This is a genomic window from Streptomyces sp. NPDC020597 (genome assembly GCF_044335095.1).
Classification (GTDB): Bacteria; Actinomycetota; Actinomycetes; order Streptomycetales; family Streptomycetaceae; genus Streptomyces.
The window spans coordinates 283,566-339,963 of record NZ_JBIRUL010000008.1 but is presented as its reverse complement, the minus strand read 5'-3'; the positions used below and the strand labels follow the sequence as shown (position 1 = coordinate 339,963).

Annotated in this window: 50 protein-coding genes and 2 pseudogenes (1 of these 52 running past the window's edge); 33 read left to right on the top strand and 19 right to left on the bottom strand. The window is 72.6% G+C overall.

Features of this window, described 5'->3' with window-relative positions; genetic code table 11:
* Positions 1-156: 156 nt before the first annotated feature.
* The 11 genes from ACH4ZA_RS17390 to ACH4ZA_RS17340 all read left to right on the top strand — a co-directional run bounded on the left by ACH4ZA_RS17390 (position 157) and on the right by ACH4ZA_RS17340 (position 13,461).
* Positions 157-1,806 carry a CTP synthase gene (locus ACH4ZA_RS17390; protein ID WP_319279571.1) on the top strand — a complete coding sequence of 550 codons (1,650 nt, stop codon included), beginning with the start codon at positions 157-159 and terminating at the stop codon, positions 1,804-1,806.
* A 91-nt stretch (positions 1,807-1,897) separates the two neighbouring features.
* Complete coding sequence (locus tag ACH4ZA_RS17385; protein WP_319279570.1) at positions 1,898-2,524, top strand: NUDIX hydrolase; 627 nt, start codon at positions 1,898-1,900, stop codon at positions 2,522-2,524.
* A 182-nt stretch (positions 2,525-2,706) separates the two neighbouring features.
* Complete coding sequence (locus tag ACH4ZA_RS17380) at positions 2,707-4,773, top strand: tetratricopeptide repeat protein (RefSeq protein ID WP_398430157.1); 2,067 nt, start codon at positions 2,707-2,709, stop codon at positions 4,771-4,773.
* Between the two features lie 136 nt (positions 4,774-4,909).
* Positions 4,910-6,034 carry an alanine dehydrogenase gene (ald, locus tag ACH4ZA_RS17375; protein WP_319279567.1) on the top strand — a complete coding sequence of 375 codons (1,125 nt, stop codon included), beginning with the start codon at positions 4,910-4,912 and terminating at the stop codon, positions 6,032-6,034.
* 401 nt (positions 6,035-6,435) lie between these two features.
* Positions 6,436-7,572, top strand: a complete 1,137-nt coding sequence (locus ACH4ZA_RS17370; protein ID WP_079041320.1) for a ParA family protein — start codon at positions 6,436-6,438, stop codon at positions 7,570-7,572.
* Positions 7,557-8,138: a hypothetical protein gene (locus ACH4ZA_RS17365; RefSeq protein WP_319279566.1), complete on the top strand. Its 582-nt coding sequence runs from the start codon at positions 7,557-7,559 to the stop codon at positions 8,136-8,138. The genes ACH4ZA_RS17370 and ACH4ZA_RS17365 overlap by 16 nt, the downstream gene beginning before the upstream one ends.
* 606 nt (positions 8,139-8,744) lie before the next feature.
* On the top strand, positions 8,745-9,710 hold the full coding sequence (locus tag ACH4ZA_RS17360; protein ID WP_398430173.1) for a segregation and condensation protein A: 966 nt from the start codon (positions 8,745-8,747) through the stop codon (positions 9,708-9,710).
* 53 nt (positions 9,711-9,763) lie between these two features.
* Positions 9,764-10,333 (top strand): SMC-Scp complex subunit ScpB, encoded by a 570-nt coding sequence (gene scpB, locus ACH4ZA_RS17355; RefSeq protein ID WP_319279589.1) that lies wholly within the window; start codon positions 9,764-9,766, stop codon positions 10,331-10,333.
* Positions 10,333-11,511: a pseudouridine synthase gene (locus tag ACH4ZA_RS17350; protein WP_319279564.1), complete on the top strand. Its 1,179-nt coding sequence runs from the start codon at positions 10,333-10,335 to the stop codon at positions 11,509-11,511. Before scpB ends, ACH4ZA_RS17350 begins: the two co-directional genes overlap by 1 nt.
* 136 nt (positions 11,512-11,647) lie before the next feature.
* Positions 11,648-12,442, top strand: coding sequence for an NUDIX hydrolase (locus ACH4ZA_RS17345; RefSeq protein WP_398430171.1), 795 nt, complete (start codon positions 11,648-11,650; stop codon positions 12,440-12,442).
* Entirely contained in the window at positions 12,439-13,461 is a 1,023-nt protein-coding gene (locus ACH4ZA_RS17340; RefSeq protein WP_319279563.1) for an ADP-ribosylglycohydrolase family protein, read from the top strand. The genes ACH4ZA_RS17345 and ACH4ZA_RS17340 overlap by 4 nt, the downstream gene beginning before the upstream one ends.
* Positions 13,462-13,546: 85 nt before the next feature.
* Here the strand turns inward: ACH4ZA_RS17340 and ACH4ZA_RS17335 are convergent, their stop codons facing one another.
* The 3 genes from ACH4ZA_RS17335 to ACH4ZA_RS17325 are packed head-to-tail and all read right to left on the bottom strand — an operon-like array spanning position 13,547 to position 15,239.
* Positions 13,547-13,966 (bottom strand): Rieske (2Fe-2S) protein, encoded by a 420-nt coding sequence (locus ACH4ZA_RS17335; RefSeq protein ID WP_319279562.1) that lies wholly within the window; start codon positions 13,964-13,966, stop codon positions 13,547-13,549.
* A complete protein-coding gene (locus tag ACH4ZA_RS17330; RefSeq protein ID WP_319279561.1) occupies positions 13,963-14,547 on the bottom strand; it encodes a DUF6529 family protein in 585 nt (194 codons plus the stop codon). The genes ACH4ZA_RS17335 and ACH4ZA_RS17330 overlap by 4 nt, the downstream gene beginning before the upstream one ends.
* A gap of 38 nt (positions 14,548-14,585) precedes the next feature.
* Positions 14,586-15,239: a hypothetical protein gene (locus tag ACH4ZA_RS17325; RefSeq protein ID WP_319279560.1), complete on the bottom strand. Its 654-nt coding sequence runs from the start codon at positions 15,237-15,239 to the stop codon at positions 14,586-14,588.
* A gap of 218 nt (positions 15,240-15,457) precedes the next feature.
* Between ACH4ZA_RS17325 and aroH the strand changes: the two genes are divergently transcribed.
* The 5 genes from aroH to der all read left to right on the top strand — a co-directional run bounded on the left by aroH (position 15,458) and on the right by der (position 20,060).
* Positions 15,458-15,820 (top strand): chorismate mutase, encoded by a 363-nt coding sequence (gene aroH, locus ACH4ZA_RS17320; RefSeq protein WP_319279559.1) that lies wholly within the window; start codon positions 15,458-15,460, stop codon positions 15,818-15,820.
* A complete protein-coding gene (locus ACH4ZA_RS17315) occupies positions 15,817-16,902 on the top strand; it encodes a prephenate dehydrogenase (protein WP_398430156.1) in 1,086 nt (361 codons plus the stop codon). Before aroH ends, ACH4ZA_RS17315 begins: the two co-directional genes overlap by 4 nt.
* Positions 16,903-17,144: 242 nt before the next feature.
* Positions 17,145-17,831, top strand: coding sequence for a (d)CMP kinase (gene cmk, locus ACH4ZA_RS17310; RefSeq protein ID WP_319279557.1), 687 nt, complete (start codon positions 17,145-17,147; stop codon positions 17,829-17,831).
* A 62-nt stretch (positions 17,832-17,893) separates the two neighbouring features.
* A complete protein-coding gene (locus tag ACH4ZA_RS17305; protein ID WP_319279587.1) occupies positions 17,894-18,481 on the top strand; it encodes a lysophospholipid acyltransferase family protein in 588 nt (195 codons plus the stop codon).
* A gap of 88 nt (positions 18,482-18,569) precedes the next feature.
* On the top strand, positions 18,570-20,060 hold the full coding sequence (gene der, locus ACH4ZA_RS17300; protein ID WP_319279556.1) for a ribosome biogenesis GTPase Der: 1,491 nt from the start codon (positions 18,570-18,572) through the stop codon (positions 20,058-20,060).
* A 95-nt stretch (positions 20,061-20,155) separates the two neighbouring features.
* On the opposite strand, the gene ACH4ZA_RS17295 is transcribed toward der, so the two are convergent.
* Positions 20,156-20,563: a hypothetical protein gene (locus ACH4ZA_RS17295; protein ID WP_319279586.1), complete on the bottom strand. Its 408-nt coding sequence runs from the start codon at positions 20,561-20,563 to the stop codon at positions 20,156-20,158.
* Positions 20,564-20,799: 236 nt separating this feature from the next.
* A complete protein-coding gene (locus ACH4ZA_RS17290; protein ID WP_319279555.1) occupies positions 20,800-21,582 on the bottom strand; it encodes a hypothetical protein in 783 nt (260 codons plus the stop codon).
* A 533-nt stretch (positions 21,583-22,115) separates the two neighbouring features.
* Here ACH4ZA_RS17290 and ACH4ZA_RS17285 point away from each other — a divergent pair.
* From ACH4ZA_RS17285 to ACH4ZA_RS17275, 3 genes are all read left to right on the top strand, one after another.
* Positions 22,116-22,859, top strand: a complete 744-nt coding sequence (locus ACH4ZA_RS17285; RefSeq protein WP_319279554.1) for a transglycosylase family protein — start codon at positions 22,116-22,118, stop codon at positions 22,857-22,859.
* 112 nt (positions 22,860-22,971) lie between these two features.
* On the top strand, positions 22,972-23,985 hold the full coding sequence (locus tag ACH4ZA_RS17280) for a YafY family protein (protein WP_319279553.1): 1,014 nt from the start codon (positions 22,972-22,974) through the stop codon (positions 23,983-23,985).
* A 409-nt stretch (positions 23,986-24,394) separates the two neighbouring features.
* Positions 24,395-24,610, top strand: a complete 216-nt coding sequence (locus tag ACH4ZA_RS17275; RefSeq protein ID WP_319279552.1) for an I78 family peptidase inhibitor — start codon at positions 24,395-24,397, stop codon at positions 24,608-24,610.
* A gap of 131 nt (positions 24,611-24,741) precedes the next feature.
* On the opposite strand, the gene ACH4ZA_RS17270 is transcribed toward ACH4ZA_RS17275, so the two are convergent.
* Positions 24,742-25,773 (bottom strand): phosphatase PAP2 family protein, encoded by a 1,032-nt coding sequence (locus ACH4ZA_RS17270; protein ID WP_319279551.1) that lies wholly within the window; start codon positions 25,771-25,773, stop codon positions 24,742-24,744.
* Between the two features lie 208 nt (positions 25,774-25,981).
* Entirely contained in the window at positions 25,982-27,256 is a 1,275-nt protein-coding gene (locus ACH4ZA_RS17265; RefSeq protein WP_319279550.1) for a mannosyltransferase family protein, read from the bottom strand.
* A 327-nt stretch (positions 27,257-27,583) separates the two neighbouring features.
* Between ACH4ZA_RS17265 and ACH4ZA_RS17260 the strand changes: the two genes are divergently transcribed.
* On the top strand, positions 27,584-29,179 hold the full coding sequence (locus ACH4ZA_RS17260; protein WP_398430152.1) for an MFS transporter: 1,596 nt from the start codon (positions 27,584-27,586) through the stop codon (positions 29,177-29,179).
* Positions 29,180-29,303: 124 nt separating this feature from the next.
* The gene (locus tag ACH4ZA_RS17255; protein WP_319279547.1) at positions 29,304-30,494 is read left to right on the top strand and encodes an acyl-CoA dehydrogenase family protein; all 1,191 of its coding nucleotides are present in this window, start codon (positions 29,304-29,306) and stop codon (positions 30,492-30,494) included.
* A gap of 37 nt (positions 30,495-30,531) precedes the next feature.
* On the opposite strand, the gene ACH4ZA_RS17250 is transcribed toward ACH4ZA_RS17255, so the two are convergent.
* Positions 30,532-30,969 (bottom strand): cell division protein SepF, encoded by a 438-nt coding sequence (locus tag ACH4ZA_RS17250; RefSeq protein WP_319279545.1) that lies wholly within the window; start codon positions 30,967-30,969, stop codon positions 30,532-30,534.
* Between the two features lie 311 nt (positions 30,970-31,280).
* Here ACH4ZA_RS17250 and ACH4ZA_RS17245 point away from each other — a divergent pair, with 311 nt between their 5' ends.
* The 4 genes from ACH4ZA_RS17245 (at position 31,281) to ACH4ZA_RS17230 (ending at position 36,514) form a co-directional block, all read left to right on the top strand.
* Positions 31,281-32,498 (top strand): DUF5685 family protein, encoded by a 1,218-nt coding sequence (locus tag ACH4ZA_RS17245; RefSeq protein WP_398430151.1) that lies wholly within the window; start codon positions 31,281-31,283, stop codon positions 32,496-32,498.
* Between the two features lie 430 nt (positions 32,499-32,928).
* Positions 32,929-33,585 (top strand): ATP/GTP-binding protein, encoded by a 657-nt coding sequence (locus tag ACH4ZA_RS17240; RefSeq protein ID WP_319279543.1) that lies wholly within the window; start codon positions 32,929-32,931, stop codon positions 33,583-33,585.
* Positions 33,586-34,011: 426 nt separating this feature from the next.
* On the top strand, positions 34,012-34,923 hold the full coding sequence (locus ACH4ZA_RS17235; RefSeq protein WP_319279542.1) for a S1 family peptidase: 912 nt from the start codon (positions 34,012-34,014) through the stop codon (positions 34,921-34,923).
* A 508-nt stretch (positions 34,924-35,431) separates the two neighbouring features.
* A complete protein-coding gene (locus ACH4ZA_RS17230) occupies positions 35,432-36,514 on the top strand; it encodes a S1 family peptidase (RefSeq protein WP_398430148.1) in 1,083 nt (360 codons plus the stop codon).
* Between the two features lie 61 nt (positions 36,515-36,575).
* On the opposite strand, the gene ACH4ZA_RS17225 is transcribed toward ACH4ZA_RS17230, so the two are convergent.
* Positions 36,576-37,631 (bottom strand): DUF3533 domain-containing protein, encoded by a 1,056-nt coding sequence (locus ACH4ZA_RS17225; RefSeq protein WP_319279540.1) that lies wholly within the window; start codon positions 37,629-37,631, stop codon positions 36,576-36,578.
* Between the two features lie 103 nt (positions 37,632-37,734).
* Between ACH4ZA_RS17225 and ACH4ZA_RS17220 the strand changes: the two are divergent.
* The 3 genes and pseudogenes from ACH4ZA_RS17220 to ACH4ZA_RS17210 form a co-directional block, all read left to right on the top strand.
* A pseudogene (locus ACH4ZA_RS17220) lies at positions 37,735-37,911 on the top strand (hypothetical protein); the annotation flags it as partial.
* A 458-nt stretch (positions 37,912-38,369) separates the two neighbouring features.
* Complete coding sequence (locus tag ACH4ZA_RS17215) at positions 38,370-41,834, top strand: DNA polymerase III subunit alpha (protein ID WP_398430147.1); 3,465 nt, start codon at positions 38,370-38,372, stop codon at positions 41,832-41,834.
* Positions 41,831-42,814, top strand: coding sequence for a DNA polymerase thumb domain-containing protein (locus ACH4ZA_RS17210; protein WP_319279538.1), 984 nt, complete (start codon positions 41,831-41,833; stop codon positions 42,812-42,814). The genes ACH4ZA_RS17215 and ACH4ZA_RS17210 overlap by 4 nt, the downstream gene beginning before the upstream one ends.
* Before the next feature lie 114 nt (positions 42,815-42,928).
* On the opposite strand, the gene ACH4ZA_RS17205 is transcribed toward ACH4ZA_RS17210, so the two are convergent.
* Entirely contained in the window at positions 42,929-43,303 is a 375-nt protein-coding gene (locus ACH4ZA_RS17205) for a cupin domain-containing protein (protein WP_319279537.1), read from the bottom strand.
* Positions 43,304-43,392: 89 nt separating this feature from the next.
* Here ACH4ZA_RS17205 and ACH4ZA_RS17200 point away from each other — a divergent pair, with 89 nt between their 5' ends.
* Complete coding sequence (locus ACH4ZA_RS17200) at positions 43,393-43,836, top strand: MarR family winged helix-turn-helix transcriptional regulator (RefSeq protein WP_319279536.1); 444 nt, start codon at positions 43,393-43,395, stop codon at positions 43,834-43,836.
* Between the two features lie 171 nt (positions 43,837-44,007).
* Positions 44,008-44,889, top strand: a complete 882-nt coding sequence (locus ACH4ZA_RS17195) for an alpha/beta fold hydrolase (RefSeq protein ID WP_319279535.1) — start codon at positions 44,008-44,010, stop codon at positions 44,887-44,889.
* 76 nt (positions 44,890-44,965) lie between these two features.
* Here the strand turns inward: ACH4ZA_RS17195 and ACH4ZA_RS17190 are convergent.
* Both ACH4ZA_RS17190 and ACH4ZA_RS17185 read right to left on the bottom strand, forming a co-directional pair.
* A pseudogene (locus ACH4ZA_RS17190) lies at positions 44,966-46,043 on the bottom strand (lytic polysaccharide monooxygenase).
* Positions 46,044-46,291: 248 nt separating this feature from the next.
* The gene (locus ACH4ZA_RS17185; RefSeq protein ID WP_319279533.1) at positions 46,292-46,426 is read right to left on the bottom strand and encodes a hypothetical protein; all 135 of its coding nucleotides are present in this window, start codon (positions 46,424-46,426) and stop codon (positions 46,292-46,294) included.
* Positions 46,427-46,565: 139 nt separating this feature from the next.
* Here ACH4ZA_RS17185 and ACH4ZA_RS17180 point away from each other — a divergent pair, with 139 nt between their 5' ends.
* Positions 46,566-47,180, top strand: a complete 615-nt coding sequence (locus ACH4ZA_RS17180; protein WP_319279531.1) for a class I SAM-dependent methyltransferase — start codon at positions 46,566-46,568, stop codon at positions 47,178-47,180.
* 131 nt (positions 47,181-47,311) lie between these two features.
* Here ACH4ZA_RS17180 and ACH4ZA_RS17175 read toward each other — a convergent pair whose 3' ends face one another.
* Together ACH4ZA_RS17175 and ACH4ZA_RS17170 are read right to left on the bottom strand one after the other, a co-directional pair.
* Entirely contained in the window at positions 47,312-47,815 is a 504-nt protein-coding gene (locus tag ACH4ZA_RS17175) for a DUF402 domain-containing protein (RefSeq protein ID WP_319279395.1), read from the bottom strand.
* A complete protein-coding gene (locus tag ACH4ZA_RS17170; RefSeq protein WP_398430145.1) occupies positions 47,796-48,725 on the bottom strand; it encodes a GNAT family N-acetyltransferase in 930 nt (309 codons plus the stop codon). Before ACH4ZA_RS17170 ends, ACH4ZA_RS17175 begins: the two co-directional genes overlap by 20 nt.
* Positions 48,726-48,796: 71 nt before the next feature.
* Here ACH4ZA_RS17170 and ACH4ZA_RS17165 point away from each other — a divergent pair, with 71 nt between their 5' ends.
* On the top strand, positions 48,797-49,165 hold the full coding sequence (locus ACH4ZA_RS17165) for a GntR family transcriptional regulator (protein ID WP_319279398.1): 369 nt from the start codon (positions 48,797-48,799) through the stop codon (positions 49,163-49,165).
* Here the strand turns inward: ACH4ZA_RS17165 and ACH4ZA_RS17160 are convergent, their stop codons facing one another.
* Together ACH4ZA_RS17160 and ACH4ZA_RS17155 are read right to left on the bottom strand one after the other, a co-directional pair.
* Positions 49,166-49,939 carry a DUF72 domain-containing protein gene (locus tag ACH4ZA_RS17160; protein WP_398430144.1) on the bottom strand — a complete coding sequence of 258 codons (774 nt, stop codon included), beginning with the start codon at positions 49,937-49,939 and terminating at the stop codon, positions 49,166-49,168.
* 55 nt (positions 49,940-49,994) lie between these two features.
* A complete protein-coding gene (locus tag ACH4ZA_RS17155; protein WP_319279400.1) occupies positions 49,995-51,089 on the bottom strand; it encodes a DUF5925 domain-containing protein in 1,095 nt (364 codons plus the stop codon).
* Positions 51,090-51,511: 422 nt separating this feature from the next.
* On the opposite strand from ACH4ZA_RS17155, the gene ACH4ZA_RS17150 reads away from it, so the two are divergent.
* On the top strand, positions 51,512-52,318 hold the full coding sequence (locus ACH4ZA_RS17150) for an SGNH/GDSL hydrolase family protein (RefSeq protein ID WP_319279402.1): 807 nt from the start codon (positions 51,512-51,514) through the stop codon (positions 52,316-52,318).
* 43 nt (positions 52,319-52,361) lie between these two features.
* On the opposite strand, the gene ACH4ZA_RS17145 is transcribed toward ACH4ZA_RS17150, so the two are convergent.
* The 3 genes in view from ACH4ZA_RS17145 to ACH4ZA_RS17135 are tightly spaced (at most 60 nt apart) and all read right to left on the bottom strand, a layout consistent with a single transcriptional unit that may run on beyond the window.
* Positions 52,362-53,996 (bottom strand): serine/threonine-protein kinase, encoded by a 1,635-nt coding sequence (locus tag ACH4ZA_RS17145; protein WP_398430143.1) that lies wholly within the window; start codon positions 53,994-53,996, stop codon positions 52,362-52,364.
* Positions 53,997-54,056: 60 nt separating this feature from the next.
* On the bottom strand, positions 54,057-55,835 hold the full coding sequence (locus ACH4ZA_RS17140; protein WP_398430142.1) for a nickel transporter: 1,779 nt from the start codon (positions 55,833-55,835) through the stop codon (positions 54,057-54,059).
* A protein-coding gene (locus ACH4ZA_RS17135; protein ID WP_398430140.1) for a tetratricopeptide repeat protein crosses the window boundary here: on the bottom strand, positions 55,832-56,398 show its 3' end. Its footprint extends 1,131 nt past the window's final position; only the last 567 of its 1,698 coding nucleotides appear in the window; its start codon lies beyond the right edge, outside the window; its stop codon occupies positions 55,832-55,834. The genes ACH4ZA_RS17140 and ACH4ZA_RS17135 overlap by 4 nt, the downstream gene beginning before the upstream one ends.

Below are 56,398 nucleotides of genomic sequence, written 5' to 3'. Positions count from 1 at the left end.
CCGGTGCGCGGACGGCGGCGCGTGTCGGCCCGTGCGCGGAGCGTGGCCGGAAGCCGTCCCCCCGCGGCGCTGATACCCTGGTAGCCCGTGGACCGGTGGTCTCGAAGCCCCCGAACCGCACCCTCGAATCGCGACCACGGGAGCCCCCTCTTGGCCATGACGCCCAAATCCACGACGACCAAGCACATCTTCGTCACCGGGGGTGTCGCCTCCTCGCTCGGCAAGGGTCTGACGGCCTCCAGCCTCGGCATGCTGCTCAAGGCGCGCGGTCTTCGCGTGGTCATGCAGAAGCTCGATCCGTACCTGAACGTCGACCCTGGCACGATGAACCCCTTCCAGCACGGTGAGGTGTTCGTCACGAACGACGGCGCCGAGACGGACCTGGACATCGGACACTACGAGCGCTTCCTTGACCGCGACTTGGACGGCTCCGCCAACGTCACCACGGGCCAGGTCTACAACACCGTCATCGCCAAGGAGCGGCGCGGCGAGTACCTGGGCGACACCGTGCAGGTCATCCCGCACATCACCAACGAGATCAAGCACCGCATCCGCCGCATGGCGACGGACGAGGTGGACGTCGTGATCACCGAGGTGGGCGGCACGGTCGGCGACATCGAGTCGCTGCCGTTCCTGGAGACGGTCCGCCAGGTCCGGCACGAGGTCGGCCGGGACAACGTGTTCGTGGTGCACATCTCGCTCCTGCCGTACATCGGCCCGTCCGGCGAGCTGAAGACCAAGCCCACCCAGCACTCCGTGGCCGCCCTGCGCAACATCGGCATCCAGCCCGACGCGATCGTGCTGCGCTGCGACCGCGAGGTGCCCACCGCGATCAAGCGCAAGATCTCGCTGATGTGCGACGTCGACGAGGACGCGGTCGTGGCCTGCCCGGACGCCCGCTCGATCTACGACATCCCGAAGACCGTGCACGGCGAGGGCCTGGACGCCTACGTCGTTCGCAAGCTGGACCTCCCGTTCCGCGACGTGGACTGGACGACCTGGGACGACCTGCTCGACCGCGTCCACAACCCCGACCACGAGATCACGCTCGCCCTGGTCGGCAAGTACATCGACCTGCCCGACGCCTATCTGTCGGTGACCGAGGCGCTGCGCGCCGGCGGCTTCGCGAACAAGGCCCGCGTGAAGATCAAGTGGGTCACCTCCGACGACTGCAAGACCCCGGCCGGCGCCAAGGCGCAGCTCGCCGACGTGGACGGCGTCTGCATCCCCGGCGGCTTCGGCGACCGCGGCGTGCTCGGCAAGGTCGGCGCGATCCGCTACGCCCGCGAGAACAAGATCCCGCTGCTCGGCCTCTGCCTGGGCCTGCAGTGCATCGTGATCGAGGCCGCGCGCAACCTGGCCGACATCGGCGACGCGAACTCCACCGAGTTCGACTCGGCCACCGCCCACCCGGTCATCTCCACCATGGCCGAGCAGCTCGACATCGTCGCGGGCGAGGGCGACATGGGCGGCACGATGCGTCTGGGCATGTACCCGGCCAAGCTGGCCGAGGGGTCCATCGTCCGCGAGGTGTACGACGGCAAGGAGTACGTGGAGGAGCGGCACCGGCACCGCTACGAGGTGAACAACGCCTACCGGGCCGAGCTCGAGAAGAAGGCGGGCATCCTGTTCTCCGGCACCTCCCCTGACGGCAAGCTGGTCGAGTACGTCGAGTACCCGCGTGACGTCCACCCCTACCTGGTCGCCACGCAGGCGCACCCCGAGCTGCGCTCGAGGCCCACGCGTCCGCACCCGCTGTTCGCCGGCCTGGTGAAGGCGGCCGTGGAGCGGAAGACTTCTGAGTAACACACCAGTTGTACGGTGGCCGGGGTGCAAACCTTCAAGGGTGAGCGCCCCGGTTTCGTTTGCGCAGGTGGCACGTGGGAGGACGCACGGCATGACGATCAAGGACACCCCCGAGGCGTGGGAGATCCGGGCGACGAGCACCCCGTTCACGGGCGCCAAGACCGCCGTCCGCACCGACGAGGTGGTCATGCCCGACGGGTCGGTGGTCCGCCGGGACTACCAGGTGCACCCGGGGTCCGTGGCCGTCCTCGCCGTCGACGACGAGGGCCGGGTGCTGCTCATCAAGCAGTACCGGCACCCGGTGCGGCAGAAGCTGTGGGAGATCCCGGCCGGCCTGCTCGACGTGCCGGGCGAGAACCCGCTGCACGCGGCGCAGCGCGAGCTGTACGAGGAGGCGCACGTCAAGGCGGAGGACTGGCGGGTCCTCACCGACGTGTACACGTCCCCCGGCGGCAGTGACGAGTCGGTGCGGATCTTCCTGGCCCGCAACCTCTCCGAGGCCGAGGGGCGGCGTTTCGAGGTGGAGGACGAGGAGGCCGACATGGAGCACGCGCGCGTGCCGGTCGCCGACCTCGTCCGGGCCGTGCTCGCGGGCGACGTGCACAACACCTGCCTCGTCGTCGGCGTCCTGTCGCTGGTCGCCGCGGAGAACGGCGACGGGCTCGACGCGCTGCGCCCGGCGGAGGCGCCGTGGCCGGCCCGCCCGTTCGAGGCGTGAGCCGCCCCCGGAGTCACTCCCGCACCCGTGCGGTGTGACGATCGGTTGATCCGATCGGTGGACCTCGGGGCCCCGCCCGACGTGCTCCTCCCGGAACGTCGCAGAGCGTGAACTAGGCTCGGCAACAGCCCGAACCGGAGTCCCGGCGGGCTGGCGCGTGCGGTGGGACGGGAGTGTGGCCCGTGACGGACCAGGCAGTGGACACAGGCGGCGTGCAGCTGTCCGGACACGCTGCGCCAGAGGGCCATTTCCTGGGCCGCACCCGGGAGTTGAAGGAACTGCGCGCCGACATCGAGCGCACGGGCCTGGACACCATCTCCGGGAGGAAGGCGCCCCGCGCACGGGTCCTGCTCATCGCCGGCCGACCCGGCTCGGGGCGCTCCGCGCTCGCCGGGGAACTCGTCCGGCAGGTCGCCGACCGCTACCCGGACGGCGTCCTGCGCGCCCGCCTCGCCGAGCCCGACGGCACGCCCGTGCCGGTCGAGCGCGCCGCCCGCGAACTCCTCGCCGCGCTGGACGTGCCCACCCCGCCCGGGGCCGACCAGGACGACCTCGCCGCCCTGCTGCGCGAGACCCTCGCGCCGCGCCGCGCGCTGCTCCTGCTGGACGACGCGGTCGGCGCCGAACAGGTCGACGCCCTGCTCCCGGACGCCCCGCAATGCCTGCTCGTCGCCGTGTCCGCCGGCCCGCTCACCGGCATCGCGGACGTCCGCCCCTGCACCCTCGGCGGCCTGGACACCAAGTCCGCCCTCGACCTGCTGACCCGGTACACCGGCGCGGTCCGCATCACCGTCGACCCGCGCTCCGCCGAGCGGCTCGTCGAGGCGTGCCAGGGCCAGCCCGCCGCACTGACCCTGGCCGGCGGCTGGCTCGCCGCCCGCCCGAAGGCCGCCGTCGCCGACCTCGCCAAGCAGCTCCACGCGGAGGGCGACGAGGGCACCCCGCTCAGCCGCGTCTTCCGCCTCGTGCACACCGCCCTGCCGGCTCCCGCGGCCCGGATACTGCGACTGCTGTCCCTGGCCCCGGCCGGCCTCGCCGACCCGCACACCGCCTCCGCGCTGGCCGGCTGCTCGGTGGGCGCCGCCCGCGCCACCCTGGACGACCTCGTCGCCCTCGGCCTGCTGCGGGCCCTGGACTCCCCGCTGCCCCAGTACGAGGTGCCCGGCTGCCTGCACCCCCTGCTCCGGACCGCCGCCGAGGCCCACGAGCGTCCCGCCGAGCTCCAGCTGGCCCGCGCCCGCATGCTGGAGCGCACGGTGCGACTGCTGCAGTCCTGCCGGGCCATCGCCGAGACCGACAGTCCCCAGGCCCGCGAGAAGCTCCAGGTCATGCCCCGGGCGCTGCGCTTCCCCAGCCCGCGGGCGGCCGCCGACTGGCTGCAGGCCCGCCGCCCGGCCCTGCTCGCCTCGGCCCGCCTCGCGGTCGCCGACGGTGAGCTGGACACCCTCGCCCGCCGCCTGATGTCCCAGCTGGTCAGGGCGATGGTCGCGCATCTCGGCACCCAGGTGGCCGCGCCGGACCTGTACGGGATCCACCAGCTCGTCCTGGACGTCGCCGAGCGCCGCCGGCTGCCCCGGGAGAAGGCCGCCGCGCTGCTGAACCTGGCCGACGTCGACGCCAGGACCGGGCGCACGGCGGAGGCGCTGGTGCGCTACCGGGTCGCTCTGGACGCCGGACGCGAGGCGAACGATCCATATGCTGTCGGCCGCGCGATGGAATCCGTAGGCGGCGCGCATCTCGAGCTCGGGGACTACGACCGGGCCGCGGACTGGTTCGGCCGGGCCCTGGCCCAGCGCCTGGCCCGCGACGAGCGCGCGGACGCCGCCCGCCTCTACGGCCGCATCGCCACCGCGCACACCTACGCGGGCCGCTACGGCGAGGCACAGCGCGCCTGGCGCGCGGCGGTGTCCGGACACCGCAGGAACGACGATGTCGGCGCGCACGCGCGGGCGTTGAGCGAGCTGGCCCGGGTCCAGGAGTACGCCGGCCGGCCCGAGGAGGCGCTGCGCACGTGCCAGGAGGCGGCGCAGTGGGCCGAGCGTGCCGAGAACACGCGGCTGCAGGCCGCGCTGCAGCTGAGGCTCGCCGACACCCTGGAGCGCCTCGGCGACCCGACGGCGGCCCGCCTGCACCGCGGCGCGGCCGAGCGCATCCTGGGAGAGGGGCCTTCGGACGGCTCCGAAGAGCCCGATCTACCGGTGAACACCGAGGATGCCTGCGAAATCCGTAGTGCATCTCCGAAAGATTGACGCAATGAAAGGCTAGACAGAGGGAACGCCTTCATTAAACTGGCTCTGCCGCACGTTCTCCTGCGGTGTGTCCCGGTGCGTCCTGTATCTCCGGGAATGTCATTGCTGTGCCCCCACACCCTCTGAGCCAAGGACCGTGATCGACGTGAAGGTCGGCATCCCCCGCGAGGTCAAGAACAACGAGTTCCGGGTGGCCATCACCCCCGCCGGTGTGCACGAGCTGGTGCGCCACGGTCACCAGGTCGTCGTCGAACGAGGCGCCGGCGTCGGCTCGTCCATCACGGACGAGGAGTACGTGGCGGCCGGGGCGCGCATCCTGGAGACCGCCGACGAGGTGTGGGCCACCGCCGACCTGCTGCTGAAGGTCAAGGAGCCCATCGCCGAGGAGTACCACCGCCTCCGCAAGGACCAGACGCTCTTCACCTACCTGCACCTGGCCGCGTCCAAGGAGTGCACAGACGCGCTCGTCGAGTCCGGGACCACGGCGATCGCCTACGAGACCGTCGAACTGCCGAGCCGCGCGCTGCCGCTGCTCGCCCCGATGTCCGAGGTCGCGGGCCGGCTGGCCCCCCAGGTCGGCGCCTACCACCTGATGCGCGCCAACGGCGGCCGCGGCGTGCTGCCGGGCGGCGTCCCGGGTGTGCTGGCCGCCAAGGCGGTCGTCATCGGCGGCGGGGTCTCCGGCTGGAACGCCGCGCAGATCGCCATCGGCATGGGCTTCCACGTGACCCTGCTCGACAAGGACATCAACAAGCTCAAGGAAGCCGACAAGGTCTTCGGCACCAAGATCCAGACCGTCGTCTCCAACGCCTTCGAGCTCGAGAAGGCCTGCCTCGAGGCGGACCTCGTGATCGGCGCCGTCCTCATCCCGGGCGCCAAGGCCCCCAAGCTGGTCACCAACGAACTGGTCTCCCGGATGAAGCCCGGAAGTGTCCTTGTCGACATCGCGATCGACCAGGGCGGCTGCTTCGAGGACTCCCGTCCGACCACTCACGCCGAGCCGACCTTCCCGGTCCACAACTCGGTCTTCTACTGCGTCGCCAACATGCCCGGCGCGGTCCCCAACACCTCCACCTACGCCCTCACCAACGCCACGCTGCCCTACATCGTCGAACTCGCCGATAAGGGCTGGGCCGAGGCGCTGCGCCGCGACGCCGCGCTGGCGAAGGGGCTCAACACCCACGACGGCAAGGTCGTTTACCGCGAGGTGGCGGAGGCGCACGGCCTGGAGCACGTGGACCTGGACTCCCTGCTCGGCTGAGCCGGGAAACTAAGTCACCTTTTCGTAAAGGCGATACGTCAACAAGGCGCGTCAACCGCGCACGCGCGGCCGGACCTTGCCCGACAAGGTCCGGCCAGATGTGTGTATGGTCACTTTGCGCCTCTCGGCCAACTCGCCTCGAACGTAACGCTTCGACCGATTCGCACACCGGTGAATCCTGCCGTGCGACGGCCGTACGCCCTTGACAGCGTGATGTTTCATTGCCGACACATCGGGCCGGGTCCGGCGGATTGTGTTGCTGCGGACGCCCGACACGCCATAGAGTCGCCAACCGTCGGCATGGTGCCACGCTGACCTTGTCTAGAAGTTTCCTGGTCACCAAGGAGGTAAGACGACTTGTGAATGAGTCGACATTTGCTCCCGGGGGTGGTCAACCAGGAATGCGTACGCGGGGCCCGGGTTCCGCGGGGCTCGAGGCTGTCGGCTCCGTCGCTGTCCGAACCTTCGCAGCCCACCAGAGCCAGAGCAGCCCCCAGTTGGCTCTGTCAGCACTCCAGAGCATGGATGGCCATCACGTGAACGCCATGGCCGGCGACGGAAGTGGCGCGCCCCACAACCACTTCGCCGACTACGACGAACTGCCCGACGGGCACTTCTACGACCCCGACGCCGAATACGAGCCGGATCCGGAGTACGCGGCCACGCTCGCGCCCGACGCGGCCCGACAGCGCCGTGAGCGCGTCGGTCCGACCGGACGCCCGCTGCCGTACTTCCCGATCCCGGGCCCGCTGACCGAACACGGCCCCGCGAAGATCATCGCGATGTGCAACCAGAAGGGCGGCGTGGGCAAGACCACGTCGACCATCAACCTGGGCGCCGCGCTCGCGGAGTACGGACGGCGCGTGCTGCTCGTGGACTTCGACCCGCAGGGCGCGCTGTCGGTGGGACTCGGCGTCAATCCGATGGAGCTCGACCTCACCGTCTACAACCTGCTCATGGAGCGGGGCATGGCGGCGGACGAGGTGCTCCTGAAGACCGCGGTCCCCAACATGGACCTGCTGCCCAGCAACATCGACCTGTCGGCCGCCGAGGTGCAGCTGGTCTCCGAGGTCGCGCGCGAGTCCACGCTCCAGCGTGCGCTCAAGCCGCTGATGGACGACTACGACTACATCGTCATCGACTGCCAGCCCTCGCTCGGCCTGCTCACGGTCAACGCCCTCACGGCCGCCCACAAGGTGATCGTGCCGCTGGAGTGCGAGTTCTTCGCGCTGCGCGGTGTGGCTCTGCTCACCGAGACCATCGAGAAGGTCCAGGAGCGGCTCAACCCCGAGCTGGAGCTCGACGGCATCCTGGCGACCATGTACGACTCGCGCACCGTGCACAGCCGCGAGGTGCTCGCGCGGGTCGTCGAGGCCTTCGACGACCACGTCTACCACACGGTCATCGGGCGCACGGTCCGCTTCCCGGAGACCACGGTCGCCGGTGAGCCGATCACCACGTACGCGTCCAACTCCGTCGGCGCCGCCGCCTACCGTCAGCTCGCCAGGGAGGTGCTCGCCCGGTGTCACGCCGAGTGAGTCTGCCGGGGGCCGACGAACTCTTCCGTACGACAGGGGGAACGGCGCTTCAGCCGTCCGCGCCCCGGCGCAACGCCAACGGCGAGGCCCGGGTGCCCGCGCCGGCCGGCGAGAGCGACGGGGTGGCGGCCGGCGGAGCGCAGGACGCGCCGCAGGCCGTGCCCGCGCAGGGCGGCGACGGCGAGGGCGCCGAGCACGTGGCGGCCGACGCCGGACAGACCGAGGCCGGGGAGTCCCGCACCAGGGGCGGCGCCCCCGGGGAGCGTGGCGAGCGCCGCCAGGGGGCGCAGGAAGGTTCTGCCTCCGCCGACGACCAGCCGCGCAAGCGTGGTCGGCAGGCGTCCCGCCGGCCCAGCGGCCGGGAGCGGCACGACGAGAAGATCACCGTCTACGTCTCCGCCGAGGAGCTCATGGATCTGGAGCACGCCCGTCTGGTGCTCCGGGGAGAGCACGGGCTGGCCGTGGACCGGGGGCGGATCGTCCGCGAGGCGGTCGCCGTGGTCCTCGCCGACCTGGAGAGCCGCGGGGACGCCAGCATCCTCGTACGACGACTTCGCGGACGGTAGCGGTAGCCTGCGGGGGCCATGACCTCGAACAACGCCTCCGCCCCCGGCTCCGGCACAGCAGCCGGCCGTCGGCGTGCGCTGGGGCGGGGACCGGGCACGGCACCGGGCGGCCCGGAGCCCGGGGCCGAGCCCGACGCGACGGATTCGGTCGCAGCGGAAACGGTTCCTGAACCGGCCGCCACGGGGGCGAACCCGGTACCGCTTGCCACCGAACCCTCCGCCCGGGAACCAGAAACGGACCGGGAAGCCGTTGCCGGGCGTTCAGTTGCCCGGGAGCCGGAGAACCTTGCGGAATCGCTTGCCGCAGAGCCTGCCCCCCGGGAATCCGAGACGGACCGGGAAGCGGTTGCCGAAGCAGTCGCCGCTTCGGAGCCTGAAACGGGTCCGCAACCGGTTGCCCGTGTTGCCGCCGCCCCGGAGCCGGCAACCCGTCGGGAACCGGTTGCCGCGCGGGCCGTCCTCCGGGATCCGGAAACCGATTCGCAACCGGTTGCCCCGCTTGCCGTCCTCCGCGATCCGGAAACGGGTTCGGCACCGCTTGCCGCAGCACCCTCCACCCCGGCAACGGCCGTCGCGGAACCCGCTGCCCCAGGAGCCGCAGGCCCCCTGACCGCCGTCCCGGGGACCGCAGGTTCCGGAACCGTCGCTTCAGGAGGCGCAGGCCCGAGAACCGCCGTCCCGGGGACCGCAGGTCCCGGAACCGTCGCTCCGGGGGTCGGCGTCGGGGGTGCCGTGGCCGTGGCCGCGGGGGAGGGGGTGCCCGACGGCGTCTTCAAGGTCCGGCTCGCCAACTTCGAGGGTCCCTTCGACCTGCTGCTCCAGCTGATCTCCAAGCACAAGCTGGACGTCACCGAGGTCGCGCTGTCGAAGGTCACCGACGAGTTCATGGCGCACATCAGGGCGATGGGCCCCGACTGGGACCTGGACCAGACGACGGAGTTCCTGGTCGTCGCGGCCACGCTGCTCGACCTGAAGGCGGCCCGGCTGCTGCCCGCCGCCGAGGTCGAGGACGAGGCCGACCTGGCGCTGCTGGAGGCGCGGGACCTGCTCTTCGCGCGCCTGCTGCAGTACCGCGCCTACAAGCAGATCGCCGACATCTTCACGCACCGGCTGGAGAGCGAGGGCCGCCGATACCCCCGCACCGTAGGGCTCGAACCGCACCACGCCGAGCTGCTGCCCGAGGTGGTCATCAGCATCGGCGCGGAAGGGTTCGCGAGACTCGCGGTCAAGGCGATGCAGCCGAGGGCGAAGCCGCAGGTGTACGTCGACCACATCCACGCGCCGTTGGTGAGTGTGCAGGAACAGGCCGGGATCGTCGTCGCACGGCTGAGGGAGCTCGGCGAGGCCAGCTTCCGGACGCTGGTGGCGGACACCGACGACACCCTCACCGTCGTCGCCCGTTTCCTCGCCCTGCTGGAGCTGTACCGGGAGAAGGCCGTCGCCCTCGACCAGGAGACCGCGCTCGGCGAGCTGCTGGTGCGCTGGACCGGCGGGGACGGGGACGCGCAGCTCCGGGTCACCGACGAGTTCGACCGGCCCCCCGAGGAGCCCGGGAAGGAGACGAAGACGTGAGCGAGGAGAGCGTCGCGGCACTGGATCTCAAGCCGGCCCTCGAGGCCGTCCTGATGGTCGTCGACGAGCCCGCGACCGAGGAGCATCTCGCGAAGATCCTCCAGCGGCCGCGGCGCAGCGTCGCGGACGCGCTGCGCGAGCTGGCCGACGAGTACACCGTGCAGGGGCGCGGTTTCGAGCTCAGGCTCGTCGCGGGCGGCTGGCGGTTCTACACGCGGCCCGAGTTCGCGGCGGCCGTCGAGGGGTTCGTCCTGGACGGCCAGCAGGCCAGGCTCACCCAGGCGGCGCTGGAGACTCTGGCGGTCGTCGCCTACCGGCAGCCGGTCAGCCGCAGCAGGGTCTCCGCGGTGCGCGGAGTGAACTGCGACGGCGTGATGCGCACCCTGCTGCAGCGCGGTCTGGTCGAGGAGGCGGGCGCGGAACCCGAAACAGGTGCGATCCTGTACAGGACGACGAACTACTTCCTGGAGCGGATGGGCCTGCGCGGTCTGGACGAGCTCCCGGAGCTCGCGCCCTTCCTGCCCGAGGCGGAGGCGATCGAGGCCGAGACCCAGGAGGGCGTGCCGTCGTTCGATCCGGACGCTCCGGATTCCGAGGACGCAGACGACAAGACGGAACTTTGATGCGAAGCAGCAGCGGCAGGAACAGCAGCGGAAACAACGGCGGGAGCCGTGGTGGCAACAGCGGCGGCCGCGGCGGTAGCGGTGGCGGTCGCGGCGGGAGCAGCGGCGGCGGTGGTCGCGGCGGGAGTGGCGGGAGTGGCGGCGGCCGCGGCAATTACCGCGGCGCCGGGAACTCCCGCGACGACCAGCAGGGCGCCAGGCCGAAGAACCCGCGCCCGGAGGAGCGCCGCTACGACGTGGGTCCCGGCGGTTCCCACGACGGCCCGAAGTCGGGGCGTGGCGCCTCCGCGCGAGGCGGCGCCAAGGGCGGCCCCAAGCAGGGTCAGGGCACCGGGCGCGGCCGCTGGGTGCCGGCGACCTCGCGTGAGTACGAGGCGCGGGCCGAGGAGCGCAACCGCGAGCGCTACGCGGGCAAGAAGGACGTCAAGCTGCCCAAGACCTTCCCGGGCGCCGAGCAGGAGGGCGAGCGGCTGCAGAAGGTTCTCGCGCGCGCGGGCTACGGCTCCCGGCGCTCCTGTGAGGAGCTGATCGAGCAGGCCAGGGTCGAGGTCAACGGCGAGATCGTCCTGGAGCAGGGCAAGCGCGTCGACCCCGAGAAGGACGAGGTCAAGGTCGACGGCCTGACCGTCGCCACGCAGACGTACCAGTTCTTCTCGCTGAACAAGCCGGCCGGCGTCGTCTCCACGATGGAGGACAACGAGGGCCGCCAGTGCCTCGGCGACTACGTGACCAACCGCGAGACGCGGCTGTTCCACGTCGGGCGGCTCGACACCGAGACCGAGGGCGTCATCCTGCTCACCAACCACGGCGAGCTGGCGCACCGGCTGACCCACCCCAGGTACGGCGTGAAGAAGGTCTACCTCGCGCACATCGTGGGCCCCATCCCGCGTGACCTGGGCAAGAGGCTCAAGGACGGCATCCAGCTGGAGGACGGGTACGCGAAGGCGGACCACTTCCGGGTGGTCGAGCAGACCGGCAAGAACTACCTGGTCGAGGTGACCCTGCACGAGGGCCGCAAGCACATCGTGCGCCGGATGCTGGCCGAGGCCGGCTTCCCCGTCGACAAGCTCGTGCGCGTCGCCTTCGGGCCGATCACCCTGGGCGACCAGAAGTCTGGCTGGCTGCGGCGGCTGTCGAACACCGAAGTCGGCATGCTGATGCAGGAAGTCGACCTCTAGGCGGTCAGGCCGCGACCAGGGCGCGACCAGGACAGGATCAGGGCGCGACCAGGGCGCGAATCCCGGGACCCGGGGCTTGTGCGGGACGGCACCCCCTTTTTATAGTCGTGATGACTATTAAGAGGGGGTGTTCGTCATGCGGGGCCACGACGAGCGCGTCGACGACAGGCGCCCCCACGGCAGGCACCCCCACGACGGGCACCCCTACGACACGTACGCCTACGACAAGTACGCCTACGAGCCCTTCGCGGTCACCGTCGATCTCGCCGTCCTCACGCTCCGCGCGGGCGTTCTGCAGGCGCTGCTCGTCGAGCGCGGGCAGGAGCCGTACGCCGGCCGGTGGGCGCTGCCCGGCGGATTCGTGCTGCCCGACGAGTCCGCCGAGACGGCGGCCCGGCGCGAACTCGCCGAGGAGACCGGCCTGAAGGACGTCTCCGGGCTGCATCTCGAGCAGCTGCGCACCTACAGCGAGCCCGGCCGCGACCCCCGTATGCGGGTCGTCTCCGTAGCGTTCGCCGCCCTGCTGCCCGACGCGCCCGAGCCGATGGGCGGCGGCGACGCGGTCCAGGCGCGCTGGCAGCCGTACGACGACGTCGAGCCGCTCGCATTCGACCACGACCGGATCCTGGCGGACGCCCACGACCGGGTCGGAGCCAAACTCGAGTACACCTGTCTCGCGACCGCTTTCTGCCCGCCCGCGTTCACGCTCGGGGAGCTCCAGCAGGTCTACGAGACGGTGTGGGGGACCGGCCTCGACCGGCCCAACTTCCGTCGCAAAGTCCTCGCCACCCCGGGCTTCGTCGAGCCCGTCCCCGGCGGCGCGCGTCTCACCGGCGGCCGCGGCAAACCCGCCGCCCTCTACCGGGCGGGGGCCGCCACCGCGCTCCACCCGCCCCTGCTGCGACCGCCCCGGGAAGGACGTTCCGCATGACCACCTCGACCACCGTCCGAAAGCGCGCCACCGGATCCCTGCTGGGACTGGCGCTGGGGGACGCGCTCGGGTTTCCGACCGAGTTCAACGACGTCCCGTCGATCCTCGCGAAGTGCGGGCCGTGGCGGGAGATGGAGCTTCCGGCGCGCGCCTTCGTCTCCGACGACACCCAGATGACCCTGGCGGTCGGGCGCGCCCTGCGGACCGCCATGGACCGCGGGCTCCTCGTGCCGGACTCCCTGGTGCCGCAGCTGCGCAAGGAGTTCGTGGCCTGGAACCGGTCACCGGACAACAACCGGGCCCCGGGGCGCACCTGTCTGACCGCGTGCGATCTCCTCGAGGACGACGCGCGGCTGTGGCAGGACGCCAGTCAGATCGGTTCCAAGGGCTGCGGCGCCAACATGCGCGTCGCCCCGCTCGGCCTCGTACCCGGCCTCAGCGACGAACAGCGGGCCGGCGCCGCCCAGCTGCAGTCCGCCCTCACCCACGGGCATCCCACCGCGCTCGCCGCCTCCGACCTCACCGCGCACGCCGTGCGGCTGCTCGCGCAGGGCGCCGACCCCGCCGCGCTGGTCGGGCTGCTGCGCTCGTACGCCCTGGACAACCGGTCCCGCTACCACCACCGCTGGCTCGGCGACCTGTGGACCCGCAGCCAGGACCCGAGCCCGGAGCACTTCATGACGCGCGGCTGGGACGAGTGCCTCGCCGTGCTGGAGCGGCTCCAGGAGACGCTGCGCCGTCCCTCGCCCGAGACCGACCCGTGTCTGGCCGCGGGGGAGGGGTGGATCGCCGAGGAGGCCATGGCCGCCGGTCTGCTGTGCTTCCTGCTCTTCCCCGACGAGCCGGTGACCGTGCTGCGCCGGGCCGCCTGCTCGTCCGGCGACTCCGACTCCATCGCCTGCCTCGCGGGCGCCTTCGCGGGCGCGCACGCCGGAGCGGACGCCTGGCCCACGCCGTGGGCGGACCGGATCGAGTACCACGGCGAACTGATGACGCTCGGCGCGCTGTGGGACCAGTGACCCGGTGACCCGGTGACCCTGTGACCCGGCCCGGGTTCGCCGGCCGCGTTCGAGCCGGTCCGGCGCCGGGACGGTCCGGCCGGGGTCAGGCCAGCCGGATCGCGCCGCCCACGACGGTGATCTGCTCGGCGGGCAACGCCTTCGCCGCCGGACCGCGGGCCACCGAGCCGTCCGCGATGCGGAACTCGCTGCCGTGGCAGGGGCACTGGATCAGACCGTCGGCGACGGTGCCCACCGTGCAGCCCTGATGGGTGCAGATCGCGGAGAACGCCTTGAAGTCGTCCTTCGTCGGCTGTGTGACGACGACCTTCTCGTCGGCGAAGATCTTGCCGCCGCCGACGGGGATGTCGCTCGTCTTGGAGAGCTCCTGGCCGGCGGACGCCTTCGGGGACTTCTCGGACGAGGACGAGCTGTCGTCGCCGTACTGGCTGCAGCCCACGGTGAGGGCCGCTGCCGCGCCGCCCGTAGCCAGGAGGACCGTGCGTCGAGTCGCGGGGGAAGTCATGTCGTCACTCCGAACGTGCGGAAGAACCAGAGGGCCGAGGTCAGCCAGACGACCGTCAGCACGGCGAAGACGAGTCCGCCGACGAGCGGCAGCAGCCATCCCGGGAGTCGCTCCCAGCGGAGCAGCAGCATCTTGGCACTGAAAGCACCGAAGAAGAAGCAACCCAGGACGGAGTGCCACATCACGCGCGTTTCGTACGTCTGCCAGCCAAGCGCGTACAGGCAGTGCACCGCAACCGGGACCGCGATCAGGAAGGCCGCGCGGCCCGACCAGCGGTGCAGCGTGCCGGACCAGGCGGGGCCCGGCAGCCTGCCGTACAGCATCAGCGCCGAGACCAGCTGCACCAGCGCGAAGAGCATCGCGGCCGACGCCAGCCAGGACTTCACCGCGCCGGTGCTGCTGAAGCCGGCCAGGTTGAAGGCCGTCCCGGCCGGGTCGTGGACACGGCCGTACACGCCCAGGGCGAGCGCCACCGCGGCGGCGACGAGCGCCGGGACCAGATAGCGCGCCGGACGCGGACCACGCGGTGCGGGGCCGGGACCGGGGAAGCCCTGGGTGGCGGCGTTCGGGTCGACGGTCATGGTCGCTCCCTGCTCGAGGGGGTCAGGGGACAAGAAGGTCAGGGCGTCGCGGGGCGGGCCGTGAGCCGCTGCCCGTCGACGGTCACCGCGCCGGTCTCCGGGTCGATGCGGGGAGCGGGCGAGGGCTCGCCGTCCCGGGTGACGACGCCGACCTGGCTGCCGTCCTTCAGGACGATCCAGCCGCCGTCGATCTTCGCGGAGCGCACCGTGGCGGTCGCCCGCCACAGCCCCGACGGCTTCTTCGCCCGGTCCGCGGTGAAGGCGTGGCGCACGCCGCTCACCTCGACCGTGCCGTCGATCGCCCTGCCGTCCTCCAGCGTGCCCTCCAGCTTCGCGCCGTGGCTGCCGGTGAGCCGCAGTGCGCCGTCGTCCGCCACGTCGCCCTTGAGCCAGGACTCCTGGGTGCGGCCGTCGCAGAAGTACGCGACCGCCCGGCCGCCGCGGACCGAGACGGCGATCGCCGCCGCATCGTCGTCCGTGCGCCCGGCGTAGTCGGCGTCGGCGGCCCGGGAGCGGGAGGGGGTCGGCGAGGGTGTGGGGGAGGCCGAGCCGCGGGCGGGGGCCGGGGTGGGCGACTGCTCCTGGTACGAGGAGGAGGCCGGCCTCGTGCCCGTCGTCGCGTTGAGCGTCAGCAGGAACAGGGCGAGCACCAGCCCCGCGAGAAGGGTGAGCAGGGGTCCGGGACGCTTCATGTCGGGCCTTCCCCGATGCGGGTGTCCTGCCGTCAGCATGCCTGCGGTCAGCATGCCTGCGGTCAGATTGCCATGACAGCGCAGGCCGCACCCGCCGTAAAGGGCGTATGGGGGTGCGGCCGTCTCGGCACGCGGGCTGCGCGCACCGTACCCACGCCGTCTGACTACGCTGGATGCAGCAGGAGCCGTAGTCCAGCACTTCAGCAAGGAGCAGCGCCGTGGCGGTACGAGCGGTCCGGGGAGCCGTCCAACTTCAGCGGGACGACGCCGGCCACATGGACGAGCAGGTCGGCGCCCTTCTTACCGCCGTCATGGAACGCAACGCGCTCAGCGCCGACGACCTGATCAGCATCTGGTTCACGGCCACGCCCGACCTGCACAGCGACTTCCCGGCGGCTGCCGCCCGCAAGCTGGGCATCGTGGACGTGCCGCTGATCTGCGCCCAGGAACTCGACGTGGAGGGCGCCATGCCGCGGGTGGTGCGCATACTCGCGCACATCGAGTCGGACGCCCCGCGCTCCGACATCAGCCACGTCTACCTCGGCGCCGCTGCCGCCCTGCGCAAGGACATCGCCCAGTGAGGACCGCGCTCGTCATCGGAACCGGGCTGATCGGCACGTCCGCGGCCCTGGCCCTCGCCCAGCGGGGCGTCGTCGTCCACCTCGCCGACCACGATCCCGAGCAGGCCCGCACGGCGGCCGCGCTCGGCGCCGGCACCGACGAGGAGCCGCAGGGGCCGGTCGATCTCGCGATCGTCGCCGCCCCGCCCGCGCACGTGGCCGACGTGCTCGCCGACGCGATGCGCCGGGGGGTGGCCCGCGGCTACCTCGACGTGGCCAGCGTCAAGGGCGGCCCGCGCCGCGAGCTGCAGGCGCTCGGCCTCGACCTGTCGGCGTACATCGGCAGCCACCCCATGTCGGGCCGGGAGAAGTCGGGACCGCTGGCCGCGACCGGCGACCTCTTCGAGGGCCGCCCCTGGGTGCTGACGCCGACCCGGGACACCGACACCGAGGTGCTGAACCTCGCCCTGGAGCTGGTCTCGCACTGCCGGGCCGTCCCCGTCGTCATGGACGCGGACGCCCACGACCGGGCGGTGGCCCTCGTCTCCCACATGCCGCACCTCGTCTCCAGCATGGTCGCGGCGCGTCTGGAGAACGCCGAGGAGGCCGCCGTGCGGCTGTGCGGACAGGGCATCCGGGACGTCACCCGGATCGCCGCCTCGGACCCCCGGATGTGGATCGACATCCTGTCCGCGAACCCCGGTCCCGTCGCCGACCTGCTCACCGACGTCGCCGCCGACCTGGACGAGACGGTGCAGGCGCTGCGGGCCCTGCAGTCCTCCGACGACGCCAAGCGCCGGGCGGGCGCCGACGGCGTGGAGAGCGTGCTGCGCCGCGGCAACGCGGGCCGGGTACGGGTGCCCGGCAAGCACGGCGCCGCTCCGCGGGCCTACGAGGTCGTCGCCGTGCTGATCGACGACCAGCCGGGGCAGCTGGCCCGCATCTTCGCCGACGCCGGGCAGGCGGGCGTGAACATCGAGGACGTCCGCATCGAGCACGCGACGGGGCAGCAGGCGGGTCTCGTGCAGCTGATGGTCGAACCGAAGTCGGCGGTGCTGCTGTCGTCGGCGTTGCGGGAGAGGGGCTGGGCCATCCGTCAGTAGCCGGTCGGAGCGGCCGGTCGGACCGCGGGGGAGCGGTGAGGCCGGCCGGGTGACGCGGCCGCCGGCGAGGAGCCGGGGCCGTGGCCGGTGGTGTGGACGGGGCCCGTGGCCGGTGGCGTGGGCTGCGGCGCAGGGCGGGGCGCGCAAGGCGCGGCCGGACGAGTGACCCGCGGCCGGTAACCTGGTACGGGGCACAGTCGCGCCCCGCACATCCACCGCCTCGCACCAGGAAGGTGTCCCCCGTGGAAAACGGCGCCGCCCAGCCCGTGATTGTCGCCATAGACGGCCCCTCCGGCACGGGCAAGTCGAGCACGTCCAAGGCCGTGGCCGCCCGGCTCGGGCTGAGCTACCTGGACACCGGCGCCCAGTACCGGGCGATCACGTGGTGGATGGTGACCAACGGGATCGACATCGAGGACCCCACGGCGATCGCGGCCGTCGCCGACAAGCCCGAGATCCTCTCCGGCACCGACCCGGCCGCCCCGTCCATCACGGTCGACGGCGTCGACGTCGCCGGACCGATCCGCACCCAGGAGGTCACCTCCAAGGTCAGCGCGGTGAGCGCCGTGCCGGAGGTGCGGTCCCGGATCACCGAGCTGCAGCGCTCGCTGGCGGCCTCCGCCGAACAGGGCATCGTCGTGGAGGGGCGCGACATCGGCACCACCGTGCTCCCCGACGCCGATCTGAAGGTCTTCCTCACCGCCTCCCCGGAGGCCCGCGCGGCCCGGCGCAGCGGCGAGCTGAAGGGCGCGGACCTGCACAGCACCCGGGAGGCGCTGATCAAGCGGGACGCGGCCGACTCCTCCCGCAAGACCTCACCGCTCGCCAAGGCCGGCGACGCCGTCGAGGTGGACACCACCGAGCTCACGCTCACCCAGGTCATCGAGCACGTGGTGACCCTCGTCGAGGAGAGTCGGGCCGCGAAGTGACTCAGCCGTCCGCGCCCTCCCGCAAGGGCGCCGAGGTCGGTCGGCGCATCGGCGTCGGCCTGATGTACGGGCTGTGGAAGCCGCGCGTGCTGGGCGCCTGGAAGGTGCCGGCGAGCGGCCCGCTGATCTTCGCGATCAACCACTCCCACAACATCGACGGACCGATGGTGATGGGCGTCGCCCCGCGGCCCACGCACTTCCTGATCAAGAAGGAGGCGTTCATCGGGCCGCTCGACCCCTTCCTGACCGGCATCGGCCAGCTCAAGGTCGACCGGGACACCACCGACCGCACGGCCGTCACCCGCGCGCTGGGCGTGCTCGACGACGGCGGGGTCCTCGGGATCTTCCCGGAGGGCACCCGGGGCGAGGGCGACTTCGCCGCTCTGCGCGCCGGGCTCGCCTACTTCGCGGTGCGCGGCGGGGCGCCGATCGTGCCGGTCGCCGTGCTGGGAAGCACGGAGCGCCGCGGACGGTTGATCAAGGCGCTGCCCCCGCTGCGCTCCCGCGTCGACGTCGTCTTCGGAGACCCGTTCGACGCCGGTGACGGGAGCGGCCGCAGGACCCGCAGGGCACTGGACGAGGCGACCGAACGGATCCAGAAGCAGCTGGCCGCCCACCTGGAAAACGCCAGGCGCCTGACCGGGCGCTGAGCGACACTGAATGACCGAGTAGTGGATCAACCCGGACGAACGGGGCGCTCCACCGATCACCACGATGGAACGACGAGGTACGGACTTCATGAACGACCACAGCCAGCCTGACGGCTCGGACGCCTTCGAGCACGATCACGGGGCGCTGGGCGACGCCGAGTACGCGGAGTTCATGGAGCTCGCCGCCGTCGAGGGCTTCGACATCGAGGACGTCGAGGGGGCCATCGAGGAGGCCGGTCACGGGCCGCTGCCCGTGCTCGCCGTCGTCGGCCGCCCCAACGTCGGCAAGTCGACCCTGGTCAACCGGATCATCGGCCGCCGTGAGGCCGTCGTCGAGGACAAACCGGGTGTGACCCGCGACCGCGTCACCTACGAGGCCGAGTGGTCGGGCCGCCGCTTCAAGCTCGTCGACACCGGCGGCTGGGAGCAGGACGTCCTCGGCATCGACGCCTCCGTCGCCGCGCAGGCCGAGTACGCGATCGAGGCCGCCGACGCCGTCGTCTTCGTCGTGGACGCCAAGGTCGGCGCCACCGACACCGACGAGGCGGTCGTACGGCTGCTGCGCAAGGCGGGCAAGCCCGTCGTCCTGGCCGCCAACAAGGTCGACGGCCCGAGCGCCGAGGCCGACGCGGCCTACCTGTGGTCGCTGGGCCTCGGCGAGCCGCATCCGATCTCCGCGCTGCACGGCCGCGGCACCGGCGACATGCTCGACGCCGTTCTGGACGTCCTGCCGGAGGCCCCCGCGCAGACCTTCGGCGCCGCGGTCGGCGGCCCCCGCCGGATCGCGCTCATCGGCCGCCCGAACGTCGGCAAGTCCTCGCTGCTGAACAAGGTGGCGAACGAGGAGCGCGTCGTCGTCAACGAGATCGCGGGCACCACCCGCGACCCGGTGGACGAGCTGATCGAACTCGGCGGCGTCACCTGGAAGTTCGTCGACACGGCGGGCATCCGCAAGCGCGTCCACCTTCAGCAGGGCGCCGACTACTACGCCTCGCTGCGCACCGCCGCCGCCGTCGAGAAGGCCGAGGTGGCGGTCATCCTCATCGACGCCTCCGAGTCGATCTCGGTCCAGGACCAGCGCATCGTCACCATGGCCGTCGACGCGGGCCGGGCGCTCGTCATCGCCTACAACAAGTGGGACACCCTCGACGAGGAGCGCCGCTACTACCTGGAGCGGGAGATCGAGACCGAGTTCGCCCAGGTGGCCTGGGCCCCCCGGGTCAACGTCTCGGCCCGCACCGGCCGCCACATGGAGAAGCTCGTCCCGGCGATCGAGACCGCGCTGGCCGGCTGGGAGACCCGCGTCCCCACGGGCCGCCTGAACGCCTTCCTCGGCGAGCTGGTCGCCGCGCACCCGCACCCGGTGCGGGGCGGCAAGCAGCCGCGGATCCTCTTCGGCACCCAGGCCGGCACCAAGCCGCCGCGGTTCGTCCTCTTCGCCTCCGGCTTCATCGAGGCGGGCTACCGGCGCTTCATCGAGCGCCGGCTGCGTGAGGAGTTCGGCTTCGAGGGCACCCCGATCCACATCTCGGTGCGGGTGCGCGAGAAGCGCGGCACGAAGAAGAGCAGCAAGAAGTAGCTCGGCGAAACCAGATCGGCCGTGGGAGTTCGGCCGTGGGAACCGGAGGGCGGCGCCTGTCGCAGGCACCGCCCTCCGGTCGTGTCCGGACCCGGTCAGAAGGTCCTGCGGGGGGCCGGGGGCAGCGCCGCCGGGACGTGGTGCGTCGCGGTGGGCTGCTGCTGGCCGCCGATCTGCCCGACCCGCTGCCACTGCGACGGCTGCCCGTTCCCGTGCCGCGCGCTCTGCGCCCCGGCGCTGTAGGCGCTGTACGAGCTGCTGAACGATCCCGGGCGGGGCGCCGGGTACGAGCTCGTGTGGTGCGGGATGTTCCCGAACGCGGTGAACCCCAGGTCGTCCTCGCCGCTGCGGTCGCCCGGCAGTGAGCGGAACGTCTTGACGTACTCGGCGTAGAGCGCGTCGTAGATCGGCGTGGCCGATGGGCCGCCCTGCGCGTCCTGAGCCGGTCGAGCGGAGGGGATCGACGGGAAGGGCGGGCGGCGGGGAACGTCGTAGGTGTGCACGTATGTCCAAACGAGGTCGGACATCAGGGGATGCGGCCGGACGGCGTGCCGTCGGGCGCGTGTGACCGCACGGCGGCACGTCCGCACGTCCGTACTTCCCGACGCACGTCCGCACGCCCGCCGTCCGGGGCGTGGCACGTGCGGGGCGCGGGACGTGCGGGGCGCGGCGGAGTGCGGGGGGCGCGGGACGTGCGGGGCGGCGCGGGACCGCGTGCGGGCCCCGCGCCCCGGAGGTCTCAGGTCCCGGCGAGCGGCAGGGCCGCGCCGACCAACTGCCCGTTCGCGGCGGCCTTGTCGAGCGCGTCCCGCAGCAGGTCCTCGCGGGGCTGACGGCCGATCGACCCGACCGGGGCCGCGAACATCAGCACCTGCTGGTGCTTGTTGGCGGCGGCGCGCCATCCCTCCGTCACCTGCAGCGGCTGGTGCGCCTGCCACCAGGCGACCGGCTGGCCGCCGTTCGCCGAGGGCTGCAGCACCGCGTGCAGCTGGCCCATGGCCAGCAGCACGGACCAGCCGTGCTGCACCGGCGGCACCTCGGAGAGCTGGGAGAGCGGCATGAAGCCCTGCTCGATGAGCAGCGGCAGGAAGTCGTCGCCGGCGCCGGTGGTGCCGGGCCGCACGATCGGCGCGGTCGGCTCGACGACGAGCGCGGGGTGCAACTCCCCGGCGATCAGGACGAGTCCGCTGGTCACGCCGAGCACCGCCTGCTCGGGGACGACCTTGCCGGAGTCCAGGTCGGCCGAGTCGCCGTTGATGGAGCGGACCGCGCCCTGCAGCTGCTCCTCGGTGACCTGGACGACCTGTGAGGGCAGGCAGGTGGAGTGGGCGAAGGCGAGGACTGCGGTCTCGTCCCCGATGAACAGGACGGTGCTGGTGCGCTCGTTGTCGGAGTCGCCCGGGGTGCGGCAGGACGTGCAGTCGTAACTGCCCGGGGCGTTGTCTCCGGCGAGCAGCCGGTCGGCTTCTTCGTCGCCGATCTCGGCGCGAACCTCGTCGCTGACGTCGAGCATGCGCGGCACGGGGTGCTCCCTCGGATGCGGTGCTGGGGCGAGTCCGGGTGGCCCCGGCTCGTGGTCCGGGCGGTCCCCGGCTCATGAAGAAGACAACGGCGATCTGTGGCGGGAGTCACGCTGCAGGGCGAACGGAATCGAACCGTCCTGCGCGCACGGTCACTCTGGGCGCGGAATCAGCCACTCTCCGTCAAGTAACGGGAAGGTCACGAAAGTTGATCCGGTGAGCTGGCTCACAGCAGGCCGTGCTCTCTGGTCGACAAAGCATGAAATGAGGGAATGAAACGAGTGGCCGAAAATAGCCGCTACCTACGGTAACCGGCAAGTGGCCTGGGGTGGAGGGGAGTTGCTTGATAACGACTCGTCAGCGTCCCTAGATTGCTCCGCCGTGTGCAACGAGCACCGCTCGGGAACGTCCGCCGGCCGCGCGGCCAGACATCGCGCAGCACGACCGCCGGCGGACGGGACGGAGCACGACGACCGCGCCCTGCGCGGCACGTGCCCCGTCCCGGGGGAGCCCGGGTTCGTAGAGAGGGATCTACATGTCCGAATGTGCCGATATCCGCACCCGCAAGTCGTCGCGCAAGACGGCGGTCCTCGCCGGGGCGGTGCTTCTCGCCCCTCTCGGGCTGCTGTCCGCGACCGGCGAGGCCACGGCGGCCGACAGCGGGGTGTGGGACCGCATCGCCCAGTGCGAGAGCGGCGGCGACTGGCACATCAACACCGGCAACGGGTACTACGGCGGGCTGCAGTTCTCCGCCGGCACCTGGCGCGCGTTCGGCGGCGGCGCCTACGCGTCCACCGCCGACAAGGCCAGTAAGGCACAGCAGATCTCCATCGCGGCGAAGGTGCAGAACGCCCAGGGGTGGGGCGCGTGGCCGACCTGCTCGGCGCGCGCCGGAGCCTCCGGCAGCGCACCGGGCGCCGGTTCGTCCACGCACGGTTCGGGCTCCTCCGGTTCCTCGAAGTCGTCGAAGCCGTCGAACTCGACCAAGTCGTCGAAGTATGCGAAGTCCTCGACGTCGGGTTCGTCGAAGTCCGCCGGGACGTCGGGCTCCTCGAAGAAGGCGAGCTCCTGGAAGTCCGGTTCGGGCTCGGGTTCCCCGGCGTCGGGGCAGGCCTCCCGCAGCTCCTCCCACGGTGACTACACGGTCCGCGCGGGCGACACCCTCAGCAGCATCGCGGCCCGGCACGGCATGACCTGGCAGCGCGTCTACGCCGCCAACAGGACCGTCGTGGGCGGCGACCCCGACCTGATCGTGCCCGGACAGCGCCTCGCGCTCTGAGCCGCTCCCCCTCCGGGGACACGGCGGCCCCGTCCGGTCCGACGACGGGACGGGGCCCTTCCCCGGGATCCCGGCGGCGTCCTGAGCGTCCGCCGTGAGCCACACTGGGCGCATGCTGGAGACCTCCGCCCGACTGCTGCGTCTGCTCTCCCTGCTCCAGGCCCACCGCGAGTGGTCCGGCACGCAGCTCGCCGACCGGCTCGGCGTCACGGCGCGCACGGTGCGCCGGGACGTGGAGAGGCTGCGCGAGCTGGGATACCCGGTCAACGCGACTCCCGGCACGGGCGGCGGCTACCAGCTGGGCGCCGGGGCCGAGCTGCCGCCGCTGCTGCTCGACGACGACGAGGCCGTCGCCGTCGCCGTGGGGCTGCGGACGGCGGCCGGGCAGGGCATCGAGGGCATCGGCGAGACCTCGGTACGGGCGCTGGCCAAGCTGGAGCAGGTGCTGCCGCACCGGTTGCGGCGGCGGGTGGGCGCCCTGAACGCCTTCACCGTGCCGATGCTGCGCGGCCCGCAGTCCTCCTCCGTGGACCCGGGCCTTCTCACCGAGCTCGCCCATCTGTGCCGGGACGCGGAGCGGCTGCGCTTCGACTACCGGGGACACGACGGCGGCGAGACCCGCCGCACGGTCGAACCCCACCGCCTGGTGTGCACCGAGCGCCGCTGGTACCTGGTCGCCTGGGATCTCGACCGGGCCGACTGGCGCACGTTCCGGGTGGACCGGATGACCCCGAGGCCGCCGCACGGCCCGCGCTTCGAGCCGCGCGAGCCGCCCGCCCAGGACCTCGCCGGGTACGTCTCCGAGGGCGTCTCCACGCGCGCGTACGCCGTCCGGGCCGCCGTCCGGCTGCTGGCGCCGCTGGCCGAGGCCGCCGAACGCGTCTCGCCTTCGGCGGGCACGCTGGAGCCCGACGGGGAGGACGCCTGCGTGCTGCGCACGGGAGCGGCGAGCCTCGATGTGATGGTGATCCACGTGATGATGGCGGGCCTCGAGTTCGAGGTGCTGGAACCCGTGGAGCTGATCGATGCGATCAGGACCGCCCGCGACCGGCTCGACGGTGCTCTGGCGCGGGCCGCAGGGCCCCGGGCGCGGGCCGGCGACCCGGCGTCCACGGCGTGCCCCTGACGGCCGCCCGGGCCGCCGAGCGCCCTCTCGGAGCCCTTGCTGACTCCCTCCACGGGTGCCGGCGCACCGGCCGAGGGCCGGCCGCCGGCGCCGGGAGGACGTGTGGAGGACCCGTGTATTTCCTACGGGCAGTCAGCTCGGGAGTGTGCGCCGGCGATCGGGACGGAACAGATTTCGACGGTTTTCGGGTACGGCGTTGTGGACGCTTTTCGCAGGGTTTTTCGAAGGGCTCGGACGCCGTGCGAAAAGCACTTTCGAATGCCTGAACAAGTTGTGCGAAATCGCTCGTACGTGTGACGGGGTTAGGCCGGAACGCGTGTCGTGATCCTGTGACAGAAGCGTGACCGGGGTGATCCACGCGTCCCGTACGGGGTTCCCGGGGGCCCGGCGGGCGGCCTAGCGTGGCGGTATGGCACCCCATCCCGCTCCCTCAGCGGAGCCGCAGGACAGTCCGGACGGGTACGTCGGCCTCGAGGCCGCGCAGGCCGAGCGGCTCGCGCGCGAACGGGGGTGGTCGACGGTGCGCTCGCTGGCGCCGGGGACGATCATCACCATGGAGTACCGCTTCGGCCGGTTGAACTTCGAGGTGCGGGACGGCCGGGTGGCCCGCGCCTGGAAGGGCTGAACCGCCGCCCCGAGCGCGAGGTCCCGCGGGGACGGCACAGGCCCCGCTTCCCGATGTCGGGAAGCGGGGCCTGTGTGCGCGGGGCCGGGGGTGCGTACCGGGCCCCGCCGCCGTGGGCGGATCCGCGCAGGTCAACCCCCTGTGAGGGGGCGGGCGGTCGAGGTCGTGGCGCCTCGGGGGAGGCGGTCGGAGTGCGGTGGCCGGCGGCTGCCGACCGGGGTGACCGGCATGCGTTCCGAGCGGGTGGTGTGGGGGCCGGGGGCCAGGTAGACCGGGGCACGCGGCGGACGGGCCGAGGCGGCCGTCTCGCGGGGGCCGGCCGCCTCGTCGCGGGCGGCCGCGGCGCCCGCGACGACCGGCACGGGAACGGCCACCGGGGCGGCCGGAACCGGGAGCGTGCCGCTGCGGCGTTCGCGCAGACGGTCGCGCAGGGCGAAGATCGAGACCTCGGCGCGGGCGATCAGGGGTTCGCACCACGGCAGCGCCAGCAGGACGAGCAGACCCGCGGCCCAGCCCAGCACCACGTCGCTCAGCCAGTGCGTACCGAGGTAGACGGTGGTGAGGCCGACGCCGAGCGAGACCACCGCGGAGACGGCGGACAGCCAGCGGCGGGCCCTCGGCGTGGAGGCCAGATACGCCAGGATTCCCCAGGTCACGACGGCGTTGGCGGTGTGGCCGCTGGGAAATATATCGCCGCCCAGACCCATCTCGTTCGAGCCGATGGTGGTCGCGTAGTGCGGTCCGAGCCGGCCCATGCCGAGCTTGGCCGCCCCGACCGTGATGTTCAGCAGCAGCAGTGAGGCGCCCAGGGTGAGCAACGGGCGCAGGGTGTGCTGCCGCCACGATCTCCAGCCGAGCCACGCGGCGACCATCACGGCGGTCGGGCCGCGCTGGCCGAGAACCACGTAGTAGTCGAGGAAGGCGTGGATCTCCGGCCACTGCTGGTACGGCCGGAAGAACATGACCTGCCAGTCGAAACGGACCAGCCACGACGTGACGACCACGAGCCACACGATCGCCAGATAGAAGGCCAGGGTCGCGACCAGCAGCGCGACCCTGTGCCTGCTCATCTTCGGCACATCGATGTGGGCCGGTCGTTCCGGCTCACGGTCGAGCCTGGCGAACACCCGGTCCAGACGGGTGAGGTTTTGTTCGGTACGCACCTAAACGACGTTACAGCGAGTGAGCTCGAGACCCGGCCGATTCCGCGGGTTTGTGATGACGATGTGATGTGGGATTGCTCTCAGAACGGTGACAATTCCCGAGGAATCCACAATCCTCGAACGCTTCTTCCCGCAATTCCTTTGATCATTCCAGGGGATAGCTTTAGAGAAGTTATGAAAGGCTGCCCGGAAAAGACCCGGTCCGCGTCTACGGGGGACCCGAGCCGTTCAGCCACCACGCTCCGTACACGGCGGACGCGACCGCGAGGCACCCCGTCACCAGCGCCGACCGGCCGGTCCGCAGCCGGGCCAGGGCCAGCGCGAGGGGCAGCAGCAGCGGGAAGGCGGGCAGCAGCAGCCGCGGCTTCGAGCCGAAGTAGCTCGACGCGCACAGGGCGAGGGCGAGCACCGCGCCCCCGTACACCAGCAGCGGCAGCGGCTGACGCTGCCGCACGCAGACGACGTACAGCCACAGCAGCAGGGCGACGCCGACGATCAGCCCGACGCCGGCCAGGGCCGACGGGAAGGCCGTGAACTTGTCGGCGACGAAGCGGGCGAAGGCGTACCCGCCGTCGAAGCCGTTGCGCCAGCCCGCCTGGACGTCGAGGTACCCGAGGGGCCCCTGGCCGGTGCGGTCGCCCACCCACAGGACATAGCCCGCGGCGCCGAGGGGCGCGAGCAGCATGCCGAGGGCGCGCGGCGCGACACCGGGCCCGTGGGCGGCGGCCCCGCGCCCCTCGGCGGCCTCGTCGGACGACTGGGGGGCGCGCCGGTCACTCTGCGCGCCGGGCGCGGGCGCCGTGCCGCGGGTTCGCACGAACGGGCCCGTCCCCTGGGCCCGGCGGTCACGAAGGAGGGACGCCGATCCCGCCGCCCAGACCGCGGCGACGACCGCGAGACCCACCGGACGGGTCAGACCGGACAACGACGCCAGCACCCCCGCGGTCACCCACCGTTCGGTGAGCACCGCGTACAGCGACCAGGCGGCCAGCGCGGTGAAGAGCGACTCGCTGTACGCCATCGACTGCACGATCCCGACCGGGAGCACGGCCCACACCAGCACCGCGCAGATCCCGGCCCGCCGCCCGTACACGTGGTCCGCGACCGCGAAGATCCCCCAGGCCGCCGCGAGCGAGGCGACCACGGAGACCGCGAAGCCGGCGGCGGCGTACGACAACGGGGTCGTCGCGTGGAGCAGCCGCTCCAGCCAGGGCAGCAGCGGGAAGAAGGCGAGGTTGGAGTGGACGTCGCCGTTCGGCAGGCGGACCTCGTAGCCGTATCCGAGCTCGGCGACCCTGGTGTACCAGAGGGCGTCCCAGCGGGCGGTGAGCAGGGTGAACGCGCTCTTGTCGCGGGCCGCGCTCCACACGGCGAGGGCGAGCAGGCCCAGGGTCCGCACGGCCGCGTACCCGAGGAGGGCGGGGGCCGCCCGGCGCAGGGCGGCGGGGCCGGGGAGCGTCGCGCGCACGTCAAGGTCGGTCACGGGCCCGATTATCGACGGCGTGCCCGGCCGCCGGGACCGCCGGGGCGCGCGGACCGGCGCGGGGCCCGTGCCGGAGCGGACCGGGACCGGGCCCGGCGCCCCCCGCGAGCCGTGCGGCGAAACCCGCAGACCAGTGGCGTACGCCACACGGGTTGCCCCCGAACGGTGAGAGGTCCGCCACGCGGCCCGGGCGCGAACTCGCGTACGCTGCGTGTCACTCGTGTTCGTCTGCGCGGGCCGGAGAACACCGCTCCTCTCCGGCCGAGCCGCGGGGAGTCCCCACCTCGTGAGCCCGCCGAACCGAGGGATCACCTGGGAGGTACGTACATGTCCGGGACGACCGCGGCCGCCGCTGGGCTGCGCCGCCGGGCGGCCGGGGCCGGTGCCAACCGCTGGGTCGTCCTGGTGGTGCTGTGCGTCAGCCTGCTCCTGGTCGCCGTCGACGCGACGGTGCTGCACGTGGCGGTGCCCGCCGTCACCGAGGACCTGCGCCCCGGCGCCATCGAGCTGCTCTGGATCGTCGACACCTATCCACTGGTCTGCGCCTCGTTGCTGATCCTCTTCGGCACGCTCGGCGACAAGGTGGGCCGACGGCGCATCCTGCTGCTCGGGTACGCCCTGTTCGGCGCGGCCTCGGCGCTCGCCGCGTTCGCGGGCAGCGCCGAGGTGCTGATCGTGGCCCGCGCGCTGCTCGGCGTCGGCGGCGCGATGATCATGCCGGCAACGCTGTCGATCCTGCGGCAGGTGTTCCCCGACCGCCGTGAGCGGGCGCTGGCGATAGGCATCTGGAGCGCGGTGGCCGCGGTGGGCGCGGCCGTCGGCCCGCTGCTCGGCGGCTTTCTGCTGGAGCACTTCTGGTGGGGTTCGGTCTTCCTGGTCAACATCCCGCTGATGCTGGTCAGCCTGCCGGTGGGGCGTCTGCTCCTGCCGGAGTCGAAGGGCACGGGGGACGGCCCCTGGGACGTGGTCGGGGCGCTGACGGCGGCGGCGGGGCTGTTCGGCGCCGTGCTCGGCGTCAAGCGGCTGGGCGGCGGGGAGGCCGGCCCGCTCACCGTGCTCCCGCTGGCGACCGGAGCCGTGCTGCTCGTGATGTTCGTCCGCCGTCAGCGCCGGCGGGCTCATCCGCTGGTGGATCTGCGGATGTTCGGGCGGCCGGCGTTCAGCACGGCGGTGGGGTGCATCGTGCTGGCGATGCTGGCGCTGGTCGGCCTCGAGCTGATCGCGGCGCAGTACCTGCAGCTGGTGCTGGGGCTGTCCCCGCTGGAGACGGGCCTGCGTCTGCTGCCCCTGACCTTCGCCGCGATGGCGGCGGGACTGGCCGGGGCGCGGCTGCTGCGGCGGTTCGGGCCCCGCCGGATGGTGTGCGGAGGGTTCGTCCTGACGGGTGCGGCCGTGCTGACGCTGACCGCGATGGGCCAGTCGGACAACACGGGGCTGCTGCTGTGCGGCTTCCTGCTGCTGGGCTTCGGTCTGGAGACGACCCTCTTCGCGGCGTACGAGTCGATGCTGAGCGAGGCTCCGCCGGAACAGGCGGGCGGGGCGGCGGCCATCGGGGAGACCTCGTACCAGCTGGGCGCGGGCATCGGCATAGCGCTGCTCGGCACGGTGATGAACGCGGCGTACGCGCCCGGGCTGAGTTCCGTGCCCGGGGTTCCCGCGTCGGCGTCGGCCGCGGCGGGGCATTCGCTGGGCGAGGCCTACGAGGTGGCCGGGCGGCTCGGCGGACCGGCCGGAGCGGCCCTGCGGGCCACGGCCCGGGAGTGCTTCGTCCATGGACTGCATGTGACGTTGCTGGTCAGCGCCGGGTTGCTGCTGCTCGGGGCGGTGATGGCGCTGCGGCTGCCGCGGACCATGAGCTGCGAGTCGCCGCCCGTGGAACTGCCCGCTCCCCGGGAGGTCGCTCCGTCCCGCGTCTCCGTGTGACGGGCTCGCCGGGTGGACGTGCGGGGCGTCGCGTCGTAACGTCACCCGGGACATCGTGACTAGCGGTGCTAGTTTTTCATGGCTGGCGGTGCTGGTCTTCTTGGTTCCTGCCGGAGGCTTCCGTATGTCCGCGTCCTCGAAGTTGCCGCCCTTCGACCCCGCCGACCCGCTCGGGCTCGACGACCTGCTGGAGCCGGAGGACCTCGCGGTCCGCGACACCGTGCGCGGCTGGGCGGCGGACCGGGTGCTGCCGAACGTCGCCGAGTGGTACGAGCGCGGGGAGCTGCCCGTGATCCGGGAGCTCGCGCGGGAGCTCGGCGGGATCGGCGCACTGGGCATGTCGCTCGACGGCTACGGCTGTGCGGGGGCGAGCGCCGTGCAGTACGGGCTCGCCTGTCTGGAACTGGAGGCCGCCGACTCCGGGATCCGCTCCCTGGTCTCCGTGCAGGGCTCCCTCGCCATGTACGCGATCCACCGCTTCGGGAGCGAGGAGCAGAAGCAGACGTGGCTGCCCCGGATGGCGGCCGGCGAGGTCATCGGCTGTTTCGGGCTCACCGAGCCGGATCACGGATCCGACCCCGCCGGCATGCGGACGCACGCCAAGCGCGACGGCGCGGACTGGGTGCTCAACGGGCGCAAGATGTGGATCACCAACGGCTCCGTCGCCGGCGTCGCCGTCGTGTGGGCGCAGAGCGACGACGGGATCCGGGGGTTCGTCGTGCCGACCGACAGCCCGGGCTTCTCCGCCCCGGAGATCAGGCACAAGTGGTCGCTGCGGGCCAGCGTGACCAGCGAGCTGGTCCTCGACGACGTACGACTGCCCGCGGACGCCGTGCTTCCGCAGGTCACCGGTCTGAAGGGACCGCTCAGCTGTCTGAACCACGCGCGTTACGGCATCGTGTGGGGAGCGATGGGGGCGGCCCGCTCCTGCTTCGAGGCCGCCGTCGGATACGCGAAGACCCGTGAGCAGTTCGGGCGGCCCATCGGGGGCTTCCAGCTCACCCAGGCCAAGCTCGCCGACATGGCGGTCGAACTGCACAAGGGGATCCTGCTCGCCCACCATCTGGGGCGGCGCATGGACGCCGGCCGCCTGCGTCCCGAGCAGGTCAGCTTCGGCAAGCTCAACAACGTGCGGGAGGCGATCGAGATCTGCCGGACCGCCCGGACCGTCCTCGGGGCCAACGGGATCTCGCTCGAGTACCCGGTCATGCGGCACGCGACCAACCTCGAGTCGGTGCTCACCTACGAGGGCACCGTCGAGATGCACCAGCTCGTACTGGGCAAGGCGCTCACCGGACTCGACGCCTTCCGCTGACCCCCGGAGGGGGGCAGGGCCGGTGAGCGGCCCTGCCTCAGCTCTGGTTGAAGAAACCGTCCGTCCGGCGCGCGGACGGGTCCCCGTTCACGATCTCCGTGTTGGCGGGGGTCAGCAGGAACACCCGGGTGGACACCCGCTCGATCGAACCCCGCAGGCCGAAGATCAGCCCGGCCGCGAAGTCGACGACGCGCTTGGCGTCGGCGGCCTCCATGGCGGTGAGGTTCATGATGACCGGCACGCCCTCGCGGAACAGCTCACCGATCGCCCGCGCGTCCCGGAAGCTGTCCGGGGTGACGGTGCCGATCCGGCGGCCCTTCTCCTCGGCCGTGTCCGCGGCCACCTTCACGCGGGGGTCGGTGACCCAGGCGTCGCCGGAGTCGGTCCCCTCGGAATAGTCGTCGTCGTAGTAACGCTCGTCATCGTTGTCGTCGACGAGGCCAAGCCAGGCACTCGCCTTGCGCACCGATCCCATGGACGCCTCCTCTCACAGCGGTCATTCTGCTTTCCGCATTCCCCATGGTCGTCCATGATGCGGATGTCGCGCCAAGTGGATAGACGCCGCGCGGGGGGTTTGTGACGGTACTGGTGCACAGGGAATCCGTCGAGAGCCCGCGTCTCCCAAGGGTCCTACCGGATACGGCTGCTGACTGTGAGTGAAATATGATTCTTCGTGGCGGACGGGTGACGCTCGGTGCGTCCGGGTGAACGAGTGCCCCGGATCCGGCACGACAATCAGTCGATAGCATGCGGCAGCTCAATGTCCCAAGGACGACGGGGGTTGTCGTGTTCGGAATCGTCAGACCGTGCTCTCACCGGCTCGGAGAGAGCCTCAAGACCCAGTGGATGGCGCACCTGTGCGGGCTCTGTCTCGCGCTGCGCGGCGACCACGGGCAGTTCGCCCGGGTCGTCACCAACTACGACGGCCTGCTCATATCGGTTCTGACGGAGGCTCAGGCCGAGCGCGCCACGGCCGGCGGATGGCGGCGCACGGCCGGACCGTGCCCGCTGCGCGGCATGCGCACCGCGTCCGTCGCCCAGGGCGAGGGCGCCCGGCTCGCGGCCGCCGTCTCGCTGGTGCTCGCCTCCGCCAAGGTGCGCGACCACGTCGCCGACGGGGACGGCCTGCTCGCGCGGCGGCCGGTCGCCGTCGCCGCGCGCCGGGTCGCCGCCGGCTGGGGACGGGCCGGCGAACGGAGCGGCGCCGCCGTCGGGTTCGACACCGCCGTCCTGGTGGACGCGGTGGACCGGCAGATCGGCATCGAGGCGCTCGCCGGACCGGGCACCCCGCTGCTGACCGTCACCGAGCCGACCGAGACCGCCACCGCCGCCGCCTTCGCGCACACCGCGATCCTGGCGGGCCGGCCGGGCAACACCGCGCCGCTCGCCGAGGCCGGCCGGCTCTTCGGACGTCTCGCGCATCTGCTGGACGCGGTGGAGGACCGGGAGGCGGACGCCGCCGCCGGCGCCTGGAACCCGCTCACGGCCACCGGGACCCCGCTCACCGAGGCCCGCCGGCTCGCCGACGACGCGCTGCACGGCATCCGGCTCGCCCTGAAGGACGTGAAGTTCGTGGAGGGCAGGCTGGCGCACCTGCTGCTCGCCCACGAGCTGGAACGGTCCGTGGAGCGGGCCTTCGGCACCCGGTCGTGCAGTCACGCGCACGGGCCCGAGGGCGCGTTCGGTCCGCCCACCGGCCCGTACGCCCCGCAGAACCCGGTGGATCCGCACGCGCCCGGCAACCCGTACGGAAACCCCTACGGCGGTGAGCCGCCCCGGCCCGGCAAGCGGGGCCTGCTGGCCGGCTGCGCCGTCGCGCTCGGACTGTGCTGCACCTGCAAGGTGTGCTGCGCCGACGAGTTCGAGGGCCCCTGGTCGCGCAAGAAGCGCGAGGGCCTGTGCAACGACTGCGGTGACTGCGGCAACTGCGGTGACTGCGGAAACTGCTGTGACTGCGGCTGCTGTGACGGGTGCGACTGCTGTTCCTGCGACTGCTCCTGCTGACACGTCCGGCCGCCTGAACCGGCGTCTCCGGCCGCTCCTGCTGACAGGGCGTCACCCGAGGGGCCGGGCGGGGGTCCTGGGCAGGGCGGGCACAGGGCGGGGCCGGGGCATGACGGGGGATTCGGGTGGGGGCCGGGATCCGGGCTGTGGCCGTGGTTTCGGGCTGTGGGCTGTGGTCGTGGTCGGGGCTGTGGCCGTGGTGCGGCTACGGTTTCGGCCGGTTCGGCGGGCGCGTCCTGCCCGTCGCGGCCGCGCTGCCCGCCACCGGCCGGCGGGACCGCCGCTGAGCGGCTCGCCGCCCGCACACGTATCCCTGGGCGAGGACGCGGATCTCGTACGACCGGTGTGCCGTCGCGGCGGGCCGGCCGAGCCGCTCCGGGGCGGACCCGCGCCGGGGCGCCGCGCCCGCTGCGCGAAAGGACCAGGGACCATGCCCGGGCGCTCCCGCTCCGACAAGACCGTGCCGCTCGCAGTGAAGATCGTGGTGAGCGGCGGCCTCGGGGTCGGCAAGACCACCTTCATCGGAGCCGTCTCCGAGATCGATCCGCTCGACACGGAGGCGGCGATCACCCAGGTGTCGGTCGGGATCGACTCGCTCGAGGGCGTGGAGTCCAAGACGACGACCACGGTCGCGCTCGACTTCGGGCGGATCACCCTCGACACGGCCATCGCGCTGTACCTCTTCGGCACGCCCGGGCAGAACCGCTTCGCGTTCCTGTGGGACGACCTGGCGGAGGGCGCGCTCGGGACGGTGGTCCTCGCGGACACCCGGCGGATCGAGGACTGCTTCCCGGCCGTCGACTACTTCGAGGCCAGGGGAGCGCCGTTCGTGCTCGCGGTGAACCGGTTCGAGGGCACGGTGCGCATCGATCCGGAGGAGGTCCGGGACGCTCTGGATCTGAGCGCCGACGTGCCGGTGCTCGAGTGCGACGCCCGGGAACGGGGCTCCGTGCGGGACGTGCTGGAGGCGCTGATGGACCGGGTGATCGGCTTCCGGGCGGCCCCGAGGACGCGGGACGGCAGGACGCCGGCCTCGGGGCCGCCCCCAGGCGCAGCCCCGGCCGCCGCGGAGAAGGCGCGCGTGTGACGGTGTGACGAGGAGCCGTCCGGACGGGAGGAGGCGAGCCGGGTACGGCGCGTACGGCGTGGGGCCGGGGCGTGACGGCGGACCCGGCCGGGGCGTACTGCCTCCGTGCACCTTGTCGGTCGTTTTCTCCACACGGCCCCCTCGACGGGGAACACATGGGGCGTGGAAGTCGAGGCAACACGGCACAACCTGGTCTGAGCTGGGGCAAGAAGGCTGCAAGAGGGCTCAACTCGCGCAGCCCGTTCAGCGTCTGACGGCCGAAAGGCGCCCTTGCGCCTACCGGCCGTTCGGCCGAATACTCCCCCTCAGCGCTTGTCAGGGTCACGGCGTGTCCGGAATGCGGACGAATGTCGATCCTGGCTGCGCCTCACCTGGGCCTCGACCCCACACGACGGGCCCCCGACTTCCCCTGGGAGGGAACGAAACGTGAGGATCAAGCGCACCACCCCCACCATCCCCACGCACGGCATCTCGAGACGGGCCCGGCTGACCGCCGTCGCCACCGGACTCGTGGCCGCGGCCGCCATCGCGATCCCCCATGCGAACGCGGCCGACGACGCCGTCTACAGCAGCGCCGAACTCAAGAGCGCCGGCGACTCGGTGCTCCGGGCGGACGTCCCGGGCACCGCCTGGGCCGTCGACAGCAAGACCAACCGGCTGGTCGTCACCGTCGACAGCACGGTGTCGGACGCCGAGATCGCGAAGATCAGGAGGCAGGCGGGCGACAACGCCGGCGCGCTCACGATCAAGCACACGCCGGGCAGGTTCACCAAGCTCATCGGCGGCGGCGACGCCATCTACGGCGGCGGCTACCGCTGCTCGCTCGGCTTCAACGTGCGCAGCGGCAGCACCTACTACTTCCTGACCGCCGGGCACTGCGGCGAGGTCGCCTCCACCTGGTACTCGAACTCCGGCCAGACCACCGTGCTGGGCACGAACAGCAGCTACAGCTTCCCGACCAACGACTACGCGCTGGTCCGGTACACCAACACCTCGGTCGCCAAGGCCGGCACCGCGGGCAACACCGACATCACCAGCGCGGGCAACGCCACCGTGGGCCAGTCGGTGATCCGGGACGGCTCCACGACCGGCATCCACACCGGCCGGGTGACCGCCCTCAACGCCACGGTGAACTACGGCGGCGGCGACGTGGTCTACCAGATGATCCAGACCAACGTGTGCGCCGAGGGCGGCGACTCCGGCGGCGCGCTCTACACCTCCGGCGGCGTGGCGCTCGGCCTGACCTCCGGGGGCAGCGGCAACTGCTCGTCCGGCGGCACGACCTTCTTCCAGCCCGTGACCGAGGCCCTGAGCCGCTACGGCGTCAGCGTCTTCTAGGCCCTGCTCCCCGGGTCCTGCGGCCGACCGCAGGCGAGCCCCCGCACGCAACCGGCGTGCGGGGGCTCGCCCTTGTCCGCGGGGCGCACGGTCGTCCGCGGGGCGGGCCGCCGGTTCCGGGGCGCCGCCGCGCTTCGCGGAGTCCGCACGCGGCGGCAACCGCTTCCCCCGGCGTCCTCCACACCCTCGACGACATCTCCGCCCCGGCCGCCCGCGGCGGCGACGGGTTCCGGCCAGGAGTACCCGCGTCCAAGGGCGGCGCGGTATGAGGGGTTACTCACCCGTAGCGTTTGCTGAGCGAATTCCCATGCGGCCGCTCGCCGGTGACCTGCCGAGGTGCGGGCGCGGTGAAGACGGGGAGGGCGCGCGGTGCCCACCCTGTGCGCGTCCTGAAGTCGACCTTGTGTGCTCCCTGCGCGGTTCGGAAGAGTGAGCGGCCGTCAACCAGCATTCCGGCCCGTCGCGGCCCCCACGGCCGCCCGCGCCGCCCCCCACAGGAGGACCCGAGTTGCAGCACCGACGCATACCCCGGCGACGGGCGGCCATGGCGGGAGCGGGCGTCGCCGCGCTCGTCGCGGCAGGGCTGACCTTCCAGACTGCGAACGCCGACGAACCCGCGAAGACCTCGCAGCCCACCCCGCTCTCGGCCCTCGCGGCCGGAAAGCTCGCCTCGTCGCTCGGCCGGGACCTCGGCGCCGACGCGGCGGGCACGTACTACGACGCGAAGAGCCGGAGCCTGGTGGTGAACGTCCTCGACGAGGCCGCCGCGAAGACCGTCGAGGCGGCCGGCGCCAAGGCCAGACTCGTCGAGAACTCCCTCGCCGAACTGACCGGCGCCCGCACCACGCTGGCATCGGACGCGAGCATCCCGGGCACCGCCTGGGTGACCGACCCGACCGCCAACAAGGTCGTCGTCACCGCCGACCGCACCGTCTCCAGAGCCGAGTGGGCCACGCTGTCCAAGGTCGTCGGCGGGCTCGGCGGGACGGTGGAACTCCACCGCACGAAGGGGGAGTTCACACCCTTCGTGGCCGGCGGCGACGCCATCACCGGCGGCACCGGGCGCTGCTCGCTCGGCTTCAACGTGGTCAAGGGCGGCGAGCCGTACTTCCTGACCGCCGGGCACTGCACCGACGCCGTCTCCACATGGTCGGACTCCTCCGGCGCGCAGATCGGCGTCAACGCGGTCTCCCGCTTCCCGGGTGACGACTACGGACTGGTCAAGTACACCGCCGAGGTCGACCACCCGAGCGAGGTGAACCTCTACAACGGCTCCGCGCAGGCCATCACCGGCGCCGCCGAGGCCACCGTCGGCATGAAGGTGACCCGCAGCGGGTCGACCACCCAGGTGCACTCCGGCACGGTCACGGGCCTCGACGCCACGGTGAACTACGGCAACGGCGACGTCGTCGACGGCCTCATCCAGACCGACGTCTGCGCCGAGCCCGGCGACAGCGGCGGCTCCCTCTTCTCGGGCAGCAGCGCCGTCGGCCTGACCTCGGGCGGCAGCGGCGACTGCACGGCCGGCGGGGAGACGTTCTTCCAGCCGGTGACGGAGGCGCTGTCGGCCACCGGAACGCAGATCGGCTGACCCGGCCCGCCTCGGCCCCGCCCGTCGAAGGTCCCGCCCCGCTTCCACGAGGGGCGGGACCTCACGCCGTCGCCGTTCTCCGCCGGGTGCGCAGCGTCGCCATGAGCAGCGTGACGGCGACCCCTCCGACCGCCCACGCCGACAGGACCAGCAGGGACGAGGTCATGTCGTTGCCCTGGAAGTAGGCGATGGAGCGCGCCGCCCAGGTTCCCGCGCCCGGCGGCAGCGCGGGGCCGATCGCCCGCCAGAACGGCGGGAGCAGCGGGGGCGGGAGGGCGCCGCCCGCGCTCGGGTTGCCGAGGATCACCACGAGCAGGATGACCAGCCCGACGCCGGCGAGCCCGAAGACGCCCTGGAAGGCGAGGGTGGCCGCGCCGACCGCGAAGATGATCAGCGCGCCGAGCCCCCAGTAGGCCGCGAGCCCGCCCGGCAGCGCGCCCAGGATCGGACCGACGATCAGGGCGCCGCCGAGTCCGCCGACGATCCCGACGACGACCATGGCGAGCAGCCGGATCACCGCGCGCCGTGGGGTGGAGCTCCCGGCGCCCGAACTGATCACCATGATCGACGCGCAGAGATAGCCGCCCACGCACCAGCCGACGGCCAGATAGAACGACGACAGCCCGTTGGCGTCCTCCTGGTCGGCCGGGGCCACGTCGAGGGTCCGCAGGGTGCGCGCCTCGGACTTCTCCAGGGCGGTGGTGAGCGTCACCAGGGTGGCGGCCAGGACCTTTCCGCCGCCGGTGGCCACCAGCAGGGTGTCGGTGGCGCCCGACGGGGAGACGATCAGGGCGCCGTCGATCTCCCGGTCCAGGATCTGTTTGCGGGCCGTCGCGGCGTCGGTCACCGTGCGGGGGGCCAGGGGGCTGCCGGGCAGCTTCTCCAGCCGGGCCACGGTCTGCCGGGCGGCTGCCCCCGGCGCGACGACCCCGAAGGGCACGTCCTTCGGCTTCGGGTCGTGCAGAGCCCCCACGTAGGAGGCGATGAAGAGCAGATGGAGGGCGACCACGCCGACGACCAGCAACGTGGCCCGCGGGGTGACGGCGTCCTTGACCTCGTCGAGAAAGGAGCCGTGCGAGGAGGCGCGGGGCGCGTCGGGGCCGGTCGTCTGCGTCATGCCCCCCACGCTCCGGGGCGGAGGGTGTTTCCGCAGGTGGGAGGCGTCCGAACGGCTGCCGTACGGATGTTCGGAATCTGGTGGGGCGAGGCGTGGCTCGAGCGCCGACCCGGTCGGGCACGGGCTGCTGACGGAGCGCTTCCCGTCCGGGGGGCGGGTCGTGCTGCCGGACATCGACGGGGACGCGGAGTCCGCACGCCGGCTGGAGGGCTACCGCGCGATCATCGGCCGCTCCGGAGCCGAGCGGGTCGTCACGTCGCGATGCCGGAGAGCCCTACGGCTGTAGGCGCACGGTGTGCCTACAGCCGTAGGGGCATGGGGGGGGCATGGGGGGCATGGGTCCGGTGCCGCGTCGGTCGAGGATTGCGTGACGGGGCGAACCGGTCTGACGGACGAAGCCGCAGCCGCTCGTTCGCCACCGCGCCCGCCCGCGGCCCCGGTGTCCTCGAACGGCAGGTCGTCATCGGCCGAGAAGGCCGTCCCCGCAGAGGTCACCGGCTTCACCGGGAGCCCCCGGGAATCCCTGCCCGCACCCGAGGGAGCGCCACCCCCATGCCCGTCCGGCCTCGCTGCCCCGGCTCCGCATGGGGCGCGATTACGGCCTCCCTGTGTGTCCGAGCGTGGCAGCACCCGCCGAATCGCATAAGCGTTCGATACTGGTCTAGGGTGGTGTCATCACCCCGGAGGGGCCGGAGTGGCACGTGGAGACAGGGGGCAGTCAGTGGCGAGGTGGTCCAGATGCGCGGTTTTACGCATCTGCACGCCGTCTCCGGGTTCTCCCTGCGGTACGGCGCCTCCCACCCCGAGCGGCTTGCGGAGCGGACCGCCGAGCGGGGAATGGACGCGGTCGCCCTGACCGACCGGGACACCCTCGGTGGGGCTGTCCGTTTCGCCAAGGCCGCAGGCCGGGCCGGTGTCCGCCCCCTGTTCGGAGTGGATCTCGCGGTAGAGGCGCCTTCCGAAGCGGCTGGACGCACGGAGCGGCGACGCACACCGGCTCGCGGCGGCGCCTTCGTCGACGAGTCGGCCCAGCGAGTGGTTTTCCTCGCCCGGGACGGGGCCCGCGGCTGGGCCGAGCTGTGCCGACTGGTGAGTGCCGCGAACGCGGGCACCGCGGGAGGCCGGCGTCCCCTGCTGCCCTGGGGCGCCCTCGACGGGGAACACCACACCGTGCTGCTGGGCCCCGCATCGGACGTCGGCCGCGCCTTGGCCGCGGGACGGCCGGACCGCGCCGCCCAGCTGCTCGCACCCTGGCGGGAGCGGTACGGGGACACGGCGCTTCGCATCGAGGTCGTCTGCCATGGCCGCGGCGGCACCGGCTCCGGTTCGCTGCGGCTCGCGGCCCGTGCCCTCGGCTTCGCCGCCGACCAGCGGATCGCGCCCGTCCTGAGCAACGCCGTACGTTATGCCGATCCCGGCCAGGGACCGGTCGCGGACGTCCTGGATTCCGCGCGCCGCCTGGTGCCGATCGATCCACGCGGCGAGCGCGACTGCGGCGAGCGGTGGCTCAAGCCGGCAACGGACATGGCGCGCATCGCCGAGCAGGTCGCAGAAGCCGCCGGATACGGTGCGAACACCGCCCGCCGACTGCTCGAGGTCACCGAGGAGACCGCCGCCGCATGCCGTGTCGACCCCGAGGACGACCTGGGAATCGGCCGCGTGCACTTTCCCGAGCCGGAACTCGTCGGCGCTCACCGGCGCACTCCTGAGCGGGTGCTGCGTTCGAAGTGCGCCGCTGCCATGCTGCTGTACGGCCACGACCGCGACCGCCGCCGCTGGGAGCGCCTCGAGGACGAGCTGCGCCTGATCGAGAGACTGGGATACGCCTCGTACTTCCTCACCGTCGCCCAGGTCGTCGTCGACACCCGTGAACTCGGCATCCGGGTCGCCGCCCGCGGCTCCGGCGCGGGTTCCCTGGTCAACCATCTCCTCGGGATCGCCGCCGCCGATCCCGTCGAGCACGGTCTGCTCATGGAGCGCTTCCTGTCCGACCGGCGCACGGAACTGCCCGACATCGACATCGACGTGGAGTCCGCCCGTCGTCTGGAGGTCTACCGGGCGATCATCGACCGCTTCGGCCCGGAACGGGTGGCCACCGTGTCCATGCCGGAGACCTACCGGGTACGGCACGCCGTGCGCGATGTCGGCCTTGCCCTCGGCCTGGATCCAGCCGAGGTGGACAGGCTTGCAAAATCGTTTCCTCATATCCGCGCCCGAGACGCCCGCTCCGCCCTGCAGGAACTGCCGGAGCTGCGCGGCATCGACCCGGAGTCGTACGGCCCGCACATGTGGGACCTGGTCGAGGCCCTGGACGCACTCCCGCGCGGCATCGCCATGCACCCGTGCGGTGTACTGCTCTCCGACGCGACGCTGCTGCACCGCACCCCTGTCATGCCGACCAGTGGCGAGGGATTCCCCATGTCCCAGTTCGACAAGGAGGACGTGGAGGACCTCGGCCTGCTCAAGCTCGACGTGCTCGGCGTACGCATGCAGTCCGCCATGGCGCACGCCCTCGCCGAGATCGAGCGGGCCACCGGTCACCGCATCGACCTGGACGACGCCGCGCAGGTGCCGCCGGCCGACCCGAAGACGTTCCAGCTGATCAAGTCCTCACAGACGCTGGGCTGCTTCCAGACCGAATCACCCGGTCAGCGCGACCTCATTGCCCGGTTGCAGCCCGAAACCTTCCACGATCTCGTCGTCGACATCTCGCTGTTCAGGCCGGGACCGGTCGCGGCCAACATGGTCGATCCGTTCATCGAGGCCCGGCACGGGCGCCAGGCGCCACGCTGTCCGCATCCCGACCTGGAGCCCGCGCTGCGGGATACGTACGGCGTGGTGGTCTTCCACGAGCAGATCATCCGGATCCTGTCGGTCATGACCGGCTGCACCCTGGCCTTCGGCGACTACACACGGCGGGCGCTGTCGAACGCAGACCAGGTCGGACGGGTGCGGGCGTGGTTCGCGCAGGAGGCTCGCAGGCGGGGGTACGAGGAGGAGGTCGTCGAGCGGACCTGGGAGATCGTCGAGGCGTTCGGGGCGTACGGCTTCTGCAAGGCGCACGCGGTGGCCTTCGCGGTGCCCTCGTATCAGTCGGCGTGGCTGAAAGCTCATCATCCGGCCGCCTTCTATGCGGGGCTTCTCACGCACGACCCGGGGATGTATCCGAAGCGTCTGCTGCTCGCGGATGCCCGGCGCAGGAGTGTGCCGATCCTGCCGCTGGATGTGAACGCGTCGGACACCGGCTATCGAATCGAACTGGTGTCCGACATGGAGGGTGGTCGGCCTGTCCACGGGATCCGGCTCGCTCTTTGTGACGTGCGGGGGATGAGCGAGAGTGAGGCGGCGCGAATCGTCGCAGGGCGCCCCTACAGCTCGCTCCAGGACTTCACTTCTCGGGCCCGGCCGTCAAGGCCCGTCGCCGAACGCCTCGCCCAGGTCGGCGCGTTGGACGCCTTCGGCCGCAACCGTCGCGACCTGCTGCTGCACCTCGCCGAGCTGCATCGCAGCCGGCAGGGCTCTGCGCAGCACCAGTTGACGCTGGGGGAGACAGATGCGGACCACGGTACGGTCGCCCCCGCCGGACTGCCCGACCTGAACGACGCCGAGCGGCTCGGAGCGGAGCTTGGAGTGCTCGGCATGGATACCTCCCGCCACCTCATGGGCGAACACCGGGAGTTGCTGGAAGAACTCGGCGTCATCCCCGCGAACCGGCTGAAAGACCTGCCGCACGGCCAGGTGGTGCTGGTCGCCGGCGCGAAAGGAGCCGTTCAGACCCCGCCGATCCGCTCCGGCAAACGCGTCGTCTTCACCACGCTCGACGACACGACAGGCCTGGCGGACTGCGCGTTCTTCGAGGACAGCCACGAGGCCTGCGCACACACCGTCTTCCATTCCTGGCTGCTGCTCGTGCGCGGAGTGGTGCAGCGCCGTGGCGGAGGCGGCGGAAAGGCCCTGTCGGTGACCGGCTACGCCGCCTGGGACCTCGCCGAACTGGCCGAGCTGCGCCGCGAAGGCGGCCTGTCGGCGGTCACGGAACGGCTCACCCAAGCCGATTCGGCGCCGAGCAGAGCCGCGGACAGCCGCAGCCTCCGACTGGAAACCGGTTACGCACTGCACCCCTGGGCGGATCTGCAGCCGCCCGGCGAGTCCGTCAAACAGAGCCGCAAGCTGTGGCACCAGAGTCCCGGGAGCGCAGGATGAACATCCTCTACATCCACTTCCACGACCTGCGGGACGAGCAGCTCTACAGCCGTCTGCTCGCCCTGCTGGCCGAGTACACCCCTCTGGTGCAGGCGCTGCCACCGGATGCCGCGTTGGCCGATGTCTCCGGCAGCCTGCGCTACTTCGGCACGGACGCCGTGGCACTGGCCGAGCGCATCCGAGCGCGGACCGGTGGGTTGTACGGGCTCCGTTCGACGGTCGGTGTCGCGGCGAACCCGCTGCTCGCCCGCATGGTCGCGGCCGACGGCCCGCCCTCGGCAGTCCGTACTCTGCCCGACGACATCGACACGGTCACCGCCTTCCTCGCGAGGAAACCCACCGCCGCCCTGCAAGGCGTGGGGCCGGCGACGGCCCGCACCCTGTCCTCGTACGGCCTGGACAGCATCGGCAGGATCGCCACCGCACCACTCGGCACGCTGCAGCGCATCCTGGGTGTCACCGCCGGACGCCACCTCCACGATGCGGCCCGCGGCCTCGACCCGACGCCAGTGATCCCTTCGGCCCCGCCCCGCTCGATGAGCGTCGAACACCGCTTTGCTCAGGATGAGTTGGACCGAGACCGGCAGCGCGCCGCCCTGCTCGCGCTCACCGACCGCCTCGGCCTGCGACTGCGCGGCGAGTCCCAGGCGGCCTGCGCCCTGACTCTCACCATCCGCTACGCGGATCGCTCGACGACGACTCGCACCCGCAAGCTGCCCGAACCCACCGCCCACACACGCTCTCTGACGGCAATCGCCTACGACCTCCATGACCGACTCGCTCTTCAGCGCGCCCGCGTCCGAACCGTCTCCCTGCGGGCGGAGAGTCTGATCGCCGCAGAACGGGCCTCCCGTCAGCTGCTCTTCGAGCCGACCGACGAGAAAGCGCGCCGTGTCGAGGCCGCCGCCGACCGCGCCCGAGACCGGTTCGGTACGGATGCCGTGCAGCCGGCAGGAGCGGCGGCGATCCATGTCGCATGATCAGACGCTTCCCGAGAGCGGTACTGCCGTCAAGGCGGTCGGGCTGGGGTGCGAGAGGGGGGCGGTGAAGCCCGGGACGCCGGCGGGGGAAGCCGAAGTCCGTGTGTGGCGGGGTCAGTTGGCCCACGGGGGAGTGATCCGGGTCCCGTCGGCCAGCTCCGCCTCCAGACCGATGGAGGTGGTGACCCAGGAGAGCGCGGTGTGATCGGTCGGGTTCTCGACGGCCAGGGTCGCGCCCGGATTGACGATCAGCGTGTCGCCGGCGGTGATCCGCTCGGTGCGGCCGTCGAGGGTGACGAGCAGTTCGCCGACGAGCAGATGGAAGATCTCCTCCCGGTTGACGGTGTGCGCGGGCGCCTTCGTGCCCGCCGGGATCTCGCCCCGCCAGGCGCAGAGCTCCTTGCTCCCGGTGAGCGGGGTGGCGTACGAGACGAAGCGTGCGCCGTGGATCTCGTGGGTGACGGCCTCGGACGAACGGACGACAGGCATGGTGACCTCCAAAATGGTCAAGCAGATTGACTAAGTAGGTCAATGGTCAAGCTGCTTGACCATCCTGTCAAGGGTGTTTCATTACAGACGTGCAGAACTCCGAAGCTCTCGCCCTGTCCGCCGCCCTGCTGACCGCCGCCGGTGAGCTGACCCGGCGCATCAACGACGGCGTCGTCGCCCGCGGCTTCGAGGGGCGGCCCTCCTACGGCTTCGCCTTCGCCCGGCTGGCCCCGGACGGTGCGACGGTCTCCGAGCTCGGCGTCCACCTAGGGGTCACCAAGCAGGCCGCGAGCCAGCTCGTCGACGAGCTGGTGCGCAAGGGGTACGTCGAGCGCCGGCCGCACCCCGTGGACGCGCGCGCCCGGCTGATCGTCCTCACCGAGCGCGGCTGGGAGTGCACCCGGGCGGCGGAGGAGGCGGCGGCCGAGGCGGTGCGGGCCTGGGCCGACGTGCTCGGTGAGGGTGAAGTGCGCGTCCTGTACGACCGTTTGGCGCGCATCGCCCCCTACGGTCCGATCAGGCCGGTCTGGTGACGGAACGTCGGCGCCGCGAGCCGTCGCCGACTACCACTGGAAGTTTTTACTGACGCGTAACTTCCCACTTCTCTTACTCGTCCGTAACTTGACAAGTGAACAGCATCCCGTGATCCGGATCACAGGGCGTACGGCCCTCGCACTCCCCTTGAGCCGCAAGGAGATCACCCGATGCTGCCCTGGAACCGCGTGCTCAGACCACTCGCCGCCCTGCTGCTGGCCGCCGCGGCCGCCACCGTCCCCACCGCCGCAGCACACGCCTCGACCGCCACGGAAGCCTCGACCGCCGCCCCCTCGAGCGGCTGGAACGACTACCGCTGCAAGCCCTCGGCCGCCCACCCCCACCCCGTCGTCCTCGTGCACGGCACACTCGGCAACTCCATCGACAACTGGCTGGCCCTCGCCCCCTACCTGACGGCCCGCGGCTACTGCGTCTTCTCCGTCGACTACGGCCAGCTGCCCGGCGTCCCGCTCTTCCACGGCCTCGGTCCCATCGACGAATCGGCGGGCCAGCTCTCCGTCTTCGTCGACAAGGTGCTCGCCGCGACCGGCGCCGCCGAGGTCGACCTCGTCGGCCACTCCCAGGGCGGCATGATGCCGCGCTACTACCTGAAGTTCCTCGGCGGAGCCGCCAAGGTCGACGCGCTGGTCGGCCTCGCCCCCGACAACCACGGCACCACGCTCAGCGGACTCACCCGTCTGCTGCCCTACTTCCCGGGGGCCGAGGACCTGATCTCGGCCGCCACTCCCGGCCTCGCCGACCAGATCGTCGGGTCTGACTTCCTCACCGAGCTCAACAAGGGCGGAGACACCGTCCCCGGAGTCCGCTACACCGTCATCGCCACCCGGAACGACGAGGTCGTCACACCGTGGCGCACCCAGTTCCTCAGCGGATCGAACGTGCGCAACGTCCTGCTCCAGGACCTGTGCCCGCTGGACCTCTCCGAGCACCTGGCGATCGGGCTGCTCGACCGGATCGCCTTCCACGAGGTGGCCAACGCGCTCGACCCCGCCCACGCCACCGCCACCACCTGCGCGTCCGTCCTGAGCTGACGCGCAGGCCGCGTTCGCCGGGGCCTGTCCGGCCTGAGCCGCCGGTCAGGCCCCGGAGTCCGTGTCGTCCGCCGTCTCAACGACCGTGCCGCCCGGCGGGCGCCGCCCGCCGGCGCACCGACGCGAACAGCAGGGCCCGCGCCCAGCGCCAGGACGGCCGCGCCGCCCACCGCGAGATACGAGGCGCCGCCGTCACCGCCGGTCCGCGCGAGACGCTCCCCCGGAGCTGCACGGACGCCGGCCGCCCGCGGCGCGTTCGCGGAGGCGCCCGCACCGCCGCGCGCATCCCCGGCGGCGGACGGCGTGCCGGGGGCCGTCGGGTCCGTCGTCGTGGCCGCGTCGTCGTCGCCGTGCCCGTGGTGCTCGACCGTCGACCGGCCGGCGCCGTCCTGGATCTGCTCCTCGGAGGGCGCGGAGGCGGCCGGCGCGGCGCCGTCGCCCGTCCCCGGCCCAGACCCCGTGCCGCGACCTGCCCCAGCCGCCCCGCTCCCCGAACCCGTCGCCGTTCCCGCGCCCCCTCCCGGGAACACGACGTCCGAGCAGGAGTAGAAGGCCTCCGGGCTGTCCGAGCGCTGCCACACCGCGTACAGCACGTGCCGGCCCGAACGCCCGGGCAGGGTCCCGGAGAAGGAGGAGAAGCCGCCCGTCGCCACCGGGTCGACCGCTGTGGCCACCGGATGCGCCAGGTCCAGGTCGGACCAGGCCAGTGGGCGGGCCGGGTCGTAGCCGGCCTTGGTGAGGTAGACCCGGAACGTCCCCTTGTGCGGGGCGGTCACGCGGTACCCGAACGTGTGGGGGCCGCTGTGCACGGCGGTCGCCGGCCAGTCGGCGCGGGCCAGGTCCAGGCCCCTGAACTCCTCGTTGCCCGCGCTGCACAGCCTGCCGTCCGGAATCAGCTCCTGATGGCGGCCGTTCGCGTCACCGATGCGGATGCCGTTCCAGTCGTACAGCGCCTGGGCGCCGCCCGCCGCGACCGCCGCCCGACAGGCGTCCGACTTCGGACTCTGCGGCCCCTCCGCGTAGCACTGCGCGACCCGGCTGACGGGATCGCCCATCGACCCGTGCGCGGCGGCGGGCGCGGAGGACAGCGCGGCCAGGGACGGCGCGGCCAGACCGAGAGCGACGGCGGCGACGGCCTTGCGGCGTGCGGGCATGGGGGATTCTCCTCGGAACCGGAACAGACGGCGGCGCGTGGTGCACCGGAACCAAGAAACCCCGGAACGGCCGGCCGTGGGCGGCCGGCGGCGATCTTTAGGGCGGCGTTAAGGAAGCGCTGAGTCTGGGATCAGGCAGGCGCCCTATCGGACGCCGAAGGTCCATCGGCGAACGCCCCACGCGGGCGGGGCCTGCCTGAGCTCGGCGGGAGTGAAAGCGGCGTGAAAGCGGCGTGAAAGGGGCGGCGTCAGCCGTCGGGCCACCAGGTGCGGGCGATGTCCTTGCGCACCTCGGGGCGGCCGGCGGGCCGTTCATCGGCCTCGTCGCGGATCCTGCGGGATTCCGTCTTCTTCAGGGGCTTGTGCACGGTGGTGCGGCGCATGGCTGCCTCCTTCAGGGCTACCGAGTTCCGCGTTCTCACGGAGGTAGACCCTTTCCGGGAGAGTTCCTCATCAACCCCTCGTCTGTCAGTGGCGGGTGTCACGATTCGACTGTCAGTGGCGGGTGTCACTCTGGGGCACATGAGGGAAAACAGTGACGAACCCACTTCGCCCGGTGTCGACTGGAACGCGGCGGCGGCCGAGTTCGACGAGGAGCCGGACCACGGACTGCGCGACCCCCGGGTGCGCGCGGCCTGGGCCCGGCGGCTGCACGCCTGGCTGCCGGAGCGCGCCGGCGACGTGCTCGATCTCGGCTGCGGCACCGGCAGCCTCTCGCTCCTCGCGGCCGAGCAGGGACACCGCGTGACCGGCGTCGATCTGTCCCCGGCCATGATCGACCTGGCCCGCGCCAAACTCGCGGGGCGTGACGCGGTGTTCCTCCACGGTGACGCGGCGGCGCCGCCGGTCGGAGAGGAGCGCTTCGACGCGCTGCTCGTCCGGCACGTGCTCTGGGCGCTGCCCGACCCGGCCCGCGTCCTGCGGCACTGGCGCGGTCTGCTGCGCCCCGGTGGCCGGCTCGTGCTGGTCGAGGGCGTCTGGGGCGTCGTCACCCCGGTCGGCATACCGGCGGACCGGCTCACCGCGCTGCTGTCCCGGCTGACCGAGCACGTGCGTGTGGAGCGGCTGTCGCAGGACGCGCTCCTGTGGGGCGGCCCGGTGGAGGACGAGCGGTACGCGGTGGTGGCGACGGTGTGAACCGCCTCCGGCCCGCCTCCGGGCGGGCGCGCCTGCCCGCGCCCAGGCCCCGGCCCGTCTCCGGCCCGCGGTCGAGCCGCCCCCGGTCCGGCGACGGCTTCCACGCGCGGTGGCCGGGCTCCGGCCGCGCGTCATGCCAGCAGCGCCTCCAGGCCGCCCTCGGCGTGGGCGAGCGCCTCCAGCTCGTCGAGGGCGGCGAGCGCGGCGGCCGCGGCCTGCGGGTCTCGCCGGGCGAGTCCGCTCTCCTCGAACTCGTCCTCGTCCAGACGCCGGACGTCCGTGCCGTCGGCGGAGCGCCACAGGTCCAGGTCGAGGTCCTCGACGACCAGTTCCGCGCCGGACAGCACGGCCGGCCGGGCGATGTCGCAGTACCAGCCCTTCAGGGCGCCGGACGCGGCGCGGACCTCCTTCACCGAGTACCACCGGTCGCGCCAGTAGAACTCGGTGAAGACGTCGCCCGCCTCGAACCGCACGAAGCCGAAGTCGCGTACGCCGTCACCGGCCCACGGGGCGCGCACGGCGATCCGGACGCCGTCGTCGGACAGCAGCCCGGCCGGGTAACGGATCTTCGTCCGGCCGCCCTTGACCAGGACGACGTCCACGACGCCCATGGGCTCAGCCGAGTTCACGGACATGCCGTACCTCCGTCGCGCGGATCTCGTACCCGAACCACCGGTTGACCGCGAGCATCGGCCCGTTGTCGGCGTCGTTGCCGGTGTGCGCCTCGGTGTACCCCGCGGCGCGTGCCCGGTGCAGGGAGTCGTTCTTGACGAGCTTGGCCAGGCCCCGGCCACGGTGGTCGCGCACGGTGCCGGTCATGCCGGTGCTGTAGCGCCCGGCGCCGTCGGTGTGCGCCACGCTGAAGGCGACGGGACGGCCGTCGGCCACGGCGACCGAGGTCAGCTCGCGGTCGAGATGGGGATGTTTCCAGTACTCGTCGATCCACGCCTCGTAGTCCGTGAACTCGGTGGCGATGTCCCCCGGTTCGTCCGAGCCCGCCTCCGCGTCGAGGGTGAACAGCGGCCGCGGGTCGTCCGCGAAGTCGGCGGCCGTGCGCAACTCGACGCCGGCCGGCGGTTCTCGCAGCGGCGGCAGCTCGGCGTGCCCCAGGTCCAGCACCAGGAAGTGCGCGGAGCGGCTCGCCCGGTAGCCGTGCCGTTCGGCGAAGGCGCGATGGCCGGGCTCGTCCAGGACCCAGGAGAACAGCTTGGTCGCTCCGTGCGCCGCCAGGTGCTCCTCGGCGGCGCGCACCAGCAGCGTGCCCGCGCCCCGGCGGGCGCGGGCCGGGTCCACGTACACGTTGAGCCAGCCCTGGCCCGGCTCCGGACTGTCGTACGCCAGGCCGGCCTGTGCCGTGCCGACGACCTCGCCGTCCACCTCGGCGACCAGCGCCCGGTAGCGGGCCGGGGCCGGGGTCAGGGCGAGGTGGTGGCGTACGGACGCGGGGCTGAAGTACACGTACGGCAGCGCGGCGTGCCGGACGCGGACGAAGCCCTCGATGTCGGCGTCTGCGCCGGGATGAAGATCGCGCACGATGACGGTCATGTGGCCCCACGCTAGGAGAGGCGGCCCGGGGGTGCCTCCCATTTTCCGGCGGGTACGGGACAATCGGGCCCGTGACCTTGAAGATCCACATCGATGAGAGCGCCGCGCCCTACGAGCAGGTCCGGGCGCAGATCGCCGCGCAGGCGCGGTCGGGTGAGCTGCCCGTCGGGTACCGGCTGCCGACCGTGCGGGGCCTGGCCGAGTCGCTGGGCCTGGCCGCCAACACCGTCGCCAAGGCCTACCGGGCGCTGGAGACGGACGGGGTGATCGAGACCCGGGGGCGCAACGGCACGGTCGTCGCCGCCGCGGGACCGGCGGCGGAGCGCGAGGCCGCGGCCGCCGCACAGGCGTACGCCGAACGGGTGCTGCGGCTGGGGCTCAGCGAGGAGGAGGGGGCCGCCGCCGTCCGGGAGGCGCTGCGGGCGGCCTACCGGGCGTGATCACCGGTGGGCGGCGAGCCCGCGCGGGGTGCGGGTCACCGTCAGCCCCGCCCGTGCCGCCGTCCGCCCGAACACGGCCGCGTCCGCCACCGCGGCGCCGCCGGGATCGTTGTTGAAGTACGCGTAGACGTCGGCGTCGTCCGGCCAGGTCGTCGCGATGCGGTCCAGCCAGGTCTCCAGGGCCCGGCGGCCGTAGTGCGGCCAGGGGTGGGCGCGTCCCTGGTGGAAGCGGACGTACCCCCAGTCGGCGGTCCGCCACAACGGGGTCACCGGGCGGGAGCGGACGTCGGCCCAGCACAGGGCCGCGCCCCGGGACCGCAGGACCTCCCGCACCTGCGGCGTCCACCACGACGCGTGGCGCGGCTCGACCGCCACCCGGGCGGCCGCCGGGAAGCAGGCCAGGCAGGCGTCCAGCAGAGCGGGATCGGCCCGCAGGGTGGGCGGCAGCTGGAGGAGGACCGGGCCGAGTCGGCCGCCGAGACCCGCCGCGTGGGTCATCAGGCGGCGCACCGGCTCCTCGGGGTCCTTCAGGCGCTTGACGTGGGTGAGGTAGCGGCTCGCCTTCACCGCGACCGTGAAGTCCGGTGGGACGCGCTGCGCCCAGGACGCGAAGGTCTCCCGGGCGGGGAGGCGGTAGAAGGAGTTGTCGACCTCCACGGTGGCGAAGTGCCCGGTGTACTCCTCCAGCCACCGTCGCACGGGCACGTCGGCCGGGTACAGGACGTCCTTCCAGTCCTTGTACTGCCAGCCGGACGTGCCGACGCGCAGTGTCATACCTCCATCAAACACCCGGGACCCTGCCGGAGGCCGCGCGGGCGCCCGGAAGGTCTCAGAGGTACAGCCCCGCGTCCGCCACCCCGCGCGGCTCCGGCAGAGCGGTGGGGGAGATGCCGCGGCGCAGCGCGTACAGCTCCGCGAGCGTCGCGCCCTCGCGTCCCACCCCCTCCTCCGTGCCCAGCCAGTCCACGGCCTCCCGGCGGGTCAGCGAACCCACCTCGATCCGGGCCAGACAGCGGCCGGGGCGGACCACGGCGGGGTGGAGACGCTCCAGGTCCTCGTTGGTGGTGACGCCGACCAGGACGTTGCGGCCCTGGCCGAGCAGGCCGTCGGTCAGGTTCAGCAGCCGGGACAGCGCCTGGCCCGCCGTGTGCTTGGCCTCGCCGCGGATCAGTTCGTCGCAGTCCTCCAGGAGCAGCAGCCGCCAGCGGCTCTTGCCGGCGCCGTCCTCCTCGCCGATGGCGATGTCCATCAGGTAGCCGACGTCCGAGAACAGCCGCTCGGGGTCCAGCACGCAGTCCACCTGGCACCACTCGCGCCAGGACCGGGCCAGGGTGCGCAGCGCGGACGTCTTCCCGGTGCCGGGCGGGCCGTGCAGCAGGAGCAGCCGGCCCGCGATGCTCTCCGGGGTCGTCCCCATCAGACGGTCCATCGCCTCGGCGACGGGGGCCGTGTAGTTGGGGCGCACCTCGTCCCAGGTGCCCGCGGAGATCTGGCGGGTGGTGCGGTGCGGGCCGCGCCGCGGGGAGACGTACCAGAAGCCCATGGTCACGTTCTCCGGCTGGGGCTCGGGTTCGTCCGCCGCTCCGTCCGTGGCCTCGTCGAGCACCTGCGCGGCCAGTTCGGCGGTGGTCGCGGTGACCGTGACGTCGGCGCCGCGGTTCCAGCGGGAGATCAGCAGCGTCCAGCCGTCGCCCTCGGCCAGGGTCGCGCTGCGGTCCTCGTCACGTGCCACGCGCAGGACACGGGCCTGCGGCGGCAGCAGGGTCGCGCCGGAGCGCACGCGGTCGATGTTCGCCGCGTGCGAGTACGGCTGTTCGCCCGTCGCGAAGCGGCCGAGGAACAGCGCGTCGACGACGTCGGACGGGGAGTCGGAGTCGTCGACGGTGAGCCGGATCGGCAGTGCGTCGTGTGGGAGTGCGGGCATGCCGCCATGATCCGGCACGAGGCCACCGTGCGCACCCGGTTTCCGGTGTGCGCGCGGTGTGTCGGCCGTGTCGCATTCACCTGTTCGATCCGCCCTGCCCCGGAACCCCCGGAACCCCCGGAACCCCCGGAACCCCCGGAACCCCCGGAACCCCCGGAACCCCCGGAACCCCCGGAACCCCCGGAACCCCCGGACGCCCCGGAACCGCCGGAAGACCCTGGACTCCCCGAACGCCCCTGACGTCCCTGGCTGCACGGTGGCCGGCCGCGAACGGCCGCGCGCCGGTGGCTTCTGACGGGCCGTCCGGTCGGCCGTTACAGAACGGCGCACTCCGTCGGCGGCAAAGTTGGCATGGACACTTCCCGTCAACACGCGTAGTTGCTACGACAGTCATGGCAGAGATCCTGCTAAAGGGAGGTTCCATGAGACGTTCCCGACTTGTCGTATTCGTCAGCTCAGTCCTCCTCGCCGCCGGCGCCGCCCTCACCGGTGCGGTCCCCGCGCAGGCATCCCAACTCGCCGCCGGCGGCGGCTATGTGGCGCTCGGCGACTCCTACTCCTCCGGCGTCGGAGCGGGCAGCTACATCAGCTCGAGCGGCAGCTGCAAGCGCAGCACCAAGGCGTACCCCTACCTCTGGAACGCCGCCCACGCCCCGTCCTCGTTCACCTTCGCGGCATGTTCAGGCGCTCGTACGGGTGATGTTCTGGCCAACCAGCTCGGCGGCCTGAACGCCTCCACCGGCCTGGTGACCGTCACCATCGGCGGCAACGACGCCGGCTTCGCCGACGTCATGACGACCTGCGTCACCAGCTCCGACAGCACCTGTCTGTCCCGCATCGACACCGCCAGGGCGTACGTCGACTCGACGCTCCCCGGCAAACTCGACACCGTCTACTCCTCGATCCGCGACAGGGCCCCCAACGCGCGCGTCGTCGTCATCGGCTACCCGCGCTTCTACCGGCTCGGCACGGTCTGCCTGGGGCTGTCCGAGGCGAAGCGCTCCGCCATCAACGGCGCGGCCGACTACCTGGACGCCGCCACCGCCCGGCGCGCCGCCGCACACGGCTTCGTCTTCGGCGACGTCCGCACCTCGTTCGGCGGACACGAGATCTGCTCCGGCAGCTCCTGGCTGCACAGCCTCAACCTGCTCAACATCGGCGAGTCCTACCACCCGACCGCGGCCGGTCAGTCGGGCGGCTATCTGCCGGTTCTGAACAGCGCGGCCTGATCCCCGCCGGGCCTGACGCACCGCGCCGGTGGTCAGGCCCGGTTCACTCCGACGGCGAGGGCGAGGGGGAGGCCTCGCCCGACGGGGACTCCTCCGTCTCGCAGGTGACCGAGAACGGCACCGAGCCGGACGTCTTCTTCACCGGATCCCGCACCTCCACGGAGATCGCGTTCTCGTACGTCCCGGTCTCCGCGTACGTCGACAGGATCACCTTGTCCTGCTTGGACTTCCCGCCGCCCGACGGGAACTCGAGCGTCTTCCAGGTCTGCCCGGACAGTTCGCCGTCCTTCGACACCCACCGGTACGACACCGTCGCGGGCAGCTGCCCCACCGTGATCGTCGCGGTGAACGCGGGTGCGGCGGCGTCCTGCGGAGGGCATGCGCCGGAGTACTCCGTGTGCGCGCCGGTCACGGTGACCGAGACGGTCTGCTCGGGCGCCTCGGAGCTGGCACTCGGGCTCGGGCTCGGACTGGGCGACTCGGCCTGCGCGCTGGTCTCCGACTGCGTCGCCGGCGAACTCGCGACCTCCGAGGCGCTGTCGGTGACCCCGCCGGACCGGCCCTTGTCGCCGTCGTCGTGGTTCAGCAGCCCATAGGTCAGCCCCGCCACCGCCAACGCCACCGCGAGCACGCCCACGACGAGGACCGTGCCGGTCCGTCTGCCGCGGTCCCGCTCCCCGGCGGCGGTCGACGACGTGTCCGGCGGCGGCGTCGACCAGGGCTGGTGCGGGGTCGCGGCCGTCGACGGGTGTCCCGCCGGTCCGCCGTGGGGCGCGGGCGTCGGCGGGAACGCCGTGTACGGCGCCGTACGGCCCGCGTCCGTGCGGAAGTCGCCTCCCCCGGAGGGGGCGCCCCCGGCGGCGACGAGCCGCAGATCCTGCTCGGCCCGGTCGGCGGGCAGCCGCTCGGCCGGATCCTTGCGCAGCAGACCCTCGATCACCGGCGCCAGCGGACCGGCGCGGCGCGGCGGCGGCAGCTCCTCGTCCACGATCGCGCGCAGGGTGCTCAGCGGAGTGTCGTGACGGAAGGGGGAGTTGCCCTCGACCGCCGCGTACAGCAGCACGCCCAGCGACCACAGGTCCGACTCGGGCCCCGGCGTGCGCCCCAGCGCCCGCTCCGGCGCGAGGAACTCGGGGGAGCCGATGACCTCGCCGGTCATCGTCAGCGCGGAGGTGCCCTCGACGGTGGCGATGCCGAAGTCGGTGAGCACCACCCGGCCGTCGTTCGACATCAGCACGTTCGCCGGCTTCACGTCCCGGTGCAGGACCCCGGCCTCGTGCGCGGCCCGCAGCGCGGCCAGCACCTCGGCCCCGATGTGCGCGGCCCGGGCCGGCTCGACCGGTCCCTGCGCGTCCAGCATGTCGGCGAGGGAGATGCCGTGCACGATCTCCATGACGATCCACGGCCGCCCGTCCTGGGTGGCCACGTCGTACACCGTCACGACGTTCCGGTTCGCGACCCGTGCCGCGGCCCAGGCCTCGCGCTCCAGCCGGGCGTACAGCCGCTCGACGTCCGAGGCCGCCAGCCCGTGCGGGGCCCGGACCTCCTTGACGGCGACCTCGCGGTGCAGCACCTCGTCCCGGGCCCGCCACACCGTGCCCATGCCGCCCTCGCCGAGCGGCGTCAGCAGCCGGTACCGGCCCGCGATCAGACGTTCACTGCCCGGTTCTTCCGTCACCGCGCCCCCATTTCGCTCTTCGCATCCGGGCGAAAGCCTCCGCAACCCCACAAACGTAGCTCAGCCGAGTACGGATGCGGCCCCCTTGAGCACCAGTCCGGCGCCCAGGGCCACCACGAGGAACGCGGACCACAGGGGCATGTTGCGGCGGACGAGGGTCACGGCGGGGTGGCTCGTCCAGCGCGGCTGCCGCTCCAGCAGGCGGGTCGCCCCGGCGCCCAGCCGGACGACGGCGAACCCGGCGGCGGTCAGGGTCAGCGCGAGCCCGACGCCGTACGCGACGACGAGCAGCAGCCCGAACCAGGCGTGGCCGAGCGCGGCCGCGCCGACCAGCACGACCACGGCGGACGGACTGGGCACCATGCCTCCGGCGAACCCGAGGAGGAGCGTCCCGCGGAGGGTGGGGGCGACGGCGTGGGTGTGGGTGCGACCGCCGTGGGAGTGCGTGAGGCCCCCGTGGGAGTGCGTGTGACCGCCGTGGCTGTGGGTGTGGCCCTCATGGGTGTGCGGACGGCTGTGATCGTGGTGGTGGTCGTGATCGTGGTCGTGCGGCCGGGCCGGGTCGTCGTGGCCGTGCTCGTGTTCCTGCGCGTGGCCGTGGTCGTGACGGCGGCCCTGGTCGGCGTCGTGATGGGCATGGGTGTGCGGGGTGGTCGCCCCGACGAGGGCGAGTTGACGCCCGGGGGTTTTCGCGGGCTCGTGCGAGTGCGGGTGGTCGTGACCGTCCCCGTGGTCGTGACCGTCGCCGTGCGGATGCGGATGCGGATGCGGATGCGGGTGGTCGTGGTCGTGCGCGGTGTCCGGGCCGCGGCCGCGCCAGGCGCGGCGGGCCAGCGTCGCGCCGGCGAAGAGCACCAGCGCCCCGCTCGCCAGCCCCAGCCAGGCGATCACCGACGGCGCCGCGGCCGACCCGGCGGTGACGAGCAGGCCGAGCGCGACGACGCCCAGGGTGTGCGTGACGGTGACCGAGGCGGCGAGCGGGAGGACGTCCTTCATCCGGGCCTTGCCGCCCCGCGCGGCCGCCGTCGCCGCCATGATGGTCTTGCCGTGACCGGGCGCGACGGCGTGCATCGCGCCGAGGACGACGGCGATCACCAGGGCCAGCGCGCCGAAGCCGACGGTGAGGTCCTGCCGGGCGACCAGGTCGTCCAGCGCCCGGGTCCAGCGGTCGGCGCCCCGGGGCAGCACGGACGCGGCCGGCGCGTCCCGGCCCTCCTCGACGAGAGCCGCGCCGCCGGGCCGCACCGTCACGGACGCGGTCGACGTGTCCGCCGGAGAGGAGAGCAACTCCTTCGGATACGTGGTCAGTTCGTGCGACACCGACGTCTTCGGCACGTCGGAGTCGGTGAGCGTCATCCGGTCGCCGCGCGCGGTGATCTCCCGCCACCCCGGTCCGGAGGAGGCGCCCTCGCTGTGGAAGGCGAGGGCGACGGTGTCCCCCTCGGGCAGCGGCGCCGTCAGCCGGCACTCGACGCGGAGCGTGTCGAGCCCCGCCTGACCGGGACGTACGACCGCCTTGCTCGCGCCCGCGGTGAGCGTCACGGCCCGGCCGCCGACGGTGAGCCTGCTGCCGTCGGCGGCGGAGGCGCAGCGCTCCCGCGCCCAGGCGTCCATCCCCAGCCGCTCGATGTCGGGCTTGGCCTGGGTCGCCGGGATCTCGGCGAGGTCCTCGACGTGGTCGACGCGCAACTGCCCGGGGGCGGCGACGAGACCGTCGTAGCGGTTGACGGTGAAGTTGCCGAGGGGGTGCGCGCTCGCGGCGGCGGAAGGAACCAGCACGAGCGCGCACCCGGCCGTGAACACGGCCGCGCAGGAGGCGAACAGACGACGTGAGATCACTTGGTCGCCTCCAGCGACTTGAGCGCCGTACGGGCCTCGCGGGCGCCCAGTACGGAGAAGCCGGGGTTCAGCTTCAGGGCGGCGGAGAGGTGGGCACGGGCGTCCTGCGGACGGCCGGTCGCCTTCTCGATCACACCGAGGTGGTAGAGGAAGGACGCGTTGCGGTAACCGGTGGCCGTGGCCTGCCGGGCGTAGGGGAGGGCCTCGGCGTCCTTGCCGTTGACGTGCAGCGCCCAGGCGAGGGCGTCCGCGGTGTGCACGGTGTGCCTGCGGGACCAGTCGTCGCGGGCCGCCCGCAGGGCCGTGGCCCGGTCGCCGTGGTCGGCGGCGGCGAGCGCGGTGTCGAGGTCGGCGTTGACGCCGTTGGCGCGGGCGATGGCCGTCCAGGCGTCGACCAGGGCGTATTGGTCGGCGGCCTTCGCCGCGTCCCCCGCTCCGCCCCGGGCCTCGTACAGCTCGCCGAGTTCGACCAGCGGGCCGGGCAGCGGGTAGCGGGCGACGATGAGTTCCAGTCCCTTGATGGCTTCCGCCTGCCGTCCGCTCGCCGCCTGGGCGCGGGCGCG

Excerpts from the sequence above, each read along its gene's own strand:
- ACH4ZA_RS17260 (WP_398430152.1), top strand. The coding sequence starts at position 27,584 with ATGTCCGGGACGACCGCGGCCGCCGCTGGGCTGCGCCGCCGGGCGGCC.
- ACH4ZA_RS17285 (WP_319279554.1), top strand. The coding sequence starts at position 22,116 with ATGTCCGAATGTGCCGATATCCGCACCCGCAAGTCGTCGCGCAAGACG.
- ACH4ZA_RS17215 (WP_398430147.1), top strand. The coding sequence starts at position 38,370 with ATGCGCGGTTTTACGCATCTGCACGCCGTCTCCGGGTTCTCCCTGCGG.
- ACH4ZA_RS17170 (WP_398430145.1), bottom strand. The coding sequence starts at position 48,725 with ATGACCGTCATCGTGCGCGATCTTCATCCCGGCGCAGACGCCGACATC.
- ACH4ZA_RS17305 (WP_319279587.1), top strand. The coding sequence starts at position 17,894 with ATGTACGGGCTGTGGAAGCCGCGCGTGCTGGGCGCCTGGAAGGTGCCG.
- ACH4ZA_RS17255 (WP_319279547.1), top strand. The coding sequence starts at position 29,304 with ATGTCCGCGTCCTCGAAGTTGCCGCCCTTCGACCCCGCCGACCCGCTC.
- ACH4ZA_RS17370 (WP_079041320.1), top strand. The coding sequence starts at position 6,436 with ATGCGTACGCGGGGCCCGGGTTCCGCGGGGCTCGAGGCTGTCGGCTCC.
- scpB (WP_319279589.1), top strand. The coding sequence starts at position 9,764 with ATGGTCGTCGACGAGCCCGCGACCGAGGAGCATCTCGCGAAGATCCTC.
- ACH4ZA_RS17340 (WP_319279563.1), top strand. The coding sequence starts at position 12,439 with ATGACCACCTCGACCACCGTCCGAAAGCGCGCCACCGGATCCCTGCTG.
- ACH4ZA_RS17350 (WP_319279564.1), top strand. The coding sequence starts at position 10,333 with ATGCGAAGCAGCAGCGGCAGGAACAGCAGCGGAAACAACGGCGGGAGC.
- ACH4ZA_RS17175 (WP_319279395.1), bottom strand. The coding sequence starts at position 47,815 with ATGTCCGTGAACTCGGCTGAGCCCATGGGCGTCGTGGACGTCGTCCTG.
- ACH4ZA_RS17335 (WP_319279562.1), bottom strand. The coding sequence starts at position 13,966 with ATGACTTCCCCCGCGACTCGACGCACGGTCCTCCTGGCTACGGGCGGC.
- ACH4ZA_RS17250 (WP_319279545.1), bottom strand. The coding sequence starts at position 30,969 with ATGGGATCGGTGCGCAAGGCGAGTGCCTGGCTTGGCCTCGTCGACGAC.
- ACH4ZA_RS17210 (WP_319279538.1), top strand. The coding sequence starts at position 41,831 with ATGAACATCCTCTACATCCACTTCCACGACCTGCGGGACGAGCAGCTC.
- ACH4ZA_RS17390 (WP_319279571.1), top strand. The coding sequence starts at position 157 with ATGACGCCCAAATCCACGACGACCAAGCACATCTTCGTCACCGGGGGT.
- der (WP_319279556.1), top strand. The coding sequence starts at position 18,570 with ATGAACGACCACAGCCAGCCTGACGGCTCGGACGCCTTCGAGCACGAT.
- ACH4ZA_RS17385 (WP_319279570.1), top strand. The coding sequence starts at position 1,898 with ATGACGATCAAGGACACCCCCGAGGCGTGGGAGATCCGGGCGACGAGC.
- ACH4ZA_RS17185 (WP_319279533.1), bottom strand. The coding sequence starts at position 46,426 with ATGCGCCGCACCACCGTGCACAAGCCCCTGAAGAAGACGGAATCCCGC.
- ACH4ZA_RS17330 (WP_319279561.1), bottom strand. The coding sequence starts at position 14,547 with ATGACCGTCGACCCGAACGCCGCCACCCAGGGCTTCCCCGGTCCCGGC.
- ACH4ZA_RS17155 (WP_319279400.1), bottom strand. The coding sequence starts at position 51,089 with ATGCCCGCACTCCCACACGACGCACTGCCGATCCGGCTCACCGTCGAC.
- ACH4ZA_RS17345 (WP_398430171.1), top strand. The coding sequence starts at position 11,648 with ATGCGGGGCCACGACGAGCGCGTCGACGACAGGCGCCCCCACGGCAGG.
- ACH4ZA_RS17205 (WP_319279537.1), bottom strand. The coding sequence starts at position 43,303 with ATGCCTGTCGTCCGTTCGTCCGAGGCCGTCACCCACGAGATCCACGGC.
- ACH4ZA_RS17280 (WP_319279553.1), top strand. The coding sequence starts at position 22,972 with ATGCTGGAGACCTCCGCCCGACTGCTGCGTCTGCTCTCCCTGCTCCAG.
- ACH4ZA_RS17180 (WP_319279531.1), top strand. The coding sequence starts at position 46,566 with ATGAGGGAAAACAGTGACGAACCCACTTCGCCCGGTGTCGACTGGAAC.
- ACH4ZA_RS17150 (WP_319279402.1), top strand. The coding sequence starts at position 51,512 with ATGAGACGTTCCCGACTTGTCGTATTCGTCAGCTCAGTCCTCCTCGCC.
- ACH4ZA_RS17325 (WP_319279560.1), bottom strand. The coding sequence starts at position 15,239 with ATGAAGCGTCCCGGACCCCTGCTCACCCTTCTCGCGGGGCTGGTGCTC.
- ACH4ZA_RS17160 (WP_398430144.1), bottom strand. The coding sequence starts at position 49,939 with ATGACACTGCGCGTCGGCACGTCCGGCTGGCAGTACAAGGACTGGAAG.
- ACH4ZA_RS17275 (WP_319279552.1), top strand. The coding sequence starts at position 24,395 with ATGGCACCCCATCCCGCTCCCTCAGCGGAGCCGCAGGACAGTCCGGAC.
- ACH4ZA_RS17240 (WP_319279543.1), top strand. The coding sequence starts at position 32,929 with ATGCCCGGGCGCTCCCGCTCCGACAAGACCGTGCCGCTCGCAGTGAAG.
- ACH4ZA_RS17195 (WP_319279535.1), top strand. The coding sequence starts at position 44,008 with ATGCTGCCCTGGAACCGCGTGCTCAGACCACTCGCCGCCCTGCTGCTG.
- ACH4ZA_RS17225 (WP_319279540.1), bottom strand. The coding sequence starts at position 37,631 with ATGACGCAGACGACCGGCCCCGACGCGCCCCGCGCCTCCTCGCACGGC.